Below are 57,671 nucleotides of genomic sequence, written 5' to 3'. Positions count from 1 at the left end.
TTTTTTACAAGATTCACGTCTCTTGATTGAAGTTTTCCTTTGAAAGAAGGAATTGCACAGAAGCTGCAGGTCTGATTGCACCCTTCACTGAGTTTTACAAAGGCATGCCAGCTTGAGCCTGTAACGACTCTTTTTTCCTCTTTGATAAGATAAGGTTTTGAAGAAAAGCTGCTCTTTTTTTCGGCAATGAGTCTGTCTATTTTGTTATAGTCGCCTACACCGGTAAAAATATCAACCTCAATAAGCTCTTTTTGAAGCTCTTCTTTATATCTTTCGCTAAGGCATCCTGCCATAACTAGCAGAGACTCTTTTTTTCTTGTCTGATGAAGGTTTAAAACAGTCTGGATGCTCTCTTCTTTTGCAGCATCGATAAATCCACATGTATTAACAATGATCACATCAGCATCTTCGGGAGTATCACACATAGAGAAATTTTGAAGACGTCCCAGCATAACCTCGGTATCTACGAGGTTTTTTGTGCAGCCCAAAGATATGACATATAGCTTTTTTTCCATTTTTGTCCCAGATTTTTTGCCGCTATTTTAGCATAAAAAGTTCAGAGGGCTCAATCACTCTTTGGCGAATCAGTAAGCAACAACTCTGTTTTTACCGGTTTTTTTTGCTTCGTAAAGTGCTTTGTCGGCTCTTTCGAAAATCTCTTCGAGAGTATCGCTTTTTTTGGCTTCGGTTACGCCGAAACTGGCAGTAGTTTTTAATTCGAGTCCTTGAAAAGTTCTGTTTTCAACTGCACGTCTGAGTCTTTCGGCTATATGAACGGCCTGTTCAAGCTCAGAACCGGGAAGTATGACCGCAAACTCTTCTCCTCCGATTCTTGCAGCGATGGCGTTTGCTCTAAGGAAGGTTTTTAGTATCATAGCCATCTCTTTTAAAACAGTGTCTCCTACAGGGTGGCCGTATGTGTCGTTTATCTGTTTGAAATCATCAAGATCTATGATAACGAGGGAGAAAGGGTAGTTTCTGGTTTGAAGATCATTCAAAAGCTCAAGAATCGCTCTTTCAAATCTTCTTCTGTTTAAAAGTCCGGTAAGAAAATCTACTTCAGCTTCGCTTCGGGCAACCTTTAGTTCATCCTGAAGTGCAATTACATCCTGATGGTATTTTTTCAGCTCTTTTGTCATTTTTTCATTTTCAGTTCGTAATTTAGTAAGTTCCGACAATATTTTCGAAATGCTTTCGCGCAGTTCCTGAGGAGAGATGTCGTTTTGGGCTTCTTCAATATATGCGGCATGTGTTCCTATGTTGTCTTGATGATTGTCTACCGTATTTATTATTTCAAGAAGTTTTTTATCTATTGCTTCAGCTATGTTGTTCAGTTTTTTAATAAAACCTTTTGGTTTTGTCTCATACGGCTCTTCGGTATTTTCTTTCACCTCGTCAAAAGGGTCTTCATAAAACTCTTTATAAAGACCCAATATTTCAAAATCGCTCAGATCTTTTTTCTTTTCCAAAATATAGCAAAATACATAAAACCATCTTTCATAGTTTTTTGGAGTAATTATAATGTTATTTCTAATCATAAAATTCATTTCGTTACGAACAATATTCATAATGGTTTTTATTTCATCGTTTGTAAACTTTATATTGTTTTGAAGCTTTTTTTGTATATTGCATTCCGGCTTTGTCATAATTTCAGCCCCTGCTTGGATTTTGGTTGTGCTATGTTTATGCTATGTTTGTGTACGCATTTACGTATTATAGTACGGATTTATAAAAAAAAGATAAAATATTATGCAGAAACTGCTGTGCTTTTTTGGAAGTGGTGGCCAGACCCAGAATCGAACTGGGGACACAGGGATTTTCAGTCCCTTGCTCTACCAACTGAGCTATCTGGCCGGGGAAGTTGAGTTGAAATTATAGATGATAATGCTTAAATTTCAGCTTAAATTCAAAACTAATTTTTTAAATTTTTCGCCTCTTTCTTTATATGAAGAAAACTGATCAAGGCTTGCAGCGGCAGGAGATAGAAGAGCGACACTTTTTTCTGTATGTTTTTTATCAATTTCCTGTACGGCTATATCCAAAATTTCGCATTTTATACATTCGATTTTATATCGCTTGCATAGACCATAAAACTCATCTGTACTAGCACCTATCAGATAGATTTTTATATCAAGATTTTTCATATATTTGAAAAGCTCTCCCGGATCGGCTCCTTTTGCATCTCCACCTAGGATGAGGTGTATTTTTTTGTCGCTATATACTTTAAGAGCCTCGATGGTGGCATCGGGATTGGTCGCTTTTGAGTCATCTAACCAAATCCTGCCCCTTTTATCGGTAAAAATTTCCTGCCTGTGTGCCCCGATGGAAAATTTGTTTATTTTTTCATAATCTGTTTTATCGAAAAGTATTTTGGAAACCGACAGAGCCAGCAGAGCGTCAAGCAAAAAAGCACCCTTGAAGCCGATTTTCGAAGTGTCGATATCCATTTTTTTTGCCAAAGATTCTGCCGAGTCGTATGTTATTTTTAATGCGTCTGTTTTTACGGAGGAGTATTTCGATGGGATGATGCAGATATCTCCCTCTTTCATCATTGAAAGCGGTTTGAGTTTGGATCGCTCATAATTTTCAAAACTTCCGTGCCATGAGATATGGTCCGGTTTTACGGGAAGAAGTATGTATATGTCCGGTTTTGCAAATTTTGTATAGTGGAGGGTAAAAGAGCTTGTCTCAAGAATCCAGATTTTTGAGCGGGTATCAAGTTTTGCAAGAGGAGTGCCTATATTTCCTCCGCTTTGGGCACCGTATGAACTTAAAAGGTGCTCTGTCATTGCGGTTGTTGTTGTTTTCCCGTTTGTTCCGCTTATCCAGACGGTTAATGGTGAAGGATGAAGGGCGAAGGGCGGAGCGAGAAATAGATCGTATTCGCTGATCAGGTTTTTTGCTTTTTTTATCAATGGATTTGAAGGAGGGATTCCTGGACTTGGTATCTCCAAAGAAGATTTGTCAGGGTCAAATAAATTTGCAGGGTATACTTCAAATCCGTTTTCGTCTACATAAGGTTTTTCGGCGCTGTCGTCAAAAAAAATAGCTTTTGCAATCCTTTCGGCGATCGCTTTTGTGGTCTTTCCGTGGCCGAAAAGAGTTAAGGGGAGAGAGTTGTGAAGGTAAAAAGGTTGTAAAGTTGAGCCGATTTTCTTCGTTTTTTTCTCTTTTTTGCCTTTTTGCTTCACCTTCTACCTTCCCGCTACCTGATTTTCAACGTAATCAGTGCTATTATATTTGAAATCAGTGCTATTATCCAAAACCTGACTATTATTTTACTCTCTTTCCAATTTTTCTCTTCAAAATGGTGATGTATCGGAGCCATAAGAAATACTCTTTTTCCTCTCATTTTGAAACTTGCTACCTGGATGATAACTGACAGAGCCTCTATAACAAATACCAATCCTATCAGAATCAGCAGTATCTCACTTTTTGAAATTATTGCCATATATCCTATGAAAGCCCCTATAGAGAGACTTCCGCTGTCTCCCATGAAAACTTCTGCAGGATGGCAGTTGTACCATAAAAAACCTATAAGAGCTCCCGCCAAAGATGCGCTTATGATGGTAACTTCTCCTGTACCGCTGACCTTTGGCAAAAGTAGATATTCGCTCAAAACGGCGTGTCCCGTAATGTAAACTATGATAGACAAAGATGCAAGAGCAAAGATGGAAGGGACTGTGGCAAGACCGTCAAGACCGTCAGTAAGGTTCACAGCGTTGGTTGCGGATACGATGACTAGCATCCAAAAAAATATAGAAAAATATCCCATATCCAGTAGAGGGTATTTGTAAAAAGGAATGTAGAGATAACTGTCTAGATTGGTAACTGCAAAAAGAAACCAGGAAATGGCAAATGCCACTATAATCTGCAACATTATTTTTGCTTTTGCGCTGAGGCCGGATCTGTTCTCTCTTTTGATAATTTTGGACATATCGTCTTTGATACCTATAAGACCGAACAGTACAATAGTGGCAAGTCCTATTATCACGAAAAGATTGTCAAGTTTTGCTGCTATAAAAGTTGCTATGATAGTTGAGGTCAAAAATACAAGTCCCCCCATTGTAGGGGTGTCTGCTTTTTGCTGATGATTTTTTGGAGCGAGAGAATAGATAGGCTGGCTAGCTTTTTTTTGCTTTGCCCATTTTATAAAACGGGGCATAAGAAAAATCGTCAGAAAAAAGGCTATAAAAAAACCTATGCCTGCTCTGACCGTGATATATTGAAAAAGATTTATCCCAAAAATTTCATATAGCCAGTAAAGCATAAATCTCCCGTATCTAATTGTGTTAATATATATTAATAAAAGAGAAATGATACTAAAATTTCACTGATTTTTTTGTTAACAAGAGGGGATAATTATGAAAGGTATAAATAAAGCAATTTTGGTGATAACCGACGGAATAGGCTATAACCCCGACAAAAGATACAATGCATTTGCAACAGCTGAGAAAAAGGCTTATAAATATCTTTTTGACAATGTTCCCTATTCGCTTGTCAAAACATATGGAATGAGTGTGGGACTCCCGGAAGGACAGATGGGAAACAGCGAAGTTGGCCATATGACGATAGGCAGCGGCAGGATTTTGTACCAGGACCTTGTAAAGATATCTTTGGCTTTGAAAGAGGGAACGCTTGAAAAAAACGAAGTGTTTCAAAATCTGCTTAAAAAGTCTAAACGAGTGCATATAATAGGCCTTATGAGCGACGGAGGGGTTCACTCTCATATAGAGCATATGATAGGTATTTCAAATTTAGCGGCAAAATATAAAGACGAGGTGGTTTTGCATACGATTACGGATGGAAGAGATGTAAGTCCAACTTCTGCAAAAAAATATATCGAACAATTAGAATCCCAAAAATCTAAAAATGTAAAAATTGCAACCGTAAGCGGCAGATTTTATACGATGGACAGGGATAAAAGATGGGAGAGAGTTGAAAAAGGCTACAGAGCAATTGCCGAAGCTCTGCCCAAAACGTCGCTTTCACCTTTAGAGTATATAGACAGTCAGTATGAAAAAGGAGTAACCGACGAATTTATAGAGCCTGTCGCATTTGAATGGTATAACGGTTTTGAAGACGGAGACGGCGTACTGTTTATAAATTTCAGAAGTGATAGAATGAGAGAGATTGTAACCGCGATAGGCAGTCCTGATTTTAAAGAGTTTGAAAGAAAACCTGTCAAAATCAATATCGCAACAATAGTCGAATATGATGAAACTTTTCCTTATCCTGTTATGTTCAGAAAAGAGGTGCCCAAAAATACACTATCAGAAGTTATCAGCAAAGCGGGGTTAAATCAGTTTCATACAGCCGAGACTGAGAAGTATGCGCACGTAACTTTCTTTTTCAACGGAGGAACCGAAGAGCCGTATGAAAATGAGACGAGAGTGCTGATACCCAGCCCACGGGTAAGGACATATGATATGAAACCTGAAATGAGTGCTCCCGAAGTAGGCGAGGTTGTCAGAAAAGCAATGGATGAGGAGTATGAGTTTATAGTGGTAAATTTTGCAAACGGAGATATGGTAGGGCATACCGGAGATTTTGAGGCTGCTGTAAAAGCGGTTGAAGCGGTCGATAAGGAGCTTTGGGGGATAATAGACAAAGCAAAAGAGAAAGATTACAGACTCGTTCTTACGAGTGATCACGGCAACTGTGAAAAGATGAGAGATGAAGAGGGAAATATACTTACAAATCATACCGTAGGTGAAGTATGGTGTTTTGTTATGGCCCCGGGTGTCAAAAAAGTAAAAGATGGCGGGCTTAGCAATATCGCACCTACTGTTTTGAAACTTATGGGACTCGAAATTCCGAGCGAAATGGACGAACCGTTGGTTTGAGATGTGACAGAGTGACAAAGTGAAGAGAAGATAGAATTTTTTCTTGCTCAGCCATCAATTTGTCACTGTTAATTTTGAAACTATATCACTTTAAAAAGGGAGCATTATGACATTTAGCGGAAAAAATGTTTTGATTACCGGAGCGAGTAGAGGGATAGGTGCTGATATCGCAAGAGTTCTTGCTGCCTACGGCCTTAAAGTCTGGATAAATTACAAAAGCAGTGCTGCCAAGGCTGACGAACTGAAAGCCGAGATAGAAGAAAAGGGCGGCTTGGCGGCTGTAATAGGATTTGACGCAAGTGATGAAAAAGCGTTTGTTGATGCGGTAAAAACGATAATAGAGAGTGACGGTGAACTTTCATATCTTGTTAACAATGCAGGAATTACAAACGACAAACTTGCTATAAGAATGAAAGTAGAAGATTTTGAAAATGTAATCAGAGCAAATCTAACTTCTGCATTTATAGGGTGCAGAGAAGCACTGAAAGTAATGAGCAAAAAAAGATTCGGCTCGGTTGTAAATATCTCTTCCATCGTTGCGGAAACAGGAAATGCCGGTCAGGTAAACTACAGTGCGAGTAAAGGGGGAATGCTTTCTATGACAAAAAGTTTTGCCCTTGAAGGGGCTCCAAGAGGTGTGAGATTTAATGCTATTACACCTGGGTTTATACAGACAGATATGACAGAAGAACTGAAAGATGAGATAAAAGAGGCTTATATTTCAAAAATTCCCCTCAAAAGATTCGGAAAGCCTGAAGAGGTGGCTCAGACTGTAGCATTTTTGCTAAGCGACGGAGCAAATTATATAACTGGCGAAACTATAAAAGTAAATGGCGGAATGTATATGTAAGAAAAGGCTATTGGGCTTTTTACTTATTATTTAATCTTTTTTTGATAAAATTGCTTGATTTAAAATTTTTAAAGGAGACAGAGATGGCACTTTTCGATGAAGTTAAAGAGGTTGTGGTAGAGCAGCTCAACGCCAACCCGGATGAAGTAAAAGAAGATTCCAAGTTTGTTGAAGATTTGGGTGCAGACAGCCTTGATGTTGTTGAGCTTGTAATGGCACTTGAAGAAAAATTCGGTATTGAAATTCCTGATGAAGATGCTGAAAAAATTCAAACTGTTGGCGATGCTATCAAATATATAGAAGAGCATAAATAAAAATATTCTCAAGCGGTACATTCTGTGCCGCTTTTGTAAAAAAATCTTAAGGAGAAAGTGTGAGAAGGGTTGTTGTAACTGGACTTGGTATGATAAACTCTCTTGGCCATGACAAAGAAAATTCTTTTGAGGCTATCATTGAGGGAAAATGTGGCATCGAAAGAATTTCTCTTTTTGATCCATCCGATCAGACTGTTAAGATTGCTGCCGAGGTAAAGAATTTTGACCCTAAAACTTTTATGGATCCCAAAGAAGTGAAAAAAGCTGATAGATTTATCCAGCTTGGCATCAAGGCGGCACAAGAGGCCATGGAAGATGCCGGGATTGATGAAAATGTGGAGAGAGAAAAGTTCGGTATCAGTTCAGCTTCCGGTATCGGCGGACTGGCGAATATAGAAAGAAATGCTGTTATTTGTCACGAAAGAGGCCCAAGAAGAATAAGTCCTTTTTTTATCCCTTCCGCACTTGTTAATATGCTTGGCGGTTTTGTATCGATTGAGCATGACCTTAAGGGTCCGAACTTATCTTCCGTAACCGCTTGTGCGGCAGGAACTCATGCGATAACGGAAGCAGCCAAAACGATTATACTCGGAGGTGCCGACAGAATGCTTGTTGTAGGTGCCGAAGCGGCAATCTGTCCGATAGGCATAGGGGGTTTTGCAGCAATGAAAGCACTTTCGACCAGAAATGAGGATCCAAAAAAAGCCTCCAGACCTTTTGATGCAGACAGAAACGGTTTTGTTATGGGAGAAGGTTCCGGTGCTTTGGTGCTTGAAGAGTATGAGAGTGCCAAAAAAAGAGGGGCGAAAATATATGCGGAACTCATAGGTTTTGGCGAAAGTGGCGATGCGAACCATATAACAACGCCGGCTCCAGAAGGCGAAGGTGCATACAGAGCAATGAAAGCGGCATTTGATATGGCTGGTAGGCCTAAAATCGATTATGTAAACGCACATGGGACAAGCACAAAGTATAATGATATGTATGAAACGATGGCTTTGAAAAAACTTTTCGGAGGAAAAGAGAACTGTCCTCCTGTCAGTTCTACAAAAGGACAGGTTGCCCATTGCCTTGGAGCGGCAGGTGCAATTGAAGCTGTTATCTCAATTATGGCGATGCAAAAAGGTATCATACCTCCAACAATTAACTATGAAACTCCGGATCCAGACTGTGATCTTGATTATGTTCCGAATGTTGCCAGGGAAACGAAACTCGATATCGTTATGAGTAACTCATTTGGTTTTGGCGGCACGAACGGTGTTGTAATATTTAAAAAAGTGTAAGGCGTAAATTTGGCAACCTATTTGGAGTTTGAGCAAAAAATCAAACAGATTGAAGAACAGATTGAAGCAGCCAGAGCTAGAGGCGATTTGCATGCTGTCCAGATATTGAAAAAAGAGCTTGAGAAAGAGGTTTCCAAAACGTATAAAAACCTTTCCGATTATCAGAAACTCCAGCTTGCCAGACATCCGGACAGGCCATATGCACTCGACTATGTGAAACTTCTGATGGAAAATGCATATGAGATACACGGGGACCGGTGCTATCGTGACGATCCTGCCATTATCTGCTATCTTGGATACATAGATGGGCAAAGAACTCTGCTTATCGGAGAGCAGAAAGGCAGAGGAACTAAAAATAAACTCAAAAGAAATTTCGGTATGCCTCATCCGGAAGGATATAGAAAAGCATTGCGTGCGGCCAAGCTTGCAGAGAAGTTCAAAATCCCTGTTCTTATGCTGATAGACACTCCTGGAGCTTATCCTGGCATCGGTGCAGAAGAGAGAGGGCAGAGTGAGGCGATAGCGAGAAATCTTTTTGAACTGAGCCAACTTGATACGGTAACTGTCTCAGTTGTTATAGGTGAAGGTGGAAGCGGTGGCGCATTGGCCATAGGCGTTGCAGACAAGCTGGCAATGATGCGATATTCCGTATTTAGTGTAATATCGCCAGAAGGGTGTGCAGCAATACTCTGGAACGATCCTTCAAAAGTTGAACAGGCAACAAAAGCACTTAAAATTACCTCGGAAGACCTGCTCAAACTGGGACTTATTGATGATATTGTAGATGAGCCTCTAATAGGTGCTCACAGGGATAAAATCGGAGCCGCAAAAGCTTTGAAAGAGTATTTTCTTAAAAATGTTCAAGAGTTATCGAAACTCTCTTCAAAAGAGCGTCTGGATTTAAGATATGAAAAACTTATGAGCAGAGGTAGATTTGCCGAAGAGGGCTGAAAAGCAGGGGGCAACCCTGCTGTATGGATTTTATTGAGTCATTTTCTTTTTATACTCCAGTATCATTGCATAGGCTTCATCTTTGAGTCTTAGTTTCTCTTTTTTCAGTTTTTCCAACTCTAAATCTTCCATATGCTCTCTGCCTTCTTCAACTTCTGTAATCAGTTTATCAAGTTCGTCATGCTTCTCGACAACTGCCGCAAAATGAGGATTCTCAGCCATAAGTTTTTCAACTATATCTTTGTATTCTTCCAACATTTCATTCTCCTTTTAATTTTTTTATATCCATTAGTTGTCACAATCTAATTATAGGCAAAAACCACTTTCAAAGCACTTATGTTCTGTACTCTGCATTTATCTTTACATATTCATACCCAAGATCGCATCCATACGATTTAAAGCTGCCATTTCCTAAACCCAGGTCACATTTGATGGTAAACTGCTCTTTTTTCATTATTTTATGAGCTTTTTCTTCAATTTCAGGAGTAAAAAGAATATCTCCTTTGTCATAAACGGTAATATCTTCGAAAGATATCACGAGTCTTTTTTCATCACACTCTACGCCGCTTGCTCCTATTGTAGAGGCGATTCTGCCCCAATTCGGGTCTTCTCCGAATAGTGCTGTCTTTACCAACAAAGAGTTACTCAGAGCCTTTGCCGCTATTTTTGCCTCCGTATCGTTTTTTGCGCCGGTTACCAAAAAGCCTGCAACCTTTTTTGCACCTTCACCATCTTTTACTATCATCAAAGCAAGATTGTGCATCAATAACCTCAATGCTTCACCAAAAGCCTCTTTATCATATGCGTCACTTTTTTGGTTTGACAAAAGCATTACAGTATCGTTAGTTGATGTATCTCCGTCCACACTTATGGCATTGAATGAATAGTCGAGATTTTTTTTGAGCAGATCGTCCATATCGGCTTTGGGTATGTTTGCATCAGTTACTATAAAACAGAGCATTGTTGCCAAAGAAGGGTTTATCATTCCTGCTCCTTTGGCGGCGCCTGCAATAGTGAAACTTCTGTTGTCCTCCAGAACAATTTTGAATGCCAGACTTTTTGGAAATGTGTCAGTTGTCATAATGGCTTTTGCAAAATTTTCACCGTTACGATTTTTTATATCAAATTTTGAGATGCTGTTCTTTATCTTCGCTTTGGGTAGTCTTACGCCTATGACACCGGTTGAACTCATTACCGGATTTTGAATATCAGGAAAGTTATCTTTTGCAAAGGCTAGAATCTCTTCAATATCAGATATTCCTACTTCGCCTGTCATTGCATTGGCGTTTTTAGAATTGACAAGTATAAAATTTGTTTTTTTTATACTATTTTGTAGAAAATGTTTTATCGGAGCAGCCTGAAATCTGTTTTGTGTAAAAACCGTACTGATACTGCAGAGTCTGTCAGAGTAGATAAAACCGATATCAAGTTCTCCTTCAGGTTTAAGTCCGGCGCTGACTCCGTCGCAATAAAATCCGTTTACGGCTGATATCCCTCCATTGACCGGATATATTTCAAACATATAAATCCTTCTATACGTATTTGAGCTCTTCCGGTTTTACGGCTAGTCTGGCAAGTCTCTTTGTCAAAGAGATACCTTTTGAAGTCCCTATTACCAGAAGTTTGCTCTCACTGTTTATAATGGTATCGCCTTTTGGCATAGGTATAAATTTGCCGTCTTTTTCTCTTATACCTACCACACTTACATTTGCTATATCTCTCAAATGAGTGTCTTTGAGTTTTTTAAGAACCATCCAGCTGTATTTGGGTACATATATCTCTTCAAGGTCCAGCGGCGTATCTTTTTTATACAAAAACTCTTCCAGGATATTTTCCATATCGGGTCTTATAGCCATAGCGCTTATTCTTTGGGCTGTAAGTTTTGCGGGAGCCACTACGTTGTCGGCTCCAAGTTTTTTAAGTTTTTCCATATCGGAAAGGGTTTCGGCATTACATATGATGAGGTAGGGGCTCCTTCTTCCTATCTCTTTTTCAAAGAGTCTGACGGAAGCAATTTGAGCGATATTGTCTGCTATATTTTTTGAAAGACTGATGACTCCTTTTGCGCTTGAGAGATGGGATTTCAAAAGAGCGACTTCAGTGTGGGGCTCTTCCTGGACAAAATAGGGGTATTTGTGTTTTTTGGCAATTTTTTCCAGATCAGGACGGGGATCTATGACAACAAAGGGGATATTGCTCTCTCTAAGCACTCTTGAGAGTTGTATTGTATACTCGTTATGATAACAGATAACCAGATGTTTTTTAAGTGTTGCGATTTTATATAGCATCCTTCGCTCCTTGATTATTTTAAACAGTTCCCCTTTGTCTATTTCGTTTACAAGTATACCTACGGAAAAAGTAAATATGACAAATCCGGCAATAATCAGATTGATTGTAAATATTCTTCCGGGTCCTGATATGGGAGATATTTCGCCAAAACCCACTGTCGTAAATGTAATGCCTGTCTGATATATTGCATCCATCAACGAGAAGTCGTCTATAAGCATGTAGCCCATAGAACCTATCAGCATAGTCAGTATCAGTAGTATTACAGGCAGTCTGAAAGGTTTTAAATGTTCATATAGTTCAGCACTCAGGTCTATTTCGGGTTTTGTAGCTCGTTCCCAGTGGAGAAGTTTTTGAAGTTTTTTTATGAGTTTCAAGGGATAACCCCCATAGAGGGGTTACGATTTTTTCTTCATGGTTCTAAGCGTAGAAGCAGCAACTTTTATCTTTTTTCTTGTACCGTCAGGAAGTGTGATTCTTACGGTTCTCAGGTTCGGGAGAAATCTTCTTTTGGTTTTATTATTTGCATGGCTTACATTATTTCCACTCATAGGACCTTTTCCGGTTACAGCACATTTTCTAGCCATTTTTTTCACCTTCTCTTTTAATTTAGCCCTGAATTATAATAAAACAAAGCTTAAAATCGATTAAAACCTGATTGATAACAATATATAAGGGCACTCAGGTTTTTGATATAATAACATAATTTATTTTATATGTATCTATAAGATACCGAAGGATCTGTTTATGCTTGTAGCCCCAAGTATATTGTCTGCGGATTTCGGAAATCTTGCCAAAGAGGTTGAAGATATCTGCGTCTTAGGGTGTGATTATGTTCATGTTGATGTGATGGATGGCCATTTTGTTCCAAATCTCACGATCGGGCCGGTGGTTGTGGAGTCTGTTGCCAAGAGTGCCACAAAACCTCTTGATATCCATCTTATGGTAGAAAACAATACATTTTTTGTGGATCTGTTTGCACCTTTTAAGCCGGAATTTATCTCTTTTCATATAGAAGAAGAGAAACATCCACATAGACTTATACAAAAAATAAGAAACAGCGGTATCAGACCGGCACTTGTTCTAAATCCTGGAACTACCCCGAAGCTTATAGAGTATCTTATAGAAGATGTTGATATGGTTTTGCTTATGAGTGTAAATCCGGGTTTTGGCGGACAGAAGTTTATACCGAATGTTTTGGAAAAGGCAAAAGAACTCAAAGAGCTTTGTGAAAAAAGAAATCCGAAGTGTCTGATAGAAGTGGATGGGGGTGTGAACGACAAAAATGTCAAAGACCTCAAAGATGCCGGAATTGATATTGTTGTTGCCGGAAGCTATATTTTTAAACACAGCGACAGAAAAGCGGCAATAGAATCACTTAGAGTCTGAAAGAGAAGTTTTGAGAGTAAAAATCTGCGGAATTACAAACATTGAAGATGCTTTGGCTGCTGTAAAAGCCGGAGCAGACGCACTCGGTTTTGTTTTTTACAAAAAATCACCTCGTTTTATAGAGCCCCAAAAAGCTCTTGAGATTGTATCAATGCTTCCCCCTTTTATAGAAAGAGTGGGTCTTTTCGTAAATTGTGATGCCGTTCATATAGATACTGTCTGCAGGTATACAAAAATGTCTCTTGCACAGATACATTTTGACGCTTCCGAAGATCTCTACCGCTCTCTGGAAACCAAATATATAAGAGTAATCAGAGCAAAAGCAAAAGAGGATTTATTGAGGTTTAGTGAGGAATACCGACTAGTAGATGCATATTGCGAGCAGTACGGAGGAAGCGGTAAAAGGCTAAATCTGGAGTGGTTTGAGAATTTGGACTGTTCCAAAATAATTCTCGCGGGAGGCTTGACTCCAGAAAATATTGAAGAAGTAAAAAAGTATGGCTTTTACGGTGTAGATGTGAGCAGTGGAGTAGAGATGCAAAAAGGGAAAAAAGATATAAAAAAAGTAAAAGAGTTTATCGAAAAAGCGAAAGGACTTTATAGATATTGATGAAAAAATTGGAAAAAATTGTACAGAAACTGAAAAACGGTCCTGTTAAACGTGATGATTTTCTACATATTTTAAATGCTCTTTACGGTATGTTTGAAGACAGCGAACTTCTTTATCAGACTATTGTTGCAAGAGGAATGCCTATTTATGAAAAAGAGGGGTTTGTGTATTTAAAAACAGCATCCACTCATTACAACGAGCAGGAGTTTTGCATAGTCGATATCGAGACAAACGGGAGCAAATCGCACAATTCACAGGTGATTGAGATAGGGGCAATAAAATATAAAAACGGTAAAATTACGGATAGGTTTGAGAGTTTTGTCTACACAAAAGAGTTGCCTGACTACATAACCAAACTTACCGGGATAACTATCGAAGATTTGATGTATGCGCCGCAGCAAAAAGAGATACTCAGACAGTTTAAAGAATTTCTGGGAGATGCTGTTTTTGTAGCTCATAATGTAACTTTCGACTATAACTTCTTATCGGATAAACTCAATGAGGTAGGTTTGGGAAAACTTGCCAACAGAAAACTTTGTACGATAGATCTTGCCAGAAGAACGATAAAAAGTGAACGATACGGCCTAGAGTTTCTAAATGAAAGTCTTGGAATCAATACTTTGGTCAGTCACAGAGCATATGCAGATGCTCTTACGGCGCTAAAAGTTTTGGAATTGAGTCTAAAAAATATTCCAAAATCGATTAAAACCACAGAAGATTTGATAACATTCAGCAAATCGAACAAATCAAATGTCAAGACGGAGTAAAAAGCTTCACCCGGCTGCTCACTATATCCCGAATAACTAACGACTAATAAGCAGCCTGTCAATAATTTTCGCTCCCAGCAAATCACCCCACACGTTTATACTTGTCCTGAACATATCCAGAAATCTATCTACGGCAATAATGATTGCGATATATTCAACAGGCAGTCCGACGCTGTCAAGGATAAGAGTCATCATGACAAGTCCCGCACCCGGAATTCCGGCTGCTCCTATCGAAGCAAAGGTAGCTGTTACAAATATGGTGAGTTGCTGAGCTAGTGTCAGTTCCACTCCGCACAGGTTTGCTATGAATATTACGGCTATGGATTCGTACAGAGCCGTTCCGTCCATATTTACAGTGGCACCCAGCGGCAGAACAAAACCGGCGACTTTTTTGTCAATGTTTGCGTTTTTTTCCGCTACCTCTATCGATACGGGAAGTGTGGCTGAACTTGAAGCGGTTGAAAGAGCGATCATCAAGGCTTCCTTGACTTGCGTAAAGTAGGTGAAGGGGTTGAATCTGCCTATAACTACGGCAATGATGGAAAGAGTTACAAATGCGTGTATGAAAAGTGCAGTCAAAACGGTTACTGCATAGCTCCACAGATTTAAAATCGGTTCAAAACCGTTTTTTGCAACTGTGTATCCGATAAGAAAAAAAACTCCTATAGGAGTCAAATTTATTATCCATTTGGCAAGCACCATCATTGTATCATTGACAGAATCGAAAAAGTTGTAAAGGAAAACTTTTTTATCGTTATGGATATATATCGAGCCCGCTGCAAAAAGTATGGCGAAAAATATTATGGGAAGTATATGGCCGTTTGAGAGAGCTTGAAATATATTTGAAGGGATAAATGACAAAACAAAATCACTGACAGAAACCTCTTTTGTTTCAATAGTACCGTTTACAGCCTGAGGTATCTGCATCCCTAAACCGGGATCGAATATATTTACAACAATGATTCCAAGCATTACAGCCATTGCTGTTGTAGTAATATAGTATGCAAATGCTTTCGCTCCTATGCTTTTCAGTTCATCCGCCGAGCCAAGTCCAGCAATGGCAATGTATATAGAAGCAAAAACCAGTGGGATGATAAGCATTTTCAAAAGTGATATGTAAATATCGCCTATTACTTTCAAGCTCAGAGCTAAATCCTGAAAAAAGTATCCGAAAGGGATTCCCAAAAGTATTGCCGCAAATGTTATATTCTCTATTTTCATAAATTTTTTCATCTATGAAGACCTTCTCTGAAGTCTTTGATTTTGGCAAAAGTGTAGTGAGAAAAAATCACTATCTGAAAAAGGGGCGCAAAAAAATTCAGTATAGGTATGAAGTTGAAAAGTGCTGCAATAACGGATAAAAGAAGAAGTTCAATTTTTGCTTTTTTCATTTTTTCATACTCTTCTTTTGTTGCTGCGATTGAAGCGGTATCATACAAGAAAGGATCTTTTATCAAAATAGACCATAAAAAAAGCTGCAGAAAAATATTCAGCCCGGGAACAAAAAGGAAAGGCATTAGGATAATAGCGAGAAATATAAAAAGAGCTATCGATTTAATATTTACCTTCGCCATCTCCAAAAAAGAGCCAAATCCAGCAAGACTGATATTTTGATAATACTTTTTGTGTAAAATCCTGACTATCTTTTCGGTAGCAAAGGCAAGGAATATTATTACAGTGATTAGAACAGTTTGCAAATAGAGAAGAATTTTTATGATAAAAATCAGTGTATCTTTAACGCTTTCACTTTCTAGAAAAGGGATATATCCTATTACGGAGCTTATCAAAAGTGAAATTGAGTCGGAAAAAAAGAAAAACAGGATCCCCCATAATATTATCGGTACAGCTGTGATAACAAATGTACTTATCCAGAACCATTTGCTCAAAAAATCTTTAAAACTTTTTGTCAATGCATAAGTTATGTATCTCATCTTATTACCAGCATCATGGGATAACCGTTTCTATGAATATAGACTCTTTTTTTATCGTTACGATATTTTCTCCAGGCATTTAACAGATCTTTTCTGTTTTTTACTATTTCATCTTCAACCTGGATGATAATATCTCCCGGCATAAATCCGGCCCTCCATGCATCAGAGCCTCTTTTTACTCCTGTTACCAAAACACCATATATATTTTGGGGTATACCGTATGCCCTTTTGATTTCATCTGTAAGATCTTCGATTTTCAGGCCGCTTAATTCCATGTTTTGCAGATAGATATTTTCTTCTCCAGGATACGGTGCCAGCTCTGCACTTGCCGTATGGATCGATTTATCTCTGATATATTTTATAGTGATATTTGAACCCGGTTTTAAAACTCCCAGTGTATTTTTGAGATCGATGGAATTTCTGATCTTGTTACCGTTGATCTCAACTATTAGATCTCCTCTTTTAAGGCCGGCTTTCCAGGCCGGAGAGTTTTTTTCTACGCCAAGAATAACGCATCCCTCTTTTGTATTGTAAAAAGCATAGAGATCATCAGTGAGATCTCTTATCGTAATGCCGAGATAACCTCTTTCCACATATCCTGTTTCTATTAGCTGTTTGGCAACTTTTTTTGCCATATTTGAAGGAATTGCAAAACCTATGCCTATGTTGCCTCCTGTTCTGGATATGATAGCCGTATTTATACCGATAAGCGCACCTCTTGTATCTATGAGTGCACCTCCTGAATTTCCGGGATTGATAGCGGCATCTGTCTGAATGAAGTTTTCATATTCGTTTATGCCTACACCGCTTTTATTTAGTGCGGAAATTATTCCCTGTGTTACAGTTTCACCTACACCGAAAGGATTTCCTATAGCAAAAACGATATCGCCAACTTTTAGTTTTGAAGAATCTCCAAACTTGATAGGTTTTAGGTTTTTGGCATCTATTTTTATAACAGCAATATCGGATTTTGGATCTGTTCCTATGATTTTTGCTTCATATAGTCTGCTTTTGCCAGGAATGGATACTGCGATTTTCTCAGCATTTTCTATAACATGATTGTTTGTCAGTATATAGCCCTTTTTGGTTATAATTACTCCTGACCCAAGTGAACTCTCTATCCTCTCTTGAGGAACTATACCGAAGAACTGCCCGAAAAATTCTCTTAAAAATGGATCCTCAATAAATGGGGCGGCCGGAACGGCTGTTTTTACAACTTTGATTGCAGAAATATTTACTACACTCTCTCTAGCATCTTTTAAGGCCTCATAATATGAAAGTATTACATTTTGGCCGCCTGGCATAATCCTTTTTGTTTCGCCTGTGAATTCTGAAAATTTTGTTGTTTTATTTCCGAACAGAGAATCGAGTACGCCTGCTGATAAAAAAATAGAACATGCTACAAATATAAGCAATAAGGATTTTTTCATGATCTCCGCCCTTAGAGTGCAGTTTTTGTGATTATAACAGAAATTTTTTTGAAATTGGATTCGGAACGGAATTGTACCGAAAATTGAGTATTTTGAAGTTTACGGTTCGGCAGGGGAGTTTTCCCCGGCCGGCTTTTTTCAGTGGCTTTTTGAGACGACAACAAGCATTTTGAGATTTATAACGGCAAATCTTACTATCTGCCATAAAACACACGTTCTGAAAAATCTTGTCATCGGAGTGGGTACGGGGGTATAGTCCCATTGAGTATACGGTTTTATTTTCATCTTTTCTCCTTTTTATTCCGGTATGAGTGTCCAGCCCGGTTTAAGTTTTGCTTTGTATATAAACATGTAATGCAGGATATGTTTTATCCAGTGCCCTGCTAGACCCAATTCGCCGAAAGTATAGTTGAGGTCTCTTCCGAAGTTTGGATATTTTTCATAATCTGGAATTACAGGGTACATTGTCATTGCTGCAGCTGTACCTTTGAAAAACCCTGCTCCCGCACTTGCCACACAAGCTGCCCCCATCTCGCCCATTGATGCTTTGTGGGTAGGTTTGTCGCTTTTGCCTGTCATCATATCAACCACGCTTGCCGCAACAGCTTTTCCTATTATACCCGATGGCATTCCTGTTCTCGGAGGTGTGGGGTTGATAGGTGTTCCGTTCGGGCTTTTCATAGGTTTGCTTATCAGATGCGGAGGTGCGAAGGCAATCCCTGCTGCAAAAATGTTTTTGTATTTTGGAGTCTGGTATGTTTTTGGCCAGTCTTTTACACTCCACTCTTCATACGGTTTTGATGCACTGGAATAGTCTGCATCGACAAACATAAAGCCTCCGGGATTGAACATTTCAGATGTGATATCGTTTCCCTCTTTGTCATACGCTTTCAGACCGGCTCCAGCAAAAGGAGGAATTAGCATTGCAAAATCGAACTCTTTTTCGTGGAAAGTGCCATCTAGTGTCTCATAATGTACTCTATCCTTTTCCACTTTGTTTACATGTGCCCTTTTTATCCAGTGAACGCCTCTTTCGGTAAAAAGTGATTCTGCAAAAACCTTTCCGCTGGTGATGTAGCCGCCTCTTTTTATATGCATTCCGCCGACACCGAAGTCACCCAACTCGTATTCGTTTGATATGTAGGTAATTTCAGCTTTGTCTCTTACACCTTTTTCTCTGAGGGTGTGTTCCACATTGAAAATATACTCAAATGCAGCTCCCTGGCATGTACACATGCCGTGTCCCACGCCTATTAGAAACTTCTGTTTCTCTCCCTTTTTCATCTTTTCGATTGCTATATTGAGGGCATTTGCCGCTTCTGCAGCATGCAGATATGTACAGACAGATACTGAATTTCCGCCGTCAGGCCCGAGTCCCTCTGTTGCTGCAAAATTTAGTTTCGGTCCTGTAGCATTAATAAGATAATCGTATGTAACTTTTTCATTCTGCCCTTTTTTGGAAGGGTCTGTATATTCGATAGTAACATACGGTTTTTCTTCACCTTCTCCGCCTTCGGGATGTATGGAAAGGGCTTTTGCCTGTTTGAACACTATACCTGCTTTTTCATATACAGGTGCCAGTTCGAATATGACATCGTCGGGTTTCATATAACCCACCCCTACCCATATGTTTGAAGGAATCCAGTTCCATTTGCTGTTTGGAGAGATAACGACAACTTCATGCTGGTCTCCAAGCCATTTTTTGGCGAAGGTTGCAGCAGTATGTCCGGCGATACCTGCACCCAATACTACTAATCTACCCATTAATACCCCTTTTTATTTTGATATCAAAAAATTATATTCCTTTTATCTTTAAAGTAATATTATAAAACGTAAACTGAAATAAAAATAAGATATAAAAAATATTAATATTCTAGCAAAAAAGTTATTCTATGAAAAATATCATCATCTGATAAAATTTATATAGTTGTTTTTAAATTCAACGTATCTGTGGGAAGATTTGTAAAGTTCGGCAACCTCTTCGTCCGTAAGTTCTCTGACTACTTTTGCGGGGCTACCCATGATAAGGCTTCTTGGGGGGAATTTTTTATTTCTGGTAACAAGGCTCCCCGCACCTACAATAGACTCTTTTCCTATAACCGCTCCGTCAAGAATAGTTACGCTCATACCTATAAGACAGGCATTTTCAATAGTGCATCCATGCAGCATGACTCTGTGTCCAATTGTAACGTCATCTCCTATAATAGTAGGATTTCCATCACACATATCAGGCTTTTTATAATGGGTTACATGTATCATGGAGAGATCCTGAATATTTGTTCTTTCTCCAATTTTTATATAGTGGACATCTCCTCTAACTACGCAACCGAACCATACTGAAGAGTCTTTGCCTATCTCTACATTTCCGACAATTGTCGCGTTGGGCGCTATCCAGACATCTTTTTGAATTTTTGGAAACCAGTTTTTGTATTGCAAAAGCATGTTTTTCCTTTTTGGTGTGGGTGTTAGTGTTAGTATGGGTGTGAGTGTTATATATCTATTTTATCTTTTACCCACACTCACATTAACAACCCACACTACTATCAGCTCTCCTTCAAAAGTCTTCTTGCCAGTTTCTTTGCTCTTGATACACTGCTTTTTTTATTTGATGTATAAAGCATATTTGTGTACTCTTCCATAACAAGCTGAGAGTTAACAGGTGTACGACCTTTTGAATCTAATCTTATATATTCACCGTTTTCCTGTAGTTCACGGGCCAGAACATTGTCGTTTATTTGAAGATTAAGTATTTCATAGAGCTTTTCCGAGAGCTCTTTTTCATATATCGGTGTCATTAACTCTATTCTTCTTTCAAGATTCCTAGGCATCCAGTCTGCACTGGAAATAAAAATTTTTGGGGACGAATGTTTAAAGTAGAAAATCCTGGCATGTTCTAGATATTTTCCTACTATAGATATTACACGGATATTTTGGCTTATATCTTTTACTTTAGGTCTGAGGCAGCATATGCCTCTTACTATCAAGTCTATCTTGACTCCCGCTCTTGAGGCTTTATAAAGAGCAACTATGATATCGGGATCAACAAGAGAGTTCATTTTTGCGATTATGCGGCCTTCACTTTTTTTCTTGGTTTCCGCATCTATCAAGCTAAGTAGTTTCTGTTTTATCTGTGTTGGTGACATATAAAGGGTATTTAGTTTTCCTTTTTTGGAAAATCCGGTAAGAAAGTGAAAAAAACGTGTAGCATCATCTGTAATATCTCTTCTTGTTGTAAAGTAGCTCACATCTGTATAAATTCTAGCTGTCGAAGGGTTATAGTTTCCTGTGGCTATATGGGAATACTGTTTTATTATGCCATTCTCTTTTTTTATGACCTGTGCGATCTTTGCATGAACTTTGAAACCGGGTATCCCGTAAATTACATGTGCTCCTGCATCTTCAAGAGCTTTTGCCCATATGAGATTGTTCTCTTCGTCAAATCTGGCTTTTAGTTCTACCATAGCCGTCACCTGTTTACCGGCTTCGGCAGCTTCTATAAGAGCTTTTACCACAGGAGAGTCTTTACCCACTCTATATAGTGTCATTCTTATAGCCAGGACGTCGGGATCGTTTGAAGCCTCTTCAATAAATCTTACCACGGGATCAAAACTTTCATATGGATGGTAAAGAAGGATATCCTGTGATTCGATTATGCTGAATATCGGCTCTTTGCTGTCGAGAGGAGGCAGGATTTTGGGCGTATATGGTTCGAAAAGAAGATGTGCAAAATCTTTGTTTGATACTATTTGCCAGAAGCTACCCATATTAAGAGGCATGTCAAACCTGTATATGTCATCTTTGTATACTTTGATGTGAGAGTTTAAAAAATTTAAAAGATCCTGGTCCACATCAGCTCCGATTTCAAGTCTGACTATCTCTCCTTTTCTCCTAAGTCTTAGCCCCTCTTCCAATATCTCCATAAAGTCGTCTGCTTCTTCCTCTTCAATAGTTATATCGGCATTTCTTGTGACCCTGAAGGGTGCCGATGAGATAAGCTTATATCCGGGGAAAAGATCTTCTATATGCTTTTGAACAACTGACTCTATAGGTACGTAGGTACTTTTTATTTCGATAAATCGGGGCAAAACTCTAGGAATTCTTACAAGACCGTATTTTATCTCGTTTTCATTTTGAAGGTCCGCAAGCTTGATTACAAGTGCGAAGCTGAGATTGTTCAAGTGTGGAAAGGGATGTGTGGCGTCAACAGCAATGGGGATTATGACAGGATAAAGATTTGTATAGAAATACTCATCTACCTCTTTTTTTGTTTTATCGTCCAGTTCGTCATATTTTTTCAGTTTAAGACCCTCTTTTTCAAGAGACTGTACAATTTCAAAAAAAGTGTTCTGTACAGTGATTTTCTCTTTATGCAGATAGTTTCTTATAGCTTTCAGCTGATTTAATGGCGACATTTTGTCAGGACCCGTTACAATAACTCTCGATTTGAAAAGTTCTTTCAGTCCCGCCACTCTTATCATATAAAATTCATCAAGGTTTGTTCCGTAAATTGCGATAAATTTCAGTCTCTCTAGAAGAGGATTTTTTCTGTTTTGAGCCTCTTCCAAAACTCTAGTATTGAATCTCAGCCATGAAAGTTCTCTGTTTATAAAAAGTTTCGGGTCTTTAAGATTTACCATTTTTTACCCCTGCTGTAACATAAATTTTTTAAATTTTAGCAAAATAAGGCTAAAATGAAGCAACATTTATATCTATCGGTTAGGGATATATACCAAATAAAGAGTTTGGAGGTGATAATGAATATTTCAAAACTGATAAAGAACCACAAGGATTTTAAAAAACTCTATTTCAAAAAACATGAAGATATGTTTATGGAGCTTGTAAAGAAAGGCCAGAGTCCGAAAATTCTTTTTATAGGATGTAGTGATTCAAGAGTTATACCCAGTCTTATAACCGGTTCAAAACCGGGAGATCTTTTTGTTGTCAGAAATGTCGGCAATTTTGTCCCCCCTTTTAAACCCGATTTTGAATATCACGCTACAGCGTCTGCGATAGAGTATGCTGTAAGTGTATTGAACGTGGAAGATATTATTGTGTGCGGTCACTCCTATTGTGGGGCTTGTGAAAGTCTTTACAAAGATATCGGAGATGATATTGAACTTATACATACGAAAAAGTGGCTTGAAATAGGCAAAAAGGCAAAAGATGCTGCTCTCTCTTCAGTGGATACCATTTCCGATGTAAACGAACTGTTAAGGCTTACTGAGAAACTTTCTATCATTGTACAACTTGAAAATCTTTTAACATATCCTGGTGTGAAAAAAAGAGTTGAAAATGAAGAACTTTTTCTTCACGGCTGGTATTATAAAATAGAGAGCGGCGATATAGAATTTTATGATATTGAGGCAAAAGATTTTCTGCCGATAGAGAAAGCGATAAAAGGAAAAAGTTGACAAACAGTATCGTAACTGCTGTTTCAGGGCTTGGGATATTTCTTTTTGCTGTATTTTATCTTGAAGAAGGGTTAAGAGAGCTTGCAGGCAGGAGTTTCAAAAAATTTATAAGAAGTTTTACAGATACATTGCCAAAGTCGATATTTACAGGTTTTGCCGCTACGGCCATTCTTCAAAGCAGCTCACTTGTCTCTCTTATAGTTCTCTCTTTTGTAGGTGCCGGATTTATGTCGCTGAAAAGCGCTATCGGAGTAATTTTCGGGGCGAATATAGGTACAACGGTAACTGCATGGCTTGTTGCGCTTTTCGGATTCAAGATAGATATTGCCTCTTTTGCTCTTCCGATGGCGGGAGCCGGCGGATTTTTGTTGATATTTTTCAGCGACAAAAGAAAAACAGCAGCTTTTGCCAAAGTTCTCATTGGGCTTGGGGTTCTTTTTCTGGGGCTGGGGTTTATGAAAGAGAGTATGCAGACTCTTGCCGAAAATATCGACCTTAAAGATTATATACATTACGGCAATTATATATTTTTACTGATAGGTTTTGTAGTTACAGCTTTAATACAGTCAAGTTCTGCAACAACAGCTATCGCTTTGACCGCTTTGTATTCTGGGATAATAACTTTTGAGATGGCGGCATCTCTTGTAATTGGTGCCAATGTTGGAACTACGGTAACGGCACTTTTGGGAAGTATCGGAGGAACTGCAGATAAAAAAAGAGTTGCGGCGGCTCATTTTATATTCAATGCGGTAACCGGAATAATTGCCTATGCGATTCTTGGAAAAATGGGGTATTTTATACTCGAAGTTTTGGGACTGAAAAATGATCTTGTAATTGCTTTAGCACTTTTTCATACCATTTTTAACGTATTGGGTGTGCTGGTTTTTGCTCCTTTTGCATCTTTGCTGGCTGTTATGCTTGGTAAAATGTTTACAAAAAGAGAGTCGCCTGTAACAAAATATATAGATAAAGTACCACCCGATATACCTGAAGCTGCTCTTGAAGCTTTGAAAAACGAATCTCTTCATCTTTTCAAAAATGTTTTGGAATTTGGTCTTTTCCTTCTAAATATTCGGCCTGCAGACGTACTTATACACAAAAAACATACAAAAGAGGTGCTTGAGTCAAATAGAAATATTCTGGATATCGATTATTATAAGCTTTATAAAAATCTAAAAAAACTAGAGATTAAAATTTTTTCATATGCAAATATGGTTAAAGCCAAAGAACTTGCTTCAGATGAAGTGGAAAAGTTGAACAAAATTGTCTTGGCGGTAGAAAAGACAATGCTTGCAGCTAAAACATTAAAAGACATAAAATACGATATAGACGAGTTTGCAATGAGCTTGAATGAATATGAATATGAGGTGTATATCCAATTTAGAAAACGTATAATCAGATTATTTAGAAATTTTATCAGAGTTTTGGAGGGCGAAGCCGAAAAAGAGTACAAAATCAGAAAAATATATCAAAGCATAGCCCGTGATAATGAGACAACACTGCACACAATCGCTCAAAATATCAAGCTATATTCTCTGTCAGAAACTGATGCGGCTACCATTTTAAATGCAAACAGAGCGATATATCTCTCATCAAAAGCTCTCATTGAAGCAGCAGAACAACTGTTCATGTCAATATCCGCAAAAGAAATTGAAGAGTGATACAGAGATTTTCTAAATTTTGTTAAATGTTTCTGATTTTGGCTATCTCATCTCTTAGTCTAGCCGCTTCTTCGAATTCTAATCTTTTGGCAGCTTCATGCATCAATTTTGTTAGTTCTTTTATGATTTTCTCTTTTTCGGCACGGGGGAGTTTTTCAAGTTTTTTTCTTTTTTCGTAAAGAACACCCAAATCTTCGGTTTTTAGATTTTCATCGAGTCTTCTTTTGACGGTTTTTGGGGTTATGCCGTGTTTTTCGTTGTATATTTTCTGTTTTATTCTTCTTTTTACAGTGGTTTTTATCGCTTTGTACATCGAATCGGTGATGTAGGGTTTTACCTTTTCCAGTATTTTAAGATCTTCTACAACCGTTCTTTTTTCTATTTTTTCGGCAAACATCAAAACTCTTCCGTTTACATTTCTTGCAGCACGTCCCATTGTCTGTATAAGGCTCGTTTCGCTTCTTAAAAATCCCTCTTTGTCTGCATCTAGTATTGCAATCAGACTCACTTCCGGCAGGTCGAGGCCCTCCCTTAAGAGATTTATGCCTATTAGTATGTCAAACTCTCCTGTTCTAAGACCTCTTATGAGCTGGTTTCTCTCAATGGCGTCTATATCGGAGTGAAGATATCTTACCTTTAGCCCTAGATCGCTGTAGTATTTCGTAAGCTCTTCGGCCATCTTTTTTGTAAGTGTTGTAACAAGCACCTTTTCATCTTTTTCTATCACTTTTTTAATCTCATCATATAGAGTCTCTACCTGATATTTTGAAGGTAAAAGCTCTACGACAGGATCGAGAAGACCGGTTGGTCTAATTATCTGTTCAGCTACTGTGCTGCTCAGTTCAAGTTCCGTCTGGGCTGGCGTGGCCGATACGAATAGATAATGTGGTGCTTTGTTTATGAACTCTTCAAATTTCAGAGGTCTGTTGTCAAGGGCACTGGGCAGTCTGAAACCGTATTCGACCAGCACCTCTTTTCTGCTTCTGTCTCCTGCATACATTCCTCTAAATTGCGGAAGGCTTACATGTGATTCATCTACTATGATGAGGTACTCTCTGCCCATCTGCTCGAAATAGTCTATCAAAGAGTAGGGAGTCTCACCAGGTTTTTTGCCGGTTAGGTGTCTGGAGTAGTTCTCTATTCCTTTGCAGGTTCCGGTGGTCTCCATCATTTCAAGGTCGAATTCAGTCCTTTGCTTAAGCCTTTGGTATTCGACAAGCTTCCCTTCTCTTTTAAACTCTTCGAGTCTGCTTTCAAGCTCTTTTTCTATCGATTTTATAGCTTCGCTAAGCCTCTCCTGTCCAACGATAAACTGATTTGCGGCATATATGGTGATACTTTTGAGATCTTTTATTTTTTTGTTTGTAAGAACGTCAAATGTGTATATGGACTCTATTTCGTCGCCAAAAAACTCTATCCTGACTGCCTCTTCTTCGCTGTATGCAGGATAGATATCAACCACATCGCCGCTTACTCTGAAATCGCCCCTGTCGAAAAATGCGTCATTTCTTTTGTAACCCATGCTTACAAGTCTTAGCAATAGCTCTCTTTGGTTTATTTCGTGTCCTACTTCAAATTTTTGCACCATCTTTTTGTATTCGGTCGGGTTTCCCAGACCGTAGTTTGCGGATACGGAAGCTACAACTATCACGTCGTCGAATTCAAGAAGACTTGCCGTTGCACTGAGTCTGAGGCGCTCCAGCTCTTCGTTTATAGAGCTGTCTTTTTCTATGAAGAGGTCTTGTCTTGGAAGATAGGCCTCGGGTTGATAATAGTCATAATAACTTATGAAATACTCAACATGGTTTTTTGGGAAAAATGATTTAAATTCACTGTATAGCTGAGCTGCAAGAGTTTTGTTATGTGTCATTATGAGGGTTGGCATCTGAAGATTTTCTATGATTTTAGCCATCGTATAGGTTTTTCCGCTGCCTGTTACCCCCAAAAGAGTCTGATATCTGTTCCCCTGCCTTATAGACAGAGTCAGCTTTTCTATAGCTTGGGGCTGGTCGCCTGAAGGCCTGAAATCACTGATAAGTTCAAACTTTGCCAATCTTTGCCTTTTAATAAAAAAGTTGATAGAATTATAACAGAATCTATAAACTAGAAGTAGATTTGAAACTTAAAAACCAAGATGTGAAGAGGTGAAATAAAATCTTCCAATCTTTTAACTAAATTTTCGAGAAAGGCTAGAAGTTGGAAAATATCAGTGTACTTGAAAAACTGAACGAAAAAATAGATACTCTTTTGAAAAAGTTTGAGAGTCTGAAAGAGGAAAATGAACAGCTCAGAAAGGAGCTTGTTACTTGCAAAGCTTCAAATGAGGCAAAAGATGCGCAGATACAGAAACTTCAGGATGAGATTGCGATGAAAGACCTCGAACTTGAAGAGATAATAACGAAAGTAGAGCAGATACTCGGACAATGAAAAAGATATCTTTGACGATAGCCGGTAAAACATATGATATAAATCTTGATGATGCATTTGCCGGCAAACTTCTGGAAGAGCTCGAAAAAGAGTTCAATTTGGAAGGAAATAATAGTGTAAAAACTCTTCTTGAAGCCTATCTCAAAAAAAACTACGAATGCTTCCAGTCAGAAAAAAAGCTACAAGAACTTATAAAAAAAATTAATATCTGAATTTTTAAGCCAACTTTTAAAAAAACTGTTCTATCATTGTAAATGGCAAGAAGACTTGCCCTGAAATTCTATCCAAAAGGAGATGCGATGAAGAAGGCATTTACAATGATCGAACTGATCTTCGTGATCGTGATCATAGGTATATTGGCCGCAGTTGCTTTGCCAAGACTGGCAGGCGTTCAGGATGACGCGCTTATTTCAAGTGAAAAGAGCGCAATGGGAAGTGCTAGAAGTGCTGTAATAGCGATAAGAGGTAGAGCGTTGGCGAGAGGAACGGATTTTAACGTTTCTGTTGTTGATAAAAAGGGAAATGTCGGAAATGTTTTGATTGACTATGATAACAACAGTGGTGCATCAGTAGGCAGTGCAGGTCCTTGTCCTGTTTCTACGGCGAAATATCCTGTACATTTGAGTATTGATGCAGCACCTACTGGTACTGCAGCAGCTCCTAGTAGTGTAAACAGTGAACAGACTGCAGAAGATCTTGACGGCTTGGCCCTAGCTATAGTTCTTGAGCCGGACGGTAGAGAGAGATTCAAAACAAAAACTGATCCTACCGACGGGAACAAAACAAGAATAGCAGGTCCTGCATCTTTGGCAGTATCTGATCCTGCTGCAGAGATAACAACGAAAGATAGTTGGGCGTATGATCCTGCTACAGGAATATTTACACTGGAGAAAGGTACTGCGTATTGATAGTTGCGAAGGGGCCTGGCTCCCTTCGCCTCTTTTTTTGTAAAAAACTTTTATGCAAAAATCTTTTACGCTTATAGAACTGATTTTCGTTATAGTCATTATAGGTATTCTGGCTGCTATTGCTATTCCCAGGTTTGAAGGTGTTCAAAACGATGCCAGAGTAGCAGTTGAAAAGTCGGCTGCAGGAGCTGCAAGAGCTTCACTTCTCTCTTTTCACGGATGGGCGCTCATACATTCTGGAGAGAACAATACAACAGTAAATGTTGCCGATAAAAATAACAATATCTACAGGTGTACTATCCTATTTTCTCCAAACAGATATCCGATAACCCTTACAGCTAAAAATCCTGGAACCGATACGGACAATAACTATACAACTCCAGCCAAGATAGGCGAATATAGAGCGCTTGCTCCTATGATGCTCGATCCCGCTACCATAAGAGACTGGAACGCATCGAGAGTCGACACCAAGTATGAACGCCTCAATGGTCCCGCGTCCAATTTTATAAGTGGATCTGGTGCAGAGATTCACCAGGGAATGTACTGGCAGTACGATAATGAGTCAGGAATCCTCTCTATTAGAAAATAGATCAAACTTCACCGTTTTTGATATAATACTCTCTAAAAATCTATAGGAAAAAGATGATACTTCTTGGCCATAACGGAGCTGGAAAAAGTACTTTTATAAATTTTCTGCTCGGATTTTATGTCAGACTTTCCGATCATCCTTTTTTGCCTCATTTCAAGAAGTTTTTGCCAAAACTGAACAAAAAAGATCTTGGATATGCTCCAGAAGCCGCTCTTTTGGATCTGAATATGAGCGCGAGAGATTATTTTGACATGATAGCTACTTTAAGAGGGGTGAAAAGATATGATGCGGATACTCTTTTGAAAAAAGTTGCTCTGGATGTGGATACGAATATGCCTATAAAAAAATACTCCAAAGGTATGAAGCAGCGCTTTTTGCTCTCACTTGCCCTTCTTGGAAATCCAAAGACTCTCGTGCTGGATGAGCCTACAAGTGGACTCGATCCATTTGGCAGGCTGGAGATAGAAAAATTGCTTATAGGTTTGAAAAGCGATCACGACTTCATCATATCAACCCACTCTTTGGAGCTGGCTATGGCGATGGAAGATGAGATATGGATACTCAAAGAGGGAAAAATAGAGTACAGAGGATATCCAAAAAGTATAGAGGAACTAAAATCTCTGCTGCTTCAGCACAGACCGGAGAAGATACAGTGAAAAAGATTTTCAGTCTCACATCTTTTTTTTCAAAATCGCTCCTAAAAGAGAAAGCCACCATACTTTTTGTGCTTTTGGCAGTTATTATGATCGTGATAGCTTTGGGGATAAGCGATATAGATATAGCCAGGAAATATAAACTTCTCGAAGATGTACTGCTAACTTCACAGATGTTTCTGATTCATATCGCAGCGCTTTTTTATACGTTTGATTTTTTGCAAAAAGAGAAAGCCTTAGGGCTTTTTGTCCTGCCACTCTCAACGGGGCTTAGTCGCCAGAGATATCTTTTTTCAGTATTTTTGACACTCCTTTTGATGATATTTACCATATTTGTCTCTTTTTTCCTGATCGATGCTGTTTTGCTCTGGGTTTTGGAGGGGGCTTTTGCATACGAGGTTTTGTGGCAGCTCTTTTTGTATACACTCTCGGCAGTGATTCTGAGCTTTTCAATCGTGATGTTTTCAAATTTCGTCTCCTTGATGAATTCCGTAATATACAGTGTGGCGCTCTTTTTTGTGGGAAACGGGCTGGATGAATTTTATGTATATGCCCACTATATAAAAAAATCGCCTTTCCTGGAAAAAATATCTGAAATACTCTATTTTACAGTTCCGAATTTTTCTCTTTTTGACAAACAGGGTATAGTTGTAAACAGGGCGCTTATAGATGCAAAAGAGTTTTTTCTATATCCTACTGTCTATTTTGTGATACTCTCTTTGCTGTTCTTTGTCATAGCACTTTTAAAATATCAAAAAAGGGTGCTTCGTTTTGGGGAATAAAAAGACTCTTTTCGGGCTGTTGCTCCTTTTTGTTATTTTTGTCGCTATTTTGCCCAGACCCGAAAAAGAGAAAGTTGTCGTAAATGAGATACTTTTTGCAAAACCTCTTTTTTTCAGGGCGTTGACCGGGTATACCCATACTTTTACTGCCGACAAACTATGGCTTCTTTCAAATACGGTGGGAGAAACCGCGGTAGGAGACAGTTTCAAAGCAGATGAAAACGAGGTCTACACCGCTTTTAAAACCATCATATATATGGACCCTTACTTCTATCCTGCTGTCAGCTATGCGGCCACATATCTGGCATCCATAAAAAACCGGCTCGATTTGGCAACGGATCTTATAAAAACGGCAAGGATGTTCAACCCGAACGATTTTAAACTCTACTTTTTGGAGATAATACTTATTTTGACATACGAAAAACCGGATAAAATAGATGATAATTATATCGCCGAACTTGCAAAAAAAGCGGCTCTTTTGCCCGATAGTCAGAAAATACTCGGCAGAATTCTTTTGAGTGAGTGGGTGGAGGAGCTGCTGATATATGCGAGAAATCAGAAGGGAAAAAAAGAGCAGGCCATAGAAGACCTGAAATGGCTTTTAAAAAACACGAAAAATCCAACAAAGAAAAAAGAGATTGAAAAAAAACTTAAAGAGTTGATGAGTAGATGAGATATTTTCTTGTTGCAATAACTTCCAAACCTCTGATCTTGACATACTCGTATGAGGAAAAAATCGATATCGGCGCCTTGGTAGAAGTAGAAATAAAATCAAAAATCTATAAAGGTTATGTTCTAGAAGAGGTTGAAAAACCGGAATTTGAGTGTAAAAGAGTAGAAAAAACTACAGAGTTTTATCTGCCCCGAAACTATCTTGAAATTGCAAAATTTATCTCTACCTACTATTTTTGCTCAATTGGTGAGGCATTGGGACTTTTTGTGCCATTTATGAAGGAAGAAGGTAGAAGGCTAAAGGTTGAAGAAACAAAAAGCGAAATGTTCAATTCTTCCTCCATCACCCTTTCACCTAAACAGACAGAGGCGTTAAATTTTATAAAGTCTCATCGAATCTCTCTTCTTTTCGGTGATACCGGGAGTGGAAAAACTGAAATTTATATGAAATATTTTGAAGATCTTTTAAAAGAGAACAAAAGAGCCATATTTTTGATGCCAGAAATCTCTTTGACACCTCAGATGGAAGAGAGACTCAAAAGGTTTTTCGGTGACAGTGTAGCCGTGTGGCACAGCAGGCTTACAAAAAAAAGAAAAAACGAGATACTTGACGGAATCTATTGTGGCAAAACAAAGATAGTAGCTGGTCCCAGATCTGCTCTTTTTTTGCCAATAACTGATCTTGGTTTGATAGTGGTAGACGAAGAGCACGACGACAGTTACAAAGCGCATAATCGCCCCAGATACCATGCAAGAGACCTAGCGGTATATTTTGGTAAAAAGCTTGATATTCCGGTACTTTTGGGAAGTGCTACTCCTTGTGCATCAAGCTGGGAGAAATATCCTGTTTTCAGACTCAAAGGAGGCTTCTACGCATCCAATAAAAGTTTTATTTTCGACAGGTCAACAGAACCGTTGTCCCCGATAGTGGTAGATGGACTCAAAAAAGTTTTGGAGAAAAAAAAGCAGACCATCGTTTTTCTTCCTACGAGGGCAAATTTCAAATATCTCATCTGCAAAGAGTGCGGTGAGGCTGTAAAATGTCCCTACTGTTCGGTCGGAATGAGTATCCATTTTGACAAAAATGCACTGAAGTGCCACTACTGCGACTATGCGCAGGCGATACCAAAAGAGTGTCCCAATTGCAAAAGTAGCTCTTTACAGGCGAACAGACCAGGAACTGCCGAAGTAGTTCAGGAACTTAGAGAAATTTTTCCGCATACGAATGTGGCAAAATTTGACAGGGACGAGATAACTACGCACAATAAGCTGAAAAAAATTTTAAAAGAGTTTTCAAAAGGCCAGATAGATATACTTGTAGGAACTCAGATGCTTAGCAAAGGTCATGACTATCCTGATGTGGGACTTTCCGTGGTCCTAGGGATAGACTATATTCTGAATATGGCTGACTACAGGGCCAGGGAAAAGGCTGTCTCTTTGCTTGTACAGATTGCCGGCAGAAGTGGAAGAAAAGAGAAGGGTGAGGTGATAGTTCAGTCTTTGAATGAAGAGTTTTTCAAAAACTATCTAGATTATGAAAAATTTTTGAAAGAAGAAATTAAATGTAGAAAAGATCTCTATCCCCCTTTCAAAAGGCTTGCATTGCTACTCTTTTCTGACAAAAAAGAAGAGACAGCCAGAAAAAATATGCAGGATGTCCTTGATAAATTGAAAAATTTCAAAGAAGTTGAGATTATAGGCAGCGGTCCCGCTCCTTTGGAGAGGATAGCGAACAGATACAGATACAATATACTTCTGCGTTCAACCTCCGCAAAAGATCTTATAAAAGCCATATCTGCAGTTAAGACACCATTTTGCGAAGTGGATATGGATCCGGTGAATATCGTTTAGATTTTTGTAATTATTTATACTATTTTGAAATTAAGTCAACAAGAGTATAATAAGAGAAAACCAAACCAGAAAGAGAAAATGATAAAAAGATATCCTACAAAAAAGATATATATCGGTGATGTTGCAGTCGGCGGAGATGCTCTGATTTCTGTACAGTCTATGACATTTTCAAGAACTGCGGATGTGGAAGCTACTGTAGAACAGATAAAAAGGCTTCATTTCGCCGGTTGCGATATAGTTAGAGTCGCGGTGCCTGATTATGAGGATGCCCATGCCTTGAAAGAGATAAAAAAGCGTATTTCTCTGCCGCTTGTGGCCGATATCCATTTCAATTACAGACTGGCTCTTATTGCGGCCGAAGTAGTAGATGCAATCAGGATAAATCCTGGAAATATAGGAGATAAAAAAAGAGTAAAAGAGGTAGTAAAAGCCTGCCAGGAAAGGGGAATACCTATCAGAATAGGGGTAAATGCCGGAAGTCTTGAGAAGCAGTTTGAAGACAGATACGGCCATGGCGCAAAAGCTATGGTTGAATCGGCTCTTTACAATATAAAATATCTTGAAGATCTTGGATTTACAGATATCAAAGTCTCTTTGAAAGCCAGTGATGTTCAGACTACTGTGGAAGCGAACAGGATGCTCAGACCACTTGTGGAATATCCTTTTCATCTGGGTGTGACCGAAGCCGGGACTATTTTCCACGCTACGGTAAAGTCTTCTATAGGTATAGGAACTCTGCTACTTGAAGGTATAGGAGATACCATCAGGGTATCTATAACAGGAGAGCTTGAAAAAGAGATAGAAGTCGGGCGTGCGATACTAAAAGACAGCGGTGTGGCAAAAGAGGGTGTGAATATCGTTTCATGTCCCACCTGCGGTAGAATTGAGGCTGACCTTGTAAGTGCGGTAAGAGAGGTGGAAGAAAAAACCAAACATATAAAAACTCCTCTAACAATATCTGTCATGGGATGTGTAGTAAATGCCATCGGTGAAGCCCAGCATGCCGATGTTGCCATAGCATATGGCAAAGGAACAGGCCTTGTTATGGTAAAAGGCGAAGTAGTTGCAAAACTTCCGGAAGAGAAACTTGTAGAAAAGTTTATGGAAGAAGTTGAAAAACTTGCAAAAGAACAGTTGACTCAGGAGTAGTTCATTGGAATCTCATCTATACAATCTGAACATAGAAAGAGCGGTTCTAAGCTCTATTATTTTTGATCCTTCGGTTTATGAAGATGTTGCGGCTGTTTTGAAACCGCAGGACTTTTACCATCCCTTTCATAAAAATCTGTTTGCCGCAATGGAAGAGCTCCAAAGAGAAGACCAGCCTATAGATGAAGAGTTTTTGAAAGAAAAACTCATATATAAAAACCAGTTTGATGAAAATGAGTTTTTGGAAGTCTTGTCGGCAAACCCTCTGTCTAATACCGCTGCTTATATAAAAGAGATAAAGGAAAAAGCTGTTAAAAGAGATCTGGTCCATCTTACGACGGAGATTAAAAAAGTCACAGTTGAAGAGGATCTTCCTGCAGCAGATGTTGTCGATCTTGTACAGTCCAAACTATATAAAATAACCCAGGAGAGCAGTGCGAGGGATTTCAAAGAGTCCGAAGAAGTTGTAAAAGATACGTTAAGTCATATGCTGAAGATGAAAGAGAGAGGAAATTCCATTCTAGTAGGCCTCGATACCGGCTTTCACGATCTGAATGTAAAAACCGCCGGTTTTTCTCCTGGTGATCTGATAATCATAGCCGCAAGACCGTCGATGGGGAAAACTGCTTTCAGCCTAAATCTTGCCCAAAAGGTACTTGATTCAAACAGAGGAGTAGCTATATTTTCTCTGGAGATGCCGGCGGAGCAGCTTATGCTGAGGATGCTGAGTGCAAAAGCTTCCATTCCTCTTCAGCGCCTGAGGGTAGGAAATCTAAACGATCAGGAGTGGGCTGAAGTGAGTCGGGTATGCGACGACTTTGCGCAAAAGAAGTTTTTTATAGATGATGAAGGTCTTATAAATATCCATCAACTGAGGGCAAAACTGAGAAAGCTCAAATCTCAGCATCCCGAAGTCTCTCTTGCTGTTATCGACTATCTTCAGCTTATGAACGCAGCTGGCAACAAAGAGAGACATCTTGAGATAAGCGAAATAAGCAGGAGTCTGAAGCTTCTTGCCCGTGAGCTTGAAATTCCCATCATTGCTCTGTCCCAGCTCAACAGATCGCTTGAGAGCAGACCCGACAAACGTCCTATGCTTAGCGACCTGCGCGAATCAGGCGCGATAGAACAGGATGCGGATGTGATACTCTTTGTCTACAGAGATGATGTATACAAACTCAAAGAGGCACGTGAAAAAGCGAAAGAGGCAGCCAAGAAAGGTGAAAAAGTCGATATAGATTTTCAGGAAAAAAGAGTCGAAGAGGCAGAGATAATTATAGGAAAACAGAGAAACGGTCCAACCGGGATAGTAAGACTCTATTTTCACAAAGATTATGTAAAATTTGCCGAAGAGGCTACAGAGACAGTCAGAGAATTTGAGATGAGAGAGACAAAACTGGATCTTCCGCAGATATAAATAAAGCCGTTTCGTGGAAAAGATTGAGCTGAGTTTTGCCGAAAGTTTCAAAGAGATATCTTTTATATCTCTTTTCCTGTTTTTTATATTTTCCCTGTCACTTCTTTTGGAATACCGTACATTTCTGAAGCTTTCAGAGTCCGAAAAATTTTTTACAACTGCAGAAGTTTTGAATCAGTATCCGAAAAAAGATTATCTTGTTCTGAAACTCAAATCAAAAGAGGGCTTTGTTTTTTATACCACTTCAAGAGAAAAATTGAAAAATCTTATCGGAAGAGATGTGGATATAATGCTTTTTTTAAAAAGAAAGAGGCTCTCCTTTTTCGAGTATCTCAAAAACTTCTATGCTCCTTCTTATATTGCAGGTGTATATCCGGGGGAAAGCTTCAAAAAACGTATCGCTGAATATATCTCTTCCATGCATGAAGGAAGATATTCTAAAGAGCTTTTTCCTGCCCTTGCAGTAGCTTCCGCTGTATCTAAAGAGTTTAGAGATAAACTTTCCGCCCTGGGGCTTAGTCACCTTGTAGCCATAAGCGGTTTTCATCTGGGTATTATTTCTGCTATTGTTTTTATGATATTCGGTATTTTGTACAAACCTTTTCAAAACAGATATTTTCCATATCGAAACAGAACAAAAGATATAATGATCGCAGTTTTGTTTGTGTGCGGAATTTATCTTTTATTTCTCGATTTTATTCCCTCTTTGGTGAGAGCATTTTTTATGAGCGCTGTAGCCTTTTATCTGTATGACAGACATATTAAAATTTTCTCTTTTACCACACTCTTTTTTGCAGTTATGCTGATACTAGCTCTTTTCCCAAGATTTATATTTTCAGTCGGATTTTGGCTTTCTGTTGCCGGAATATTTTATATATATCTTTTTGTGCACTACTTTTCTCATCTCAAAAAATGGCAGATTTTTATGGCTCTCAATTTCTGGGTATTTTTTGCTATGATACCTATTGTTCATTTTTGGTTCGAGAGTTTCAGCTGGTACCAGTTTCTTTCACCCTTTGCAACTATGCTCTTTTCCGTTTTTTATCCGATAGAGATAATACTTCATATTTCCGGATTAGCAGATATTCTGGATTTTCTGATAGAAGCTCTTTTTTCATTGGATTTTGAAACTTTTAGGTTTGGCACACCTTTGGAGATTTTTATTTTTTATATTTTTTTATCCTTGCTATCGATTTTAAACAGAGGTTTTTTCTATCTTCTTTTCCTTTTTAATACTCTCTTTTTGATTTATAACGTAGCAGATTTTTAGTCCATAAAGAAAGATTATCCAAGATAGATATATCCAAAGAAAGAAGAAAAGTATTACACTTGAAGAGCCGTAGATGGTCAGATATGTTTTGCTGTAAAGCACATAATATACAAAAAGCGATTTACCTATATACCATACTATTGAAGCGATAAAAGAGGATATCCCGGCAGCTTTAGGGTCTATTTTCGTATTTGCCGATATGATGTATGTAACAAAAAAAAGTCCCCAAATTATGAGGTATGGAAATATTGAAAGGAAATTTATCCAGTTTGTATATTCAAATCTGTCAAGTAGATTTTGTATAAAGTTTGAGAGATAAAATGAAAGGGCAAGCGCAATAGGGCCAAGCGTCATAAGAGTCCAGTAAGTAGCAAGAGAGTCCCAAAATCTTCTCTGTCTGCTTTTGAAAATTTTATTGACTATATGTTCGTAGTTTTGGAAAAACATAATAGAAGCAAATATCACAAAAACAAAACCGATAATTCCGAGTTTTGAGCTGTTTTGCAAGAAATTTTCAAGATATTTTGTTACAATTTCCTGATGTGTGGGCATAAGGTTTGAGAAGATAAAATCTTTTATTTTCTCATAATAGTCCTGAAAGCTCGGAAGTCTTGTAAAGATGGAAAAAGAGATAAGAAGCAGAGGTATTATGGAAAATATTGTATGAAAACTGAGAGATGAAGCATAAAGAGTTATCTCAGTATCGTAAATTTTTCTGTATAACTCTTTTACTTTCAAAAAATAGTGCTTCAAAGTATGCCTTTTATATTATTGGTCGTCACTTTTCAGCTTTTGTTTTTGCTGATGACTATAAGTTTTACAGTCCCATTTTTCCGGGGTTGAGTATATTGTTCGGGTCAAATGCCTTTTTTATCTGTCTGAAAAGATTGAGTTCCTCTTCGCTGAAAGCTATTTTCATATATGGTGCTTTGCTAAGACCTATACCATGTTCCCCGCTTAGAGTACCTCCGAGTTTGACTGTTATTTTAAATATCTCTTCTATGGCTTCGTATCCCTTTTTAACTTCCTGTGGGTCATCTTTGTCAACCATTACGTTTGTATGTACGTTTCCGTCTCCTGTATGTCCGAAACAGGGGATTTTCAGGCCATATTTTTTACCGACTTTTTCTATCTCTTTCAAAAGCTCGGGTAGTTTGCTTCTAGGTACAGTTATATCTTCATTTATCTTTTTGCTGCCGTATATAGTTATCGACTGACTGGCGTTTCTTCTTGCGAACCAGATATCGGCAGCCTCTTTTTCGTCTTTTGCTATTTTGAAATCAAGACAGCCGTTTTGTGTGAAAAATTTTTCAAGCAGTTTTATCTGATAGTCGATCTCTTCTTCCACATTTCCGTCTATATCGCTTATCAGTATTGCTCCGGCATCTGTAGGAAGCCCTTTGCTATATTTCTCCTCCACCGCTTTTATGGTCAGGTTGTCAAGAAACTCCATAGCTACCGGATTGGCTCCGCCTGCTAGAGATTTGTAGACAGCCTGCATAGCTGCATCCACACTCGGAAATATCCCCATTACAGTTTTTGTAAGTTTTGGTTTGGATATGAGTTTGAGTGTAATCTCCGTTATTACGGCGAGTGTGCCTTCGCTGCCTACTAATATGCCTGTAATATTATAACCTGCCACATCTTTTATCGTCTTTTTCCCTGCCCTTATGATATCGCCGTTTGGGAGTACGGCTCGAAGGGCCATCACATAATCTTTTGTAATTCCGTATTTTGCTGCTCGCATACCGCCGGCGTTTTCTGCTACATTTCCGCCTATGGTTGAATATTCCTGGCTTGCAGGGTCAGGCGGATAAAAGAGTCCCACATCTTCGACTGCACGCTGTAAATCCTTATTTATAACGCCTGGCTGAACCCTTGCCACCATATTTTCCATATCGATTTCTAGGATTTTGTTCATATATTTTTCAACGGCAAGTACTATTCCTCCCTCTTTTGGAAGAGCGCCGCCGGTAAAGCCACTGCCGGCACCTCTTGGAACTACTGGGATTTTATGTTCGTTGCAATATTTTAAAATTTTGCTTACATCATTTTCGTCTCTTGGGAAAAGAACCGCATCGGGCTCGTAATGCTCTCTTGTAGCGTCATAAGAGTATGCTATCTGATGGGCTTTATCATCTTTTACATTCTCTTCACCTATGAGTTTTTTCAGATTTTTTATATGGGTTTTATCAATCATTTTGTCTCCAAAAGATTTTTGTAATAGTTTGTATAGTCTTTTATCTCGGTTGTTTTATAAAAACTGAACCAGCTTGTCTGAATCTCTTCCACTCTCGAATAGAAAGGGAGTTTGAAATTCTCTTTTGACAATATTGCATTTTTCTCTTTATAAACTGGTTTGAAACTTACACAATCTACTGTATAGCCTATATCTTCAACAGCAAAATATACAATTCCCAAAGAGTACTCTTCGCAAAATTTTTGAAAATCTTCTTTTGTAGGTGCTGCCGTACCGCTTTTGGAAAGTTCGGCTGCAAAAAGGTCGGGATGTATCCATTCGATATCTTTATATCTCTTTTTTATAGCATCGTATGTCTGTTTGTTGGGGGATATTATAAGGCCTCTGTCATAAAGATATTTGAGTATTACTTTATCTCCCTTTTCCGGTTTGAGATTTGGGACGGGAAGAGCCTCCTGGGCAAGAGCCTTGAAAACAGAAAATTTTACTATATCTCTATCCGCTTTTTTTTCAATGATAGTTGCATGTGCAACAATTGTGGAATGTTTGTCATCGAATTTGTGTATTACTATTCCGCTGCTACCTACAGGTGCAGCTGTTTTTTTTATCTCTGCTATCTCTTTGCCCTCATTTAAAATTTCACTTGTTATATTAATGGTTTGTGCTTGTGCAAAAAGCAGTGGTATAAATGCAAAAAAAGCCAACAATTTTTTCACTATTTTCTCCTAAACCGATTTTTCAGATTATACTCAAATTTGTTTAAAAAGGTGTTTAGAGGCTTCTGTGTTTTTAAGTAACCGCCTTTTAAGCCCCTTTTGAATAAAATACTACAAATTTACCAATTTTTGGATTTTGGAGCTGAAAAATAATGCGTGTATTGTATGCGATACTGCTTTTATCTGTTTTTCTTACTGCTGCCGTACTGGAAGAAAAACAGTGGGAGAGCGGTGAGACACTGATAACCTTTTTGGAAAAAAATTCTCTTCCGGCAAAAATATATTATGATCTTGATCGTGAAGAAAAAGAGTTGGCAGACGAGATAAGAGCAGGAGTCGATTACTATGTTTTAAGAGAAAAGGGAAAAATTACCCAGGTACTTATCCCTATAAGTGAAGAGCTTCAGCTTCATATTGCTCAAAGAGACGGAAAATATGTGCTTGAACTTTTGCCTATTGTCTATCAAAAACAGAGACACAGATTTGTTATCTCTATTGAGCATTCCCCATATCAGGATATTGTGGAAAATACAAAAAACATAAAACTTGCAAATGAATTTATATCAGCTTTCAAAAATAGTATCGATTTTAAAAGATCTCTCAGAAAAGGCGACAAAGTTGTAGTGGTTTACAATCAAAAACAGAGACTTGGAAAGCCTTTTGGAACCCCTGTCATAGAAGCTGCTATGGTGGAAACTAGAGGTAAAAAGCACTTTATATATCTTTTTGACGGTAGATATTATGATGAAAAAGGACGGGAGGTCGAGGGATTTTTGCTAAAAAGGCCAGTTAGGCATGCAAGGATAACTTCAAAATTTACTCTAAGGAGATTTCATCCTGTTCTTAAAAAATATAGGGCACATCTGGGAGTGGATTTCGGAGCAAGGAGAGGAACGCCTGTAAGAGCGGCCGGAAGCGGTAGAGTAATATTTGCGGGACGCAAAGGAGGATATGGAAATACTGTTATTATAAGACATCAGGATGGATACAAAACTCTATATGCTCATCTGTCAAAATTCAGAGGAGGTATAAAAAGAGGTAAGTGGGTCAAACAAGGTCAGGTTATCGGATATGTAGGCAGTACGGGTCTTAGTACCGGACCACATCTGCATTTTGGTCTTTATAAATACAACAGGCCGATAAATCCTCTAAGGGTAGTAAAAGTTACAAAAAGTTATCTTGCCGGAAAGAAAAGAAAAGAGTTTATGAAAAGAAAAGCGAGTTATAAAAAAGAGATCGAAGAGGCTATAATCAGAGTAGCTCGGCCGATAAAACAGGAAAAAATTGACAGGTTTGTCTATCTAAACGGTTCTGCTGATATATCTGACAAGCCGATGGAGGGTACTAATGGATAAACTGAAATTTACCGAAGTCGGCAAAAAGATAAAGAATCTTCTTAAAAACAAAGAGTTTAACGAGTTTTTGCATCCTTCCGAAATTGCAAATTATCTAAAAAAACTGAAAAAACAGGATGAAAAGGCTTATTACAATTACCTAAAAAAACTTCCGAAAGATGTTTTGGGTGATGTTCTTTTGGAACTTCCCGAATCTATGAAAGAGGATGCGATAAAGCATCTTTCTGTTGAAAAACTGGCACAGGCCGTTGAAGAGCTCGAATCGGATGATGCAACCGACCTGATGAAAGATATCGAAGAGGTCGATGTTGCAAAAGAGCGTCAGGTTCATGCAAACCTTAGCGAAGAGGATAAAGAGGAGATTGAAAAACTCAGCTCCTATGAAGAGAACCAGGCCGGTGCTTATATGCAGACAGAGGTTTTTGATGCAAAGCTTGAAGAGACTATAGAAGAAGCCATCAAAAGACTCAGAGAAAAAAAGGAGCAAGGAGAGCTTGAAAATATCCATCAGGTATATGTTGTAGATGACGACAACCATCTAAAAGCTGTTATTCCTCTTGAAGATTTGATTGTTTTTGATTTTAATAGAGAATTTAAAGATATTATAAAAAACAAAGAATATGAACCGATATTTGTAAAAGCTACTGATCCGATTGCTGAGGTAATTAAAAAATTTGAGGATTATGATCTTCCTGTTATAGCTGTTGTTGATGATTTGGGAAGACTTTTGGGACGTATCACCTCAGATGATGTTATCGATCTTATTGAAGATCAGGCGACGGAACAGATATATAATCTGGCAGGTGTTCAAGATGAAGCAGAAGAGGAAGATGATATTAAGATCATTACAAAAAAAAGAGCTTTATGGCTTTTTTTAAATTTATGGACCGCAATTCTCGCCTCTTTTGTAATAGGACTTTTTGATGAGACTATAAGTAAATATGTAGCGCTTGCGGTGTTGATGCCTATTGTAGCATCAATGGGAGGAAATGCTGGTACACAGACGCTGACTGTTGTAGTGCGTAAACTTGCACTGGGGGAAATAGATTTTGAAAATGCCAAAGAGGCATTAAAAAGAGAGATAATTGTTGCACTTTTGAACGGTATGATTTTTGCGTTGGTAATGGGAGCCATAGCTTATGTATGGTTCAATAATTATATGCTGGGTGTTGTTATAGCTCTTGCAATGATAATAAATCTTCTGGCAGCCGGATTTTTCGGTGCAGTTATACCGCTTCTTCTTAAAAAGATAGGTTCAGATCCTGCTGTCGGTAGCAGTGTTTTGCTTACAACTGTTACCGATGTAGTAGGTTTTTTTGCATTTTTGGGTTTGGCAAAAATAATGTTGATTGACAGTTGAAATCAGTTGTATCGAAGCTATGGAGAAATAAAATGAAAGTCAAAGATTTTATGACAAAAGATCCGGTTACAGTCAATACAAAAGAGAGAGCTGAAAAAGTCATAGATATGATGGGGAGTAAAAACATCGGAAGTGTCATAGTAGTCGATAAAAATTTTCGGGCAGTTGATATTATTACCGAAAGAGACATCATAAAGATGCTTGTAGCAGGATATATCGATATGCCTATTGGAAAGATCCTTAAACTCTTCAGTGATAAAAAAAGTCTTATAACTATAGAAGAGAATGAAAATATTCTGAAAACTATGAAAATTTTTTCTCAAATGGGTATAAAACATCTACCTGTTGTGGATGAGAATAGAAATCTCAAAGGTATAATCTCTGCCGGTGATATAATAAGAAAAGTTTCTCCTCTTGCTTTTTTTGATCCTTTGACAAATGTAGGAAACAGAAACTACCTAAGTTCGATATGTATGAAAATACAGAAAAGAGACAATATAAAATATGCCGTTTTGTTTTTAGATATTGACAATTTTAAGAGAGTAAATGATCAGTACGGTCATCAGTTTGGAGATAAAGTTTTGAAAAAAATTGCTGCGGTACTGGTTGATAATATAAGAGTAACAGATGAGGTTATAAGATATGGTGGAGAAGAGTTTCTTATAATTCTATTTAGACTGGAATTGGACAAGGCGGAAAAAATAGCAGAAAAGCTGAGAAAAATTATAAAAAAAATCAGTTTCGAAGAGCATCCTGAACTAAAAATCACGGTAAGTATCGGTGTTGCGCTATGCTGCACAAAGAAAGAGTGCATTGATCTGGATAACTGTATAGAAAAAGCGGATATAGCAGTCTATGAAGCAAAAAAACAAGGCAAAGACAGAGTTGTTTTATGGAGAGAGAAAACCGGATTAAAACAAAATACCGCTTAGATAAAAAATTGCCGGTACGGTTACAAAGGATATGATAATTCCCAAAGCAACACTTCCTACTGCAAGGTCTTTATCAAGTCCTTCGTCTATTACAAGTATTGAAGCGAGCACCATCGGAGGCATGGAAAGTTCGATTATCGCTGCTTTATATGCTGTTGATAGGGTGATTTGTAAAATATAGAGTATCAGCAGGGCAAAAATCGGTATAATCACCATTTTTACCGCAAGAATGGCAGTTATCAGTGAACTTTTTTTGAAAATCCCTTTTATATCTATACTTGCTCCAACTGCAAAAAGAGCCAGCGGTGTAACGCTGCTTCCCAAAACATCCAGAGCACTTAGCAAGAAGTCAGGAATATTGAAAAATTTTAGAAAAATTGCTGTAAATATGGCTATAAACGGAGGAAAGGTCAAAATCTTTGTAAAATCCATTCCTCTTCTTTTTTTGGATGATGCAAACGATAGAAGAAGAATGCCGAGAGTCATAACAGGTACAAATGAGGCAAAATTATCAAAAAGTATCGTATATCCCAGTCCCTCTTTTCCAAGAAGAGCCTCTGTAAAAGGATAGCCCATAAAAGCGGTATTTCCAAATGTGGCCATGATTATAAACACTATAAGCGTCTTTTTATCAAGTTTCAAAATCCTGCCAAAAATATATGAAAGGCCAATGGAGGCCAAAACAGCTGTCCAGCCAAGAATAATGATACCTAGAAGGTCGAAGCTGAAGTTAAGATAGTAGATGTTGTAAACTACTGCAGCCGGCAATGCCACATATATTACAAAATCTATAAGAGCTTTTATTCCATTTTCGCCAAAGCGGTTTTTAAGAAGAAATCCCAGGGAAAAAAACAGAAGAAGAGCTGCGATATTCTGAAGCATCAGTCACAGTATCTTTTTAGTATATCACTGTAGGCATCAATACGTCTGTCTCTGAAAAAGGGCCATATACGTCTGACATCTTCCGTTCTTTTTTTATTGATGTCAACTATTAAAACCTCCTCTTTGTCGTTTGAAGCCAAAACTAATATCTCTCCTTGCGGTCCTGCCGCAAATGAGTTGCCCCAAAATCTGATACCGCTTAAACAGCCGCTTTCATCATCTTCAAATCCCACCCTGTTTACGCATACCACCGGAAGGCCGTTTGCAACAGCATGGCCTCTTTGTATAGTTATCCATGCTTCAAGCTGTCTTTTTTTCTCATCTTCGCTATCTTCATCAAACCATCCGATTGCAGTGGGATATATGAGTATCTCGGCTCCTTTGAGAGCCATTATTCTCGCGGCCTCTGGATACCACTGGTCCCAGCATACCAAAACACCTAATTTTCCTATACTGGTCTCAATGGGCTCAAATCCTGTATCTCCGGGAGTAAAATAGAATTTTTCATAAAATCCGGGATCATCCGGAATATGCATTTTTCTGTATTTGCCTCTGACTGTGCCGTCATTATCAAAAACAACCGCAGTGTTATGGTAAATTCCCGGTGCTCTTTTTTCAAACAGTGAAGCCACGAGTACAACAGAGTACTCTTTTGCTATCTCGCTCCAAAATTTGGTATCTTTTTTAAAATCATCGGACATATCGAAAAAGGCGGTGTTCTCATATTGGCAAAAATAGGGGCCCTGGTGGAGTTCCTGTAAAACAACCAGTTCAGCCCCTTTTTCTTTCGCCTCATTTATCATCTGCACGCTTTTTTGTATTGTCGCCTCTTTGGTGACGTGATATTTTTGCTGTATAAGAGCGGTTTTCATATCCGATCCTTTTTATGTTTTATAGCTGTTCATATTTTTAAAAAAAACCAGAGCAAAAAAAAGAGCTGCAGTAAGTATAATAGATGCAGTTGCCGGAATATCAAGAACATATGCTACGTAAAGTCCAAGAAGGCAGAAAATGGCAGAAAGAGAGGCTGAAAGTACCATCATCTCTTTCAGGTTTTTTGTAAATTTTTCGGCAATATACGGCGGTATACTGAAAAGTGCGATAACAAGTATAAGCCCTACCGAACGGATACTCATAACGACTGTGAGTGCTATAAGCACAAGTACAAATGTATGCAGCGCTTTTACGTTTACCCCTCTTAAAAGAGCAAAGTCCCTGTCGTAGGAAAGAGCCAAAAGATGATTATAAAATATTACCGCCGACACGATGAGAACAATATCAACCACGGCCATATAGTAGAGGTCGGTTTCAGGTACCATCAAAATATCGCCAAAAAGAAAGCTCATCAGGTCCACATTGTATCCCGGAGCCAGATTTGTAAATATAATACCTATACTCATGCCGACTGCCCATATAACGCCTATAAGCGTATCGCTTCTATGAGGATTTTTATATGTGATATACGATAAAAGCAGTGCAAGTGCTATAGAAAAAAGAGTGGCTCCCAAAAGTATCGAAAAACCAAAATATATGGCCATCCCGACACCGCCGTAGCTTCCGTGTGCAATAGATGCGGCTAGAAACCCGTATCTATTTATAAGCATCAACGATCCGATAATTCCTATTGCCACAGATAAAAGCAGCGATGCATATATAGAGTTTTCAAACAGTTCCAGCATTGCAGCTCTTAAAGTGATTTAGAAGTTCCATTTCACAAAAATGCCCCTCTCTTTTGAGATTGATATCAACTTCTTCATGCATATATATTTTTCTGTTGATATAAGCTACTCTGTTTACCCCTTCAAACAGAATGTTTATATCATGACTTATAACGATTTTGGTTAAGTCAAGCTCTTTTAAAATTTTATATATCTCTTTTTGTCCTTCTATATCTATCGATGCAGTCGGCTCATCGAAAATCAAAATTTTAGGCTCTGAACATAGGGCTCTTGCAATAAGTACTTTTTGCCTCTGGCCTCCCGAGAGCTCCTCAATTTTTCTTTTTTTAAGACCTGTCAGTCCCATTTTTGACAAAGTCTCATCTGTTTTTTTTCGGTCATCTTTGCTGTAAAAGAGTTTTCCTTTTTTAAGCCTTCCTTGGAGTACCACCTCTTCCACAGATATGGGAAGATCCAAGTTGAAATTTATCATTTGCGGAAGATATCCAATGAGCTCTCTTGCATATTCGGGTTTTTTCCCATATATTTTTACTTCCCCTCTATCGGGTTTCAAAAGACCCAGCAAAATTTTGACAAATGTAGATTTGCCGCCACCGTTTGGTCCAATGACGGCAATATAGTCGTTTTCATAAATATCAACGCTTATATCCTGAAGCACAAATTCTTTATCATATTTGAAATAAAGATTTTTAACGCTTATTGCCGGCTTTTTCAAACGCCTCCACCACCTTTAAAAGATTTTTATCCCACTCATATGCAAGCGGGTCTACCAAAAGAACAATACCGCCTATTTTTTTTGCTATGAAATCGGCACTTTTTTTGGGAAACTGAGGCTCTGCGAAGATCACTTTTATATCTTTTTTCTTTGCAAAATCTATAATTTCTTTGAGATGTTTCATGCCGGGTTCTTTGCCCTCTTTCTCAATTGCTATCTGTTTGAGTCCGTAAAGTTTGGCAAAATATCCAAATGAGGGGTGATAGACGATGAACTCTTTTTTTGGTATCTTTCTTATTGCTTGAAAAATTCTGGTATCGAGATAGGCACACTCTTTGACAAAATCGTTATAGTTTTTGAAATATACAGCACTGTTTTTTGGATCCAATTTGACTAGATTTTCCAAAATTACACGTGCCTGCAAAATGGCAAGAGGCGGCGCCAGCCAGATGTGCGGATCGAGGGAGCCGTGTTCGTGATTATGCTCATGTTCTTCCTCATGATGATGATCCGTTTCCATGGGAATCTTTTTTATATATTTTGATGTATCGGCTATGATAAGTTTTTTGTTTACCGAGTGAAATCTTTTCAGCCAAGCTTTTTCGAAAGGTACACCGACTGAAAAATATACAGATGCCTTTTTCAAATCTTTAAGCTGCCCCGGTTTTACCGAATAGGTGGCCGGAGAGCTTCCAGGAGGCACCATTACCTCTATATTGGCCAAATCTCCGGCAATTTTTTCGACAAAAAACTTTTGCGGCATTATCGATACTGCAACGTTTATTTCGGCATAAATAAAGGTTGAGAAAAAAACGATATAAAAGATAAATCTTTTCATTCTATTCCTTATAAAATTTATGCAATTATATCCAATAAGTGCTTTTAAAACTATAACATCGGTATCTGCATTGATGCGCAGTGTATCGAGCCGTGCTGCCTTATAAGAACGGATGAGTCGACAGGTATGACTTCTCTGTCAGGAAGAAGATTTTTAAACAGTTCAACTGCTTTTTTATCATTTTTATCGCCGTATACCGGAACCAAAATGGCATCGTTGATGAAAAGGAAGTTTGCATATGTTGCCGGAAGTCTCTCATTCTTATAAAATTTTGGAGATATCCAGGGCAGAGGAACAAGAGTGAAAGATTTTTTGTTCAAATCTTTGAAGCTTTTCAGCTCTTTTTCCATCTTTAAGAGCTCTTCAAAATGCTCATCTTCAGGGTCATCGCACTTTACGTATACTATAGTATCTTTTTTGATAAATCTTGCCAGTGTATCTATATGCGAATCTGTATCGTCTCCTGCCAAAAATCCGTGATTGAGCCATAAAATCTTTTTTGCACCCAGAAAATTTTTCAAAGAGTTCTCAATCTCTTTTTGCGACAGATGGGGATTTCGGTTGGCTTCCAAAAGGCACTCTTTTGTGGTTAGGATTATGCCCTCGCCGTTTGACTCTATGCTGCCGCCTTCAAGAACGAACCCGATTGTTTCCAGGTTGTCAAGAAATTTTTCAGCATAAAGTTTTCTGTTTACGAGATTGTCGAAATTTGCAGGATATTTGAGTCCCCAGCCGTTAAAAAAGAAATCAAGATATTTGGCTTTTGAGCCGGCTTTTATGGTTATTGGTCCGTAGTCTCTTATCCATGTGTCGTTAGTATCCATCTGTATGAAGTTGATATTTTCAAAACCGGCGAACCAGTCTTTTGCCTCTTCTATATCTTTGCAAAGAAGGGTGCATTTTTGATATTTTGTAATAGCTTTGACTATATCTATGTATGTTTTTCTAATATCGCTCAGATATTCGTTCCAGTCGCTCTCATCATGAGGGAAAACCAGAAGCGTCTCTCTTTGTCTTTCCCATTCCGCCGGCAATCTTTTCAAAATTTTCCTTTGTTCAGTGATTTCAAATAGAAAAATCGATACCATTTTATCATGGGATATATAAAAATAGACGCAAAAAATTTTTTTGAAAACCTTGAGATTGTCTCAAAAAAAGCCGGTTCAAAAAAAAGAGTAGCCCTTGTCCTTAAAGACAACGCATACGGTCATGGACTTGAGGAGATGGCCGCTTTGGCATATGAGTTTGGGATAGAAAAAGCGGTTGTCAGAAATATGGCGGAAGCTTTGAAAATAGAAAAACTTTTCGGTTACATACTTGTTCTATCCGAAATACCGCAAGAAAAACCGATACCAAATATCGGAATAACCGTAAATTGTATAGAGGATCTGAAAAAAATCCCTCCCTTTTCAACAGTTGAACTGAAAATTGATACCGGTATGCACAGAAACGGTATAGAGCTATCAGAGACAAAAGAAGCTTTTGATCTGATTAAAAAAAGAGGACTGGTTTTAAGAGGTGTTTTTACCCACTTCAGAAGCGCGGATGAGCTCAGTACGGAACTTTTCTGGCAGAAAAAGAGATTTGAGAAAGCGAAGAAAAGAGTTTTGGAACTGTGTTATGAGTTTGGATTTGAAAGACCTCTTTTTCACTCCTGCAACTCTGCAGCGCTCTTTAGAAGTGAGAGTTTTGATGAGGATTTTGCAAGAGTGGGAATCGCTGCATATGGCTACCTGGAAAGCGATGAGGTATTTGATATGCCGGAACTAAAGCCGGTTCTTTCGCTGTGGGGTGAAAAGATAGCTTCAAAAAGACTCAAAAAAGGCCAGAGATTAGGATATGGAGGCGTTTTTGAAGCTGATAGGGATATAGTTGTTTCCACATACGATATAGGATATGCGGACGGATTTTTTAGACTCGACGGCTCAAGGGAATATATTTTGCCGGGAGGAGAGAAGATACTCGGCAGAGTATCTATGGACAGTATGAGTATCGATAGCCAAAAGCAAGAAATTTGTATAATTGATGATGCAAAAAAATGTGCAAGATTTTTCAACACGATAAGTTACGAAATCCTAGTAAAACTCTCGCCTTTTTTAAAAAGAGTGGTAAACAGGCAAATGTAGCCTGTTACTTGTACTAAATTCGTAATTCGTGACTTGTGATTGGTGATCGGTGATTGAGCTTTCACCTACACCCGCACTAACACTCACACAAACATCTCTTTTTTAAGCTCTTCAAGTCTTCTTACTCTATCTTCAGTAGAAGGGTGGGTACTAAAAAGTGTAGCAAAATTTATATTTTTGCCTGTAAAGGGATTTATAATGAACATATGTGCTGTTTCGGGCGTCGCTTCGGGGAGCATACCTCTTCGGTTATACTCTTCCAGTTTTATAAGAGCGCTTTGAAGCCATTCGGGATGTCCTGTGATTTTTGCCGCACCTTCGTCTGCCATATATTCTCTGCTTCTGCTTACCGCCATTTGGATGATGGCAGCGGCAATCGGAAGCAGAATGGACATAATAAGCATTATTATAGGATTTGGTCTGTTGTCATCTCTTCCACCGCCGAAAAATGCCGCAAACTGCATCATATTTGCCAGCATTGCAATAGCCCCGGCTATTGTGGCGGCAACTGTACCTATAAGAATATCGTAATGTTTTACGTGGCTGAGTTCATGCGCCAGAACAGCTTCAACCTCTTCTTCGTTCAATAGATTCAAAAGCCCTTCGGTGACGGCTACAGCAGCATGTTCTGGATTTCTTCCAGTTGCAAATGCGTTTGGTACTTCTTCAGGAATTATATAGACTTTCGGCATGGGAATACCCGCTTTTTTGGAAAGCCTTTCCACAATTGCATAAAGTCCAGGGGCCTCTTTCGGACCTACTTCAACAGCGTGATAGTGTCTTAAAACAAGTTTGTCGGAATAGAAATAACTTACGAAATTCATAACGCCCGCAAAGAGAAGCGCTATTATCATACCGGTTTTTCCGCCAAAGATTCCTCCCACCCATACAAGTAGTATGGTTAAAAGAGCCATAAGAAAAACTGTTTTTACTGCTTCCATAAATTTCCCCCTTTAAAGCCGTGATAGGTCACTCATAATTCGAAAATGGATAATTTATCGGTTGTCAGTCACCTCTCAAAAAGAACTCCGTCGATAGATAGTTTAGCATATTTTTCTATTTCATATTCGAGAGATATTTTTGCGATGATTTTAGTATCAAAAAGATAGTTTTCTGCGATTTCCTGTATCTCTTTTGCCTTTGATTTATCACATACGGCATATTTGGCCGACATGCTGTTTGCAAAGAGGGCCTCTTTTATATCCTTTACAAAAACTGCAAATTCTACGGAATTTTCAATACACCTTTTCATCAAATCTATGTCGAAATCAAAAAACACAGTCGTGTTCGGAGGAGTTTTCTCTATATCTTCGAACGATTTTATTCTATAAAGAGTATCGGCAGATATATCTTTATGTCCTATTATTATCATTTTTTTCTCCGATTGGTTAGTGATTCGTAATGTGTAATAGGTGGTAAGGTATATTTTTTATCCAACTCCCGCACACTCTTTCGAACAGAAAAACCTGCCGTCTTTTATCACTGCTTCTTTGCTACTTACATATGTGCCGCATTTGCTGCACTCTATCATAATCTCTTCGTCAACGTTTCTTTTTTTCTCTTTTGACATATTTTGCGTCTGGGGAGTTTTCTTTTTGAAAAATATAAAATATACAGCCGCTAAAACTACGAGTAAAAGCAATATTTTCATAATCATTTCAAACCTTTGATAATCAGATATTTTCTTCTGCCTTCATTTATGATTTGGGCGTTTTTGATCTCCTTGGCCTCTTTTACGGCCTCGTCGCCTTTATAAAAAACAAATATTGTATCATTTTTTGCAAAAGGTTTGGCAAGTTCTAAAAGTTTGTCGCTTGCCGCTACTGCTCTTGATGTTATCAGATCAAATTTCCTGGGCGTAAGCTCTTCGACCCTCTTTTTTTCCACTTTTACATTTTTGAGTGCCAACTTTGTTTTTATATAATTCAAAAAAGAGGCTCTTTTGTTTCTCGGTTCAACCAGCGTAAACTCTGTATCAGGCATAGCCATCGCAAGTATAATTCCGGGAAATCCGGCTCCTGAGCCTATATCCATAGCTGTTTTTACTTTTGGCAGAAACTTGACAGGTTTTATAGAGTCTATTATATTTTTTTCTATCTCCTTGATATCTTTCGCGCCTGTTAGATTGTGTATTTTGTTCCATTCAAGAAGAATATCGGCAAACTCATCAGCCTTTTTAAAGAAATCTTCCGGCAGATTCAGATCATCTATTTTGGTTTTGGTCAAAATTTTTCCTTAAGTCGCAACTTTTTGATTTTTATAACAGATGTCCCAGTTTTTCTCTTTTAATTTTTAGATACTCTTCATTATATGGGTTTGGTTCGACTTTTACCGGAAGTCTTTGTACAATTTCAACATTTTTAAGACTCTCTATCTTTTTGGGATTGTTTGTAAGAAGCTTTATCTTTTTTATTCCGAAATGTTCTAGTATAAATTCTACTATCTCATAAGTTCTCTCATCTGCCGAAAAGCCCAGCTGATGATTTGCAGTTATTGTGTCATAACCGCTGTCTTGAAGAGCATATGCGTTTACTTTGTTAAGCAGTCCTATGTTTCTGCCTTCCTGTCTGAGATAAATTACCATTCCGCCGCTATTTGATATAGTGTCCAGAGCAAATTTCAGCTGTTCTCCGCAGTCGCATTTTTTGCTGCCAAGAGTATCTCCTGTCAAGCATTCCGAATGAACGCGTACAGTAGGTATGTCTGGCATAGGATCGGTAAAGATGACCAGATGTTCTTTATGTCCCTCTTTGAAAGCCTGTATTTTAAAATTACCGAATTTTGTCGGAAGATTTGCGATTTGTGAAATTTTTACCTTCATTTTTCTCTTCTTTTGGTAAAATGTGAAAGAAAAACATCTCTCGCTTCTAGCGATAGTGCGCGATTATCTATGTAATAAACGGCACTTATGTTTTAAAACTTTTACAGTGATTATATCAAAAAGGAAGTGCAAATGTATTTTAAGAGATTTAGAAGACTCAGAATTAATCCTGCTTTAAGAAAACTTGTAGAAGAGACAAAGCTTGATATGAATGATTTCATATATCCTCTTTTTGTAAGAAGCGGGAACGGAATAAAAAAAGAGATAGAATCTATGCCGGGAGTTTTTCAGCTGAGTATCGACGAAGTTTTAAAAGAGTGCGAAGAGCTTAAAGCTCTTGGAATAAACTCAATAATACTTTTCGGTATTCCCGATGTAAAAGATAGTATAGGCAGCGATGCTCTTTGTGAACACGGCATTATCGCCAAAGCTATAAGAGCTGTAAAAGAGGAGCATCCCGATATGTGTGTAGTGACGGATCTCTGTTTCTGTGAATATACAGATCATGGACATTGCGGTATACTCGATCCGAAAAGTCAGACTGTGGATAATGATGCTACTCTGGAGATCCTTGGCGAACAGGCGGTTATACACGCCAAAGCCGGTGCGGATATGATAGCGCCCAGTGGTATGATGGACGGAATGATAACAGCTATCAGGGAAGCGTTAGATAGTAACGGATTTATCAATATTCCTATTATGAGTTATTCGACCAAATTTGCAAGCAGTTATTACGGTCCATTCAGGGACGTTGCAGAGTCTGCTCCCAGCTTCGGTGACAGAAGAAGTTATCAGATGAACCCTGCAAACTCAAGAGAAGCTCTGCTGGAGAGCCTAGAAGATGAAAGAGAAGGCGCAGATATCCTTATGGTCAAACCGGCTCTTGCGTATCTGGATATTGTAAAGACGATAAAAGAGAATACCCTTCTTCCACTTGCCGTATATAATGTGAGCGGCGAATACTCAATGCTTAAAATGGCTGCAAAAGCAGGTGTTATCGATTATGACAAAGTTATGATGGAGACAATGATCAGTTTCAAAAGAGCTGGAGCCGATATTATCATCAGCTATCACGCAAAAGAGGTTGCCAAGATTTTGTCAGAAGGATAGAAGGGTCAGGGCAGAAGGATAAAAAGATAAGTTAAATCCTACCTTCTGCCTTTATCTCCCAACCTTCTACCTTATTCTACGTTTTGATATAATTACCTTTTATTTTTTGCAAAGGATATGTGTTGAAACACTTTTTGACGCTGAGAGATTTCAGCAAAGAAGAGATATTGGAAATTATAGATTTGGCGATATCCATAAAAAAAGAGGCCAAAAAGGGAGAATTTGTTCCCTATCTTGAAGGCCAGACTCTTGCAATGATATTTGAGAAAAGCAGTACAAGAACAAGGGTCAGTTTTGAAGTTGGTATTTATCAGTTAGGCGGAATAGGCCTTTTTCTTTCTAAAAACGATCTTCAGCTTGGCCGTGGAGAGCCTATGAAAGATACTGCCAGAGTAATATCAAGAATGGTGGATATGGTGATGATAAGAACCTATTCGCAAGCTAAACTGGAAGAGTTTGCAAAATTTTCAAAAGTACCCGTTATTAACGGCCTTACTGATGAATACCATCCTGTTCAGTTAATGGCAGACTATATGACAATGATTGAACATAGAAAAGAGAACAATCCGGTTGTGGCATATATCGGTGACGGAAACAATATGGCTCATAGCTGGCTGATGCTGGCTTCAAAACTGGGTTTTGAGCTCAGAATCGCTACTCCCAAAGGATACGAACCGGATAGCAAAATAGTCGAAGATGCATTTACTTTTGCAAAAAAGAGTGGTGCCGAAATTTTGCTTACAAATGATCCTAAAGAAGCGGTCAGGGATGCTGATGTGGTTACTACAGATGTATGGGCATCTATGGGACAGGAAGATGAGTATGAAAAAAGGTTGAAAGATTTTGCAGGTTTTATGGTGGATTCAACTCTTATGCAGCTTGCAAAAAAAGATGCCATATTTTTACACTGTCTTCCTGCACACAGAGGAGAAGAGGTGAGCGAAGAGGTTCTTGAAGGGCCGCAGAGTGTTGTATTTGAAGAGGCGGAAAACAGACTTCATGCCCAAAAAGGAATCATGGTTTGGCTTGACAGACAAAGAAATAAGAGCATCCAGGAGTGATGATGAGACTGGCCACAGTTCTCTTTTTTCTTTTTGTATTTTTTTTATATGCGGATGTTGATCCAAGATTTGCGGTCAGCGAAAAGTGCAGAACCTGTCATGAAAAAATAGTCAGTGAGTGGAAAACCTCCTGGCATTCCAAATCCCATTTCTCGAAAGATGAACTGTATAAAAAAACGCTTGTCTATATGAGTAAAAAACTTCATAAAAATGTAATTGAACTTGAAGTGAAGTGTGCACAGTGTCACAATCCCAGGGTAGGAGAGAAAAAAATCGATGTAAGCGACATGTTTGTTACGGGATTTGGTATAGAGGCAAAAGATATAAAAAAGAGTTTCGAACAGGGTTTTGTCAAAGATGGGGTAAACTGTATAGTATGCCATAACATAGAAAAGATCAAAGAGAGCCAAGACCCTGCTCAAAGAGGATATAAAGCCATAGTCTGGGGACCAAGCGATACCATGGTGGGTCCTTTTGCCGATGCCAGATCTCCCTATCATAAAACAAAACAGGGTGAACATTTCTTAAATCCGAACAGACTCTGTTTTGTATGTCACTATAACGGCAGAAACATTTACGGCAAGATAATATATTCTACCGGTATGGAATATGAAGAGTCAGGTAGTAAAAAGAAATGTGTTGATTGTCATATGAGCGAAAAACATGATGGCAGGCTGACGGAGAAAAAGTTCGATGGATATGATATAAATATAAGGAAAATCAGAAGCCATCTCTTTATGGGGGCCAGAAACGGTGATATTTTGAATAATGCATTAAAAGTAGGCACGGAAAAAAAAGAAGATTTGATTTTTATAACATTGCAAAATCTGACTCCGCATAAAGTACCTACGGGATTTGGATCAAGAGAAGTGGTTCTTGAAGCTGTTTTTTTGCTTGAAAACGGTTTAAAAAAGAGTGTTTCCGAAATCTTTGGAGTTGAATACAGAGATAAAAGAGACAGAGAGACAATTCCTCATCTTGCAGTGAAAATAGAAGACGACAGCAGACTAAATCCTTATGAGACAAGAAAATTTTCTTTAAAGATTCCGGCTGGTTCCGAGAGTGTCAAAATAAATCTTTATTACAAGCTAATCGGAGAAAAACTTGCAAAAAAACTTGAACTTAATGAAGAGATATTTTTAAAAAGATATAATATATTCAGTGCAGAAATGAAGTTTTGAGAGGAGAATCGGTGGAGATCAAAAAAGCAGACAACAATCTGGCAGTTTTACGAAGTATTAGTGAACTTGCACACGAACTGGGAGTAGAAAAACCAGAAAACGTTACGGTAGTAAAAATAAACGGTACCGATGACCCGAATAGAAAGACTCTAGAGCTTTTACAGGGTAGATGGGATGATACCGCCCCATGGTTCGTAGTAGGAGAAGAGGGAAAAGTTTTCGTACTCTCTTCCATGGAATCTTTTATCGAACTTTTGAATTCAATTAGAGAAGCAAAGTATGAAAATTTCAATCTAAAACTAGAAAAGGCGATTTTGGAAAATCTACCGGTTGATTTCAATGATGTTTGGGTTGTTGCCATGCAAGAAATCAAAAAAAAACTGGCAGAGTCCAAAGACAAGAATCTGCTCGATATAGATATAAAGAAGCTTATAAAAGATATTAAGAAGAATCATCCAAATCTCTTTTTGAGATTGAAAGATTTAGGAATGGAGAGACCAATGTAAAACTCTTTTCCATACTTCCTCTCAAATTTTTCAAAATTTGAGTCTCAAATACACCTAAAACAACTCCTGAAATATTTTCTACATCTAAACTGATAACCAAAACTTATAGTTAACAATTTAAGAAAAAATAAGAGGTATTTATACCCGTTTACCATAAATTCAGTTGATGAATATTATTATTTTTAATGAATATATTTAGCGGCACCAAATAAAAAAACAAAAGGATATGTATGGCTATTTCAAGAAGAGATATTTTTAAATTATCTGCATTAGCAGCAGCATCTGCGGCTTTTGCATCTTCGGATGATAAAGAGGATAAAATCCCGGAAAGATTAAAGATAAAGAAAGCTCCTCTCTCAAAACCAAAAGGTCCGAGAGTAGTTATAGTAGGAGGTGGCTGGTCGGGACTTACTATCGCAAAATATCTTAAAAAACAGAGTCCTAAGAGTGATGTGGTTCTCATAGAAAAAAGAACTCATTTCTTCTCATGTCCCTTAAGTAACCTTTGGCTTGTTGATGCGGTAAATCTGGAGTTTTTAACACATGATTATCTTCAGGCGGCAAGGAACAACTCATATTACTATCTAAATGCGACTGTATATGATATTGACAGGGTTTCCAAAAAAGTTTTTACAAATGAAGGGTATGTTGACTATGACTATCTTGTTCTATCACCCGGTATAGATTACGACTACAGCGGATGGACGAAAGGAGATACAGAGCTTGAAAACAGACTCAGAACGGAGTATCCTGCCGCTTTTATACCGGGAAGCGAGCATATGAGTCTTAAAACCAAACTTTTGGATTTTGAAGAGGGAAATTTTGTTATGACAGTTCCCGGCGGAAACTACAGATGTCTTCCTGCTCCATATGAAAGAGCTTGTATGATGGCCCATTTCATGAAAAATGAAGGCATAAAAGGTAAAGTGATTTTACTTGATGAAAATCCGAATTTCACGATAAAAGCAGATGGTTTCGGTTCCGCTTTTAAAGAGCTTTACAAAGATTATATAGAGTATCTTCCCGGAACCAAAATAACCTCTATAGATATAGATAACAAAAGAATAGAAACCGAGCTTGGCGAGGAGATTGATTTTACAGATGCATCTTTATATCCTCATATCAGGGGATCAAAACTTCTTGAAATTGCAGGCGTGGCAAAAGACAGTCTCTTTAACAGGGCGGAAGCCGATATCGATCCATTCACCTATCAGGTAAAAGGAGATCCGTATGTATTCTGTGCCGGCGATGTAAGGCCGATGGGATTTAGCAAAAGCGGAAATACGGCAAATTCGGAAGGTAGATACGTTGCGAAGGTCATTGCATCCAGAATTGAGGGAAAAGATGTAAAATGGCAGTCACCTATGACAGTATGCTACTCTGCAATAACTGTTGACCCTATCAGAGCGATTTCAGTAAATGCTGGATATACATACGATAAAAAGAAAAAAACTTTCTCTTTCCATAACGCTTCTACTATGGAAAGATGGAATACTAAAGATGGCCTGCAGGCAGGAAAGAGAATGTTTGAATGGGCCAAAGGTATGTACAGAGATATGTTTTTGTAAGGAGTGTGGATGGATAGACGAGGATTCTTGATAAAAGCGGCAGCTTCTGCTGCTGCGTTCTACATCGCTCCTTCAAAAATAGCTTTTTTATACGCAGATGAGGGAGGATTGTACAAAAGATATGAGAGCGTCAAACTTGTTGACAAAGAGGGCAGACCAGTTACAGTTGATTCA

The 57,671-nt window shown here is 38.3% G+C and carries 61 protein-coding genes and 1 tRNA gene (2 of these 62 cut by a window edge); 31 read left to right on the top strand and 31 right to left on the bottom strand.

From position 1 onward, the window contains the following. The 5 genes from rimO to mraY form a co-directional block, all read right to left on the bottom strand. Window positions 1–515, bottom strand: partial view of a 30S ribosomal protein S12 methylthiotransferase RimO gene (rimO, locus tag EPR_RS07955; protein WP_200762692.1) — the beginning only. The gene continues 802 nt to the left of window position 1, outside the view; 515 of the gene's 1,317 nt are visible here — the first part of the coding sequence; its start codon is at window positions 513–515; its stop codon lies beyond the left edge, outside the window. Window positions 516–584: 69 nt separating this feature from the next. Then, a complete protein-coding gene (locus EPR_RS07950; protein ID WP_200762691.1) occupies window positions 585–1,646 on the bottom strand; it encodes a diguanylate cyclase in 1,062 nt (353 codons plus the stop codon). A 132-nt stretch (window positions 1,647–1,778) separates the two neighbouring features. Further along, window positions 1,779–1,854: transfer RNA gene (locus EPR_RS07945), tRNA-Phe, on the bottom strand. Between the two features lie 41 nt (window positions 1,855–1,895). Beyond that, the gene (gene murD / locus EPR_RS07940) at window positions 1,896–3,152 is read right to left on the bottom strand and encodes a UDP-N-acetylmuramoyl-L-alanine--D-glutamate ligase (RefSeq protein ID WP_200764213.1); all 1,257 of its coding nucleotides are present in this window, start codon (window positions 3,150–3,152) and stop codon (window positions 1,896–1,898) included. Window positions 3,153–3,205: 53 nt separating this feature from the next. Continuing rightward, on the bottom strand, window positions 3,206–4,270 hold the full coding sequence (gene mraY / locus EPR_RS07935) for a phospho-N-acetylmuramoyl-pentapeptide-transferase (protein WP_200762690.1): 1,065 nt from the start codon (window positions 4,268–4,270) through the stop codon (window positions 3,206–3,208). Window positions 4,271–4,364: 94 nt separating this feature from the next. Here mraY and gpmI point away from each other — a divergent pair, with 94 nt between their 5' ends. The 5 genes from gpmI (at window position 4,365) to accA (ending at window position 9,244) form a co-directional block, all read left to right on the top strand. Beyond that, complete coding sequence (gene gpmI / locus EPR_RS07930) at window positions 4,365–5,846, top strand: 2,3-bisphosphoglycerate-independent phosphoglycerate mutase (RefSeq protein WP_200762689.1); 1,482 nt, start codon at window positions 4,365–4,367, stop codon at window positions 5,844–5,846. A gap of 106 nt (window positions 5,847–5,952) precedes the next feature. Further along, entirely contained in the window at window positions 5,953–6,696 is a 744-nt protein-coding gene (gene fabG, locus EPR_RS07925) for a 3-oxoacyl-ACP reductase FabG (protein ID WP_200762688.1), read from the top strand. Window positions 6,697–6,779: 83 nt separating this feature from the next. Then, the gene (acpP, locus tag EPR_RS07920) at window positions 6,780–7,010 is read left to right on the top strand and encodes an acyl carrier protein (RefSeq protein WP_200762687.1); all 231 of its coding nucleotides are present in this window, start codon (window positions 6,780–6,782) and stop codon (window positions 7,008–7,010) included. Window positions 7,011–7,069: 59 nt separating this feature from the next. Beyond that, complete coding sequence (locus EPR_RS07915; RefSeq protein ID WP_200762686.1) at window positions 7,070–8,293, top strand: beta-ketoacyl-ACP synthase II; 1,224 nt, start codon at window positions 7,070–7,072, stop codon at window positions 8,291–8,293. Between the two features lie 9 nt (window positions 8,294–8,302). Further along, complete coding sequence (gene accA, locus EPR_RS07910) at window positions 8,303–9,244, top strand: acetyl-CoA carboxylase carboxyl transferase subunit alpha (RefSeq protein ID WP_200762685.1); 942 nt, start codon at window positions 8,303–8,305, stop codon at window positions 9,242–9,244. A 30-nt stretch (window positions 9,245–9,274) separates the two neighbouring features. Here the strand turns inward: accA and EPR_RS07905 are convergent, their stop codons facing one another. The 4 genes from EPR_RS07905 to rpmB form a co-directional block, all read right to left on the bottom strand. Further along, on the bottom strand, window positions 9,275–9,502 hold the full coding sequence (locus EPR_RS07905) for an HP1242/YdcH family protein (RefSeq protein WP_200762684.1): 228 nt from the start codon (window positions 9,500–9,502) through the stop codon (window positions 9,275–9,277). A gap of 76 nt (window positions 9,503–9,578) precedes the next feature. Next, on the bottom strand, window positions 9,579–10,766 hold the full coding sequence (argJ, locus tag EPR_RS07900) for a bifunctional glutamate N-acetyltransferase/amino-acid acetyltransferase ArgJ (protein ID WP_200762683.1): 1,188 nt from the start codon (window positions 10,764–10,766) through the stop codon (window positions 9,579–9,581). A 10-nt stretch (window positions 10,767–10,776) separates the two neighbouring features. Next, window positions 10,777–11,907 (bottom strand): potassium channel family protein, encoded by a 1,131-nt coding sequence (locus tag EPR_RS07895; RefSeq protein ID WP_200762682.1) that lies wholly within the window; start codon window positions 11,905–11,907, stop codon window positions 10,777–10,779. A gap of 21 nt (window positions 11,908–11,928) precedes the next feature. Further along, on the bottom strand, window positions 11,929–12,117 hold the full coding sequence (gene rpmB, locus EPR_RS07890; RefSeq protein ID WP_200762681.1) for a 50S ribosomal protein L28: 189 nt from the start codon (window positions 12,115–12,117) through the stop codon (window positions 11,929–11,931). A 160-nt stretch (window positions 12,118–12,277) separates the two neighbouring features. On the opposite strand from rpmB, the gene rpe reads away from it, so the two are divergent. The 3 genes from rpe to EPR_RS07875 are packed head-to-tail and all read left to right on the top strand — an operon-like array spanning window position 12,278 to window position 14,296. Then, window positions 12,278–12,919 (top strand): ribulose-phosphate 3-epimerase, encoded by a 642-nt coding sequence (gene rpe, locus EPR_RS07885; protein WP_200762680.1) that lies wholly within the window; start codon window positions 12,278–12,280, stop codon window positions 12,917–12,919. Window positions 12,920–12,929: 10 nt separating this feature from the next. Continuing rightward, complete coding sequence (locus tag EPR_RS07880; RefSeq protein WP_200762679.1) at window positions 12,930–13,529, top strand: phosphoribosylanthranilate isomerase; 600 nt, start codon at window positions 12,930–12,932, stop codon at window positions 13,527–13,529. Beyond that, entirely contained in the window at window positions 13,529–14,296 is a 768-nt protein-coding gene (locus tag EPR_RS07875) for a 3'-5' exonuclease (RefSeq protein WP_200762678.1), read from the top strand. The genes EPR_RS07880 and EPR_RS07875 overlap by 1 nt, the downstream gene beginning before the upstream one ends. A 36-nt stretch (window positions 14,297–14,332) precedes the next feature. Here EPR_RS07875 and EPR_RS07870 read toward each other — a convergent pair whose 3' ends face one another. From EPR_RS07870 to EPR_RS07840, 7 genes are all read right to left on the bottom strand, one after another. After that, window positions 14,333–15,529, bottom strand: a complete 1,197-nt coding sequence (locus EPR_RS07870) for a dicarboxylate/amino acid:cation symporter (RefSeq protein WP_200762677.1) — start codon at window positions 15,527–15,529, stop codon at window positions 14,333–14,335. Continuing rightward, window positions 15,526–16,227, bottom strand: coding sequence for an EI24 domain-containing protein (locus EPR_RS07865; RefSeq protein ID WP_200762676.1), 702 nt, complete (start codon window positions 16,225–16,227; stop codon window positions 15,526–15,528). The genes EPR_RS07870 and EPR_RS07865 overlap by 4 nt, the downstream gene beginning before the upstream one ends. Next, a complete protein-coding gene (locus tag EPR_RS07860; RefSeq protein ID WP_200762675.1) occupies window positions 16,224–17,657 on the bottom strand; it encodes a Do family serine endopeptidase in 1,434 nt (477 codons plus the stop codon). The genes EPR_RS07865 and EPR_RS07860 overlap by 4 nt, the downstream gene beginning before the upstream one ends. A gap of 138 nt (window positions 17,658–17,795) precedes the next feature. Then, on the bottom strand, window positions 17,796–17,942 hold the full coding sequence (locus tag EPR_RS07855; protein WP_200762674.1) for a hypothetical protein: 147 nt from the start codon (window positions 17,940–17,942) through the stop codon (window positions 17,796–17,798). A gap of 12 nt (window positions 17,943–17,954) precedes the next feature. Continuing rightward, window positions 17,955–19,421, bottom strand: coding sequence for an NAD(P)/FAD-dependent oxidoreductase (locus EPR_RS07850; RefSeq protein WP_200762673.1), 1,467 nt, complete (start codon window positions 19,419–19,421; stop codon window positions 17,955–17,957). 141 nt (window positions 19,422–19,562) lie between these two features. Beyond that, entirely contained in the window at window positions 19,563–20,099 is a 537-nt protein-coding gene (locus EPR_RS07845) for a gamma carbonic anhydrase family protein (RefSeq protein WP_200762672.1), read from the bottom strand. A gap of 101 nt (window positions 20,100–20,200) precedes the next feature. After that, window positions 20,201–22,294 carry an RNA degradosome polyphosphate kinase gene (locus EPR_RS07840; RefSeq protein ID WP_200762671.1) on the bottom strand — a complete coding sequence of 698 codons (2,094 nt, stop codon included), beginning with the start codon at window positions 22,292–22,294 and terminating at the stop codon, window positions 20,201–20,203. 117 nt (window positions 22,295–22,411) lie between these two features. Here EPR_RS07840 and EPR_RS07835 point away from each other — a divergent pair, with 117 nt between their 5' ends. Together EPR_RS07835 and EPR_RS07830 are read left to right on the top strand one after the other, a co-directional pair. Further along, the gene (locus EPR_RS07835; protein ID WP_200762670.1) at window positions 22,412–23,068 is read left to right on the top strand and encodes a carbonic anhydrase; all 657 of its coding nucleotides are present in this window, start codon (window positions 22,412–22,414) and stop codon (window positions 23,066–23,068) included. Beyond that, window positions 23,065–24,729, top strand: coding sequence for a Na/Pi cotransporter family protein (locus tag EPR_RS07830; RefSeq protein WP_200762669.1), 1,665 nt, complete (start codon window positions 23,065–23,067; stop codon window positions 24,727–24,729). The genes EPR_RS07835 and EPR_RS07830 overlap by 4 nt, the downstream gene beginning before the upstream one ends. A gap of 22 nt (window positions 24,730–24,751) precedes the next feature. Here EPR_RS07830 and uvrB read toward each other — a convergent pair whose 3' ends face one another. Further along, entirely contained in the window at window positions 24,752–26,782 is a 2,031-nt protein-coding gene (gene uvrB / locus EPR_RS07825) for an excinuclease ABC subunit UvrB (RefSeq protein ID WP_275944507.1), read from the bottom strand. Window positions 26,783–26,925: 143 nt separating this feature from the next. Here uvrB and EPR_RS07820 point away from each other — a divergent pair, with 143 nt between their 5' ends. The 11 genes from EPR_RS07820 to EPR_RS07770 all read left to right on the top strand — a co-directional run bounded on the left by EPR_RS07820 (window position 26,926) and on the right by EPR_RS07770 (window position 36,447). Further along, window positions 26,926–27,156 (top strand): hypothetical protein, encoded by a 231-nt coding sequence (locus EPR_RS07820; RefSeq protein WP_200762668.1) that lies wholly within the window; start codon window positions 26,926–26,928, stop codon window positions 27,154–27,156. Next, a complete protein-coding gene (locus EPR_RS07815) occupies window positions 27,153–27,368 on the top strand; it encodes a hypothetical protein (protein WP_200762667.1) in 216 nt (71 codons plus the stop codon). Before EPR_RS07820 ends, EPR_RS07815 begins: the two co-directional genes overlap by 4 nt. 87 nt (window positions 27,369–27,455) lie before the next feature. After that, window positions 27,456–28,064, top strand: a complete 609-nt coding sequence (locus EPR_RS09270; protein ID WP_234697122.1) for a type II secretion system protein — start codon at window positions 27,456–27,458, stop codon at window positions 28,062–28,064. A gap of 52 nt (window positions 28,065–28,116) precedes the next feature. After that, entirely contained in the window at window positions 28,117–28,653 is a 537-nt protein-coding gene (locus EPR_RS09340) for a prepilin-type N-terminal cleavage/methylation domain-containing protein (RefSeq protein WP_200762666.1), read from the top strand. Between the two features lie 53 nt (window positions 28,654–28,706). Then, a complete protein-coding gene (locus EPR_RS07800; RefSeq protein ID WP_200762665.1) occupies window positions 28,707–29,309 on the top strand; it encodes an ATP-binding cassette domain-containing protein in 603 nt (200 codons plus the stop codon). Then, a complete protein-coding gene (locus EPR_RS07795; protein WP_200762664.1) occupies window positions 29,306–30,088 on the top strand; it encodes a hypothetical protein in 783 nt (260 codons plus the stop codon). Before EPR_RS07800 ends, EPR_RS07795 begins: the two co-directional genes overlap by 4 nt. Next, window positions 30,078–30,761: a hypothetical protein gene (locus tag EPR_RS07790; RefSeq protein WP_200762663.1), complete on the top strand. Its 684-nt coding sequence runs from the start codon at window positions 30,078–30,080 to the stop codon at window positions 30,759–30,761. The genes EPR_RS07795 and EPR_RS07790 overlap by 11 nt, the downstream gene beginning before the upstream one ends. Further along, entirely contained in the window at window positions 30,758–32,611 is a 1,854-nt protein-coding gene (locus EPR_RS07785) for a primosomal protein N' (protein ID WP_200762662.1), read from the top strand. The genes EPR_RS07790 and EPR_RS07785 overlap by 4 nt, the downstream gene beginning before the upstream one ends. Before the next feature lie 24 nt (window positions 32,612–32,635). Beyond that, on the top strand, window positions 32,636–33,760 hold the full coding sequence (gene ispG / locus EPR_RS07780) for a flavodoxin-dependent (E)-4-hydroxy-3-methylbut-2-enyl-diphosphate synthase (protein ID WP_267905523.1): 1,125 nt from the start codon (window positions 32,636–32,638) through the stop codon (window positions 33,758–33,760). Window positions 33,761–33,764: 4 nt separating this feature from the next. Further along, the gene (locus tag EPR_RS07775) at window positions 33,765–35,177 is read left to right on the top strand and encodes a replicative DNA helicase (RefSeq protein WP_200762660.1); all 1,413 of its coding nucleotides are present in this window, start codon (window positions 33,765–33,767) and stop codon (window positions 35,175–35,177) included. 13 nt (window positions 35,178–35,190) lie between these two features. Next, entirely contained in the window at window positions 35,191–36,447 is a 1,257-nt protein-coding gene (locus EPR_RS07770; RefSeq protein WP_200762659.1) for a ComEC/Rec2 family competence protein, read from the top strand. Here EPR_RS07770 and EPR_RS07765 read toward each other — a convergent pair. The 3 genes from EPR_RS07765 to EPR_RS07755 all read right to left on the bottom strand — a co-directional run bounded on the left by EPR_RS07765 (window position 36,373) and on the right by EPR_RS07755 (window position 39,363). After that, window positions 36,373–37,200, bottom strand: a complete 828-nt coding sequence (locus tag EPR_RS07765; RefSeq protein WP_234697121.1) for a YihY family inner membrane protein — start codon at window positions 37,198–37,200, stop codon at window positions 36,373–36,375. The two genes, EPR_RS07770 and EPR_RS07765, sit on opposite strands and share 75 nt — an antisense overlap. A gap of 64 nt (window positions 37,201–37,264) precedes the next feature. Continuing rightward, window positions 37,265–38,647 (bottom strand): glycolate oxidase subunit GlcD, encoded by a 1,383-nt coding sequence (glcD, locus tag EPR_RS07760; RefSeq protein WP_200762658.1) that lies wholly within the window; start codon window positions 38,645–38,647, stop codon window positions 37,265–37,267. Then, entirely contained in the window at window positions 38,644–39,363 is a 720-nt protein-coding gene (locus EPR_RS07755; protein ID WP_200762657.1) for a plasminogen-binding N-terminal domain-containing protein, read from the bottom strand. The genes glcD and EPR_RS07755 overlap by 4 nt, the downstream gene beginning before the upstream one ends. 152 nt (window positions 39,364–39,515) lie before the next feature. Between EPR_RS07755 and EPR_RS07750 the strand changes: the two genes are divergently transcribed. Genes EPR_RS07750 through EPR_RS07740 form a run of 3 tightly spaced genes read left to right on the top strand, consistent with a single transcriptional unit; the run spans window position 39,516 to window position 43,010 of the window. Next, a complete protein-coding gene (locus EPR_RS07750) occupies window positions 39,516–40,718 on the top strand; it encodes a peptidoglycan DD-metalloendopeptidase family protein (protein WP_200762656.1) in 1,203 nt (400 codons plus the stop codon). Further along, window positions 40,711–42,078 carry a magnesium transporter gene (gene mgtE / locus EPR_RS07745; RefSeq protein WP_200762655.1) on the top strand — a complete coding sequence of 456 codons (1,368 nt, stop codon included), beginning with the start codon at window positions 40,711–40,713 and terminating at the stop codon, window positions 42,076–42,078. The genes EPR_RS07750 and mgtE overlap by 8 nt, the downstream gene beginning before the upstream one ends. 32 nt (window positions 42,079–42,110) lie before the next feature. Beyond that, on the top strand, window positions 42,111–43,010 hold the full coding sequence (locus EPR_RS07740; protein WP_200762654.1) for a GGDEF domain-containing protein: 900 nt from the start codon (window positions 42,111–42,113) through the stop codon (window positions 43,008–43,010). Here the strand turns inward: EPR_RS07740 and EPR_RS07735 are convergent. From EPR_RS07735 to EPR_RS07710, 6 genes are read right to left on the bottom strand one after another with little or no spacing between them, the layout of a single operon-like run. Then, window positions 42,990–43,892 (bottom strand): AEC family transporter, encoded by a 903-nt coding sequence (locus EPR_RS07735; protein ID WP_200762653.1) that lies wholly within the window; start codon window positions 43,890–43,892, stop codon window positions 42,990–42,992. The two genes, EPR_RS07740 and EPR_RS07735, sit on opposite strands and share 21 nt — an antisense overlap. Next, window positions 43,892–44,764, bottom strand: coding sequence for a carbon-nitrogen hydrolase (locus tag EPR_RS07730; protein ID WP_200762652.1), 873 nt, complete (start codon window positions 44,762–44,764; stop codon window positions 43,892–43,894). Before EPR_RS07730 ends, EPR_RS07735 begins: the two co-directional genes overlap by 1 nt. A gap of 12 nt (window positions 44,765–44,776) precedes the next feature. Beyond that, window positions 44,777–45,571 carry a metal ABC transporter permease gene (locus tag EPR_RS07725; protein WP_200762651.1) on the bottom strand — a complete coding sequence of 265 codons (795 nt, stop codon included), beginning with the start codon at window positions 45,569–45,571 and terminating at the stop codon, window positions 44,777–44,779. Continuing rightward, window positions 45,555–46,286 carry a metal ABC transporter ATP-binding protein gene (locus EPR_RS07720; protein WP_200762650.1) on the bottom strand — a complete coding sequence of 244 codons (732 nt, stop codon included), beginning with the start codon at window positions 46,284–46,286 and terminating at the stop codon, window positions 45,555–45,557. Before EPR_RS07720 ends, EPR_RS07725 begins: the two co-directional genes overlap by 17 nt. Next, window positions 46,261–47,124 carry a metal ABC transporter solute-binding protein, Zn/Mn family gene (locus EPR_RS07715; protein WP_200762649.1) on the bottom strand — a complete coding sequence of 288 codons (864 nt, stop codon included), beginning with the start codon at window positions 47,122–47,124 and terminating at the stop codon, window positions 46,261–46,263. Before EPR_RS07715 ends, EPR_RS07720 begins: the two co-directional genes overlap by 26 nt. A gap of 50 nt (window positions 47,125–47,174) precedes the next feature. After that, window positions 47,175–48,167 (bottom strand): agmatine deiminase family protein, encoded by a 993-nt coding sequence (locus EPR_RS07710; protein ID WP_234697120.1) that lies wholly within the window; start codon window positions 48,165–48,167, stop codon window positions 47,175–47,177. Window positions 48,168–48,218: 51 nt separating this feature from the next. On the opposite strand from EPR_RS07710, the gene EPR_RS07705 reads away from it, so the two are divergent. Further along, complete coding sequence (locus tag EPR_RS07705; RefSeq protein ID WP_200762647.1) at window positions 48,219–49,250, top strand: alanine racemase; 1,032 nt, start codon at window positions 48,219–48,221, stop codon at window positions 49,248–49,250. A gap of 83 nt (window positions 49,251–49,333) precedes the next feature. Here the strand turns inward: EPR_RS07705 and htpX are convergent, their stop codons facing one another. The 5 genes from htpX to ribA form a co-directional block, all read right to left on the bottom strand. After that, the gene (gene htpX, locus EPR_RS07700) at window positions 49,334–50,191 is read right to left on the bottom strand and encodes a zinc metalloprotease HtpX (RefSeq protein ID WP_200762646.1); all 858 of its coding nucleotides are present in this window, start codon (window positions 50,189–50,191) and stop codon (window positions 49,334–49,336) included. A 68-nt stretch (window positions 50,192–50,259) separates the two neighbouring features. Beyond that, window positions 50,260–50,622, bottom strand: coding sequence for a hypothetical protein (locus EPR_RS07695; RefSeq protein WP_200762645.1), 363 nt, complete (start codon window positions 50,620–50,622; stop codon window positions 50,260–50,262). 57 nt (window positions 50,623–50,679) lie between these two features. Then, window positions 50,680–50,907 (bottom strand): PP0621 family protein, encoded by a 228-nt coding sequence (locus tag EPR_RS07690; RefSeq protein WP_200762644.1) that lies wholly within the window; start codon window positions 50,905–50,907, stop codon window positions 50,680–50,682. After that, complete coding sequence (gene rsmG / locus EPR_RS07685; protein WP_234697119.1) at window positions 50,904–51,476, bottom strand: 16S rRNA (guanine(527)-N(7))-methyltransferase RsmG; 573 nt, start codon at window positions 51,474–51,476, stop codon at window positions 50,904–50,906. Before rsmG ends, EPR_RS07690 begins: the two co-directional genes overlap by 4 nt. Before the next feature lie 31 nt (window positions 51,477–51,507). Continuing rightward, on the bottom strand, window positions 51,508–52,071 hold the full coding sequence (gene ribA, locus EPR_RS07680; protein WP_200762643.1) for a GTP cyclohydrolase II: 564 nt from the start codon (window positions 52,069–52,071) through the stop codon (window positions 51,508–51,510). 132 nt (window positions 52,072–52,203) lie between these two features. On the opposite strand from ribA, the gene hemB reads away from it, so the two are divergent. The 6 genes from hemB to EPR_RS07650 form a co-directional block, all read left to right on the top strand. Continuing rightward, complete coding sequence (gene hemB, locus EPR_RS07675) at window positions 52,204–53,181, top strand: porphobilinogen synthase (protein WP_200762642.1); 978 nt, start codon at window positions 52,204–52,206, stop codon at window positions 53,179–53,181. A 122-nt stretch (window positions 53,182–53,303) separates the two neighbouring features. Continuing rightward, complete coding sequence (argF, locus tag EPR_RS07670; protein ID WP_200762641.1) at window positions 53,304–54,242, top strand: ornithine carbamoyltransferase; 939 nt, start codon at window positions 53,304–53,306, stop codon at window positions 54,240–54,242. 2 nt (window positions 54,243–54,244) lie between these two features. Further along, window positions 54,245–55,423, top strand: coding sequence for a multiheme c-type cytochrome (locus EPR_RS07665; protein ID WP_200762640.1), 1,179 nt, complete (start codon window positions 54,245–54,247; stop codon window positions 55,421–55,423). An 11-nt stretch (window positions 55,424–55,434) separates the two neighbouring features. Continuing rightward, on the top strand, window positions 55,435–55,929 hold the full coding sequence (locus EPR_RS07660; protein WP_200762639.1) for a DUF2603 domain-containing protein: 495 nt from the start codon (window positions 55,435–55,437) through the stop codon (window positions 55,927–55,929). A 230-nt stretch (window positions 55,930–56,159) separates the two neighbouring features. Continuing rightward, window positions 56,160–57,497 (top strand): FAD-dependent oxidoreductase, encoded by a 1,338-nt coding sequence (locus EPR_RS07655; RefSeq protein WP_200762638.1) that lies wholly within the window; start codon window positions 56,160–56,162, stop codon window positions 57,495–57,497. Window positions 57,498–57,506: 9 nt separating this feature from the next. Continuing rightward, a protein-coding gene (locus tag EPR_RS07650; RefSeq protein ID WP_200762637.1) for a Rieske 2Fe-2S domain-containing protein crosses the window boundary here: on the top strand, window positions 57,507–57,671 show its beginning. Its footprint extends 561 nt past the window's final position; 165 of the gene's 726 nt are visible here — the first part of the coding sequence; the start codon lies at window positions 57,507–57,509; its stop codon lies off the right edge, out of view.

The sequence above is a fragment of the Nitrosophilus alvini genome, assembly GCF_015100395.1.
In the GTDB taxonomy this organism is placed as follows: domain Bacteria; phylum Campylobacterota; class Campylobacteria; order Campylobacterales; family Nitratiruptoraceae; genus Nitrosophilus; species Nitrosophilus alvini.
This window is presented reverse-complemented; position numbering and strand designations above follow the sequence as displayed.

Bases quoted from the DNA above. Each gene is read 5' to 3' on its own strand.
- EPR_RS07950 (WP_200762691.1), bottom strand. From the start codon at position 1,646: ATGACAAAGCCGGAATGCAATATACAAAAAAAGCTTCAAAACAATATA.
- mraY (WP_200762690.1), bottom strand. From the start codon at position 4,270: ATGCTTTACTGGCTATATGAAATTTTTGGGATAAATCTTTTTCAATAT.
- gpmI (WP_200762689.1), top strand. From the start codon at position 4,365: ATGAAAGGTATAAATAAAGCAATTTTGGTGATAACCGACGGAATAGGC.
- fabG (WP_200762688.1), top strand. From the start codon at position 5,953: ATGACATTTAGCGGAAAAAATGTTTTGATTACCGGAGCGAGTAGAGGG.
- acpP (WP_200762687.1), top strand. From the start codon at position 6,780: ATGGCACTTTTCGATGAAGTTAAAGAGGTTGTGGTAGAGCAGCTCAAC.
- EPR_RS07905 (WP_200762684.1), bottom strand. From the start codon at position 9,502: ATGTTGGAAGAATACAAAGATATAGTTGAAAAACTTATGGCTGAGAAT.
- argJ (WP_200762683.1), bottom strand. From the start codon at position 10,766: ATGTTTGAAATATATCCGGTCAATGGAGGGATATCAGCCGTAAACGGA.
- rpmB (WP_200762681.1), bottom strand. From the start codon at position 12,117: ATGGCTAGAAAATGTGCTGTAACCGGAAAAGGTCCTATGAGTGGAAAT.
- rpe (WP_200762680.1), top strand. From the start codon at position 12,278: ATGCTTGTAGCCCCAAGTATATTGTCTGCGGATTTCGGAAATCTTGCC.
- EPR_RS07875 (WP_200762678.1), top strand. From the start codon at position 13,529: ATGAAAAAATTGGAAAAAATTGTACAGAAACTGAAAAACGGTCCTGTT.
- EPR_RS07870 (WP_200762677.1), bottom strand. From the start codon at position 15,529: ATGAAAAAATTTATGAAAATAGAGAATATAACATTTGCGGCAATACTT.
- EPR_RS07865 (WP_200762676.1), bottom strand. From the start codon at position 16,227: ATGAGATACATAACTTATGCATTGACAAAAAGTTTTAAAGATTTTTTG.
- EPR_RS07860 (WP_200762675.1), bottom strand. From the start codon at position 17,657: ATGAAAAAATCCTTATTGCTTATATTTGTAGCATGTTCTATTTTTTTA.
- EPR_RS07855 (WP_200762674.1), bottom strand. From the start codon at position 17,942: ATGAAAATAAAACCGTATACTCAATGGGACTATACCCCCGTACCCACT.
- EPR_RS07850 (WP_200762673.1), bottom strand. From the start codon at position 19,421: ATGGGTAGATTAGTAGTATTGGGTGCAGGTATCGCCGGACATACTGCT.
- EPR_RS07845 (WP_200762672.1), bottom strand. From the start codon at position 20,099: ATGCTTTTGCAATACAAAAACTGGTTTCCAAAAATTCAAAAAGATGTC.
- EPR_RS07840 (WP_200762671.1), bottom strand. From the start codon at position 22,294: ATGGTAAATCTTAAAGACCCGAAACTTTTTATAAACAGAGAACTTTCA.
- EPR_RS07835 (WP_200762670.1), top strand. From the start codon at position 22,412: ATGAATATTTCAAAACTGATAAAGAACCACAAGGATTTTAAAAAACTC.
- EPR_RS07815 (WP_200762667.1), top strand. From the start codon at position 27,153: ATGAAAAAGATATCTTTGACGATAGCCGGTAAAACATATGATATAAAT.
- EPR_RS09270 (WP_234697122.1), top strand. From the start codon at position 27,456: ATGAAGAAGGCATTTACAATGATCGAACTGATCTTCGTGATCGTGATC.
- EPR_RS09340 (WP_200762666.1), top strand. From the start codon at position 28,117: ATGCAAAAATCTTTTACGCTTATAGAACTGATTTTCGTTATAGTCATT.
- EPR_RS07800 (WP_200762665.1), top strand. From the start codon at position 28,707: ATGATACTTCTTGGCCATAACGGAGCTGGAAAAAGTACTTTTATAAAT.
- EPR_RS07785 (WP_200762662.1), top strand. From the start codon at position 30,758: ATGAGATATTTTCTTGTTGCAATAACTTCCAAACCTCTGATCTTGACA.
- glcD (WP_200762658.1), bottom strand. From the start codon at position 38,647: ATGATTGATAAAACCCATATAAAAAATCTGAAAAAACTCATAGGTGAA.
- EPR_RS07750 (WP_200762656.1), top strand. From the start codon at position 39,516: ATGCGTGTATTGTATGCGATACTGCTTTTATCTGTTTTTCTTACTGCT.
- mgtE (WP_200762655.1), top strand. From the start codon at position 40,711: ATGGATAAACTGAAATTTACCGAAGTCGGCAAAAAGATAAAGAATCTT.
- EPR_RS07740 (WP_200762654.1), top strand. From the start codon at position 42,111: ATGAAAGTCAAAGATTTTATGACAAAAGATCCGGTTACAGTCAATACA.
- EPR_RS07735 (WP_200762653.1), bottom strand. From the start codon at position 43,892: ATGCTTCAGAATATCGCAGCTCTTCTTCTGTTTTTTTCCCTGGGATTT.
- EPR_RS07730 (WP_200762652.1), bottom strand. From the start codon at position 44,764: ATGAAAACCGCTCTTATACAGCAAAAATATCACGTCACCAAAGAGGCG.
- EPR_RS07725 (WP_200762651.1), bottom strand. From the start codon at position 45,571: ATGCTGGAACTGTTTGAAAACTCTATATATGCATCGCTGCTTTTATCT.
- EPR_RS07715 (WP_200762649.1), bottom strand. From the start codon at position 47,124: ATGAAAAGATTTATCTTTTATATCGTTTTTTTCTCAACCTTTATTTAT.
- EPR_RS07705 (WP_200762647.1), top strand. From the start codon at position 48,219: ATGGGATATATAAAAATAGACGCAAAAAATTTTTTTGAAAACCTTGAG.
- htpX (WP_200762646.1), bottom strand. From the start codon at position 50,191: ATGGAAGCAGTAAAAACAGTTTTTCTTATGGCTCTTTTAACCATACTA.
- EPR_RS07695 (WP_200762645.1), bottom strand. From the start codon at position 50,622: ATGATAATAATAGGACATAAAGATATATCTGCCGATACTCTTTATAGA.
- EPR_RS07690 (WP_200762644.1), bottom strand. From the start codon at position 50,907: ATGATTATGAAAATATTGCTTTTACTCGTAGTTTTAGCGGCTGTATAT.
- ribA (WP_200762643.1), bottom strand. From the start codon at position 52,071: ATGAAGGTAAAAATTTCACAAATCGCAAATCTTCCGACAAAATTCGGT.
- hemB (WP_200762642.1), top strand. From the start codon at position 52,204: ATGTATTTTAAGAGATTTAGAAGACTCAGAATTAATCCTGCTTTAAGA.
- EPR_RS07665 (WP_200762640.1), top strand. From the start codon at position 54,245: ATGAGACTGGCCACAGTTCTCTTTTTTCTTTTTGTATTTTTTTTATAT.
- EPR_RS07655 (WP_200762638.1), top strand. From the start codon at position 56,160: ATGGCTATTTCAAGAAGAGATATTTTTAAATTATCTGCATTAGCAGCA.